The following is a 54170-nucleotide window of genomic DNA, read 5'->3' as shown; positions in this document are numbered from 1 at the left end:
GGACCGTGGTGCTGGCCTTCCAACGGGTACGCCTCGCGACCCTGCGCCGGACCGGCCTCTTCGGCGAGCTGACCCTGGACAACGTCGACCGGGTGCTGCACACCCCCGGCTTCGCCGACACGCTGTGGACCACGGTGGTCTACAGCGCCGGCGGGACGGTCGGCTCGATCCTGGTCGGCCTCGTGGCGGCGCTCGTGGTCCGCCGCCCGTTCCGGGGCCGCACGATCGTCCGCGCGTCCATGCTGCTGCCGTACGTGGCGCCGGTGGTCGCCATGACGTTCGTCTGGCAGGTGATGCTCGACCCGCAGCTCGGCGTCGTCAACGACTGGGGCCGGCGGTTCCTCGGCTGGGACGAGCCCGTGCCGTTCCTGTCCCAGGAGTCCACCGCGCTGTGGACGGTCATCGCGTTCGAGGCGTGGCGCTACTTCCCGTTCGCCTTCCTGTTCCTGCTCGCCCGGCTCCAGGCCGTGCCGGCCGAGCTGGAGGAGGCCGCCCGGGTCGACGGGGCCACGCCGACCCAGCGCTTCCGGCACATCCTGCTGCCCCAGCTCATGCCGGTGATCGCGTTGATCGGGGTGCTCCGGTTCATCATGACCTTCAACAAGTTCGACGACGTCTACCTGCTCACCGGCGGCTCGGCCGGCACCGAGGTGGTGAGCGTCCGGGTCTACCAGTTCCTCACCGCGCGCACCGACATCGGCGCGGCGGCGGCGCAGGCGGTCGTGCTGGCCGTCGTGCTGATCGTCTTCGTGGCGATCTACCTGCGGTTCTTCGGCGGCCGGCGGGAGGAGGCGTGATGGACCGGGACCGGCTCGAGACGGTGAGCCTGCGCTGGCTGCGCCGGCTGGTGATCGCCGGCTTCCTGCTGGTCACCCTGCTGCCGTTCTGGTACATGCTGGTGCTCTCCGTACGCCCCATCGAGCGGCTGCTGCTCGACCCCGGCTCGCTGCTCGTGCCGGTCGGTGAACTGACCCTGGCCACGTACGCCGAGGTGCTCAAGTCCGTCGAGGACGGCGGGCAGGGCTTCCTCGCCTTCATCCGCAACAGCGGCGTCGTGGCGCTGGCCGCCACCGCGCTCACCCTGGTGATCGCCATCCCCGGCGCGTACGCCGTGTCCCGGCTGCGGTTCTTCGGCCGGCGGCAGGTCAGCGCGCTGTTCCTGGCGGTCTACCTGTTCCCGTCGATCGTCATCGCGATCCCGCTGTTCGTGGTCTTCACCCGGGCCGGGCTGCGCGGGTCGCTGGTCGGGCTGGTGCTGGTCTACATCTCGCAGACCCTGCCGGTCTCGGTCTACATGCTGAAGAACTACTTCGAGACCATCCCGGTCAGCCTGGAGGAGTCCGCGGCGATCGACGGCGCCGGCCGCCTCGGCATCATCCGCCGGGTCAGCCTGCCCCTCGCCGCGCCGTCGGTGATGGCGGTCGCCCTCTACGACTTCATGATCGCCTGGAACGAGTTCCTCTTCGCGCTGCTCTTCCTGGTCGACCGGCCCAACCGGTGGACGGTCTCGCTGGGGCTGTCGCTGCTCGCCGACGGCGTCGAGGTGCCGAAGACGGTGCTGATGGCCGGCTCGGTGATCCTCACCCTGCCGATCGTGATCCTCTTCTTCGCCGGCGAGCGGCTGCTCACCGAGGGCCTCACCAGCGGCGCGGAGAAGGGCTGATTGACCTTGGCGGACGGCTCCACCAGGATGGCCCGGTGCGGGCGACCCGGGAACGGACGGTCAGCGGGCGGGCGGCGCGGCTGATCACCGAGGTGCTCGCGCCGGGCGTCCTGGTGACCGCCCTGCCGCTGGTGGCGGCCGCCCGGGTCAGCCGCTCCCCGCAGCAGTTCCTGCTCTGGGGCGGCACGGCACTGCTGTTCTGCGCGGTGCTCCCGGTCGGCGTGATCGTCCACGGCGTACGCCGCGGCCGGCTCACCGACCGGCACGTCGGCGACCGTACCCAGCGGGCCCGGCCCCTGCTGACCGGCCTGGCCTCGGTGGCGGTCGGCACGGCCCTGCTGGCCGCGCTTCGCGCGCCCGCCGAACTGTTCGCCGTGATCGTGGTGATCTTCGTGGTCGGCGCGGCCTGCACCCTGGTCAACCACTGGTGGAAGCTGAGCATCCACGCTGCGGTCGCGGCCGCCACCACGGCCGTCCTGGTGCTGCTGTTCGGCCCGGCCCTGCACGCCGGCTGGCTGCTCGTGGCGGCGGTCGGCTGGTCCCGGGTGGTGCTGCGGGACCACACCTGGCCGCAGGTGGTGGCCGGCGCCGTCACCGGCGCCCCGCTCGCCACCGGCGCCTTCCTCGCCCTGAGCTGAGGTTCTGCGGCCCGGCCAAACAAGATCAGCTACCGTGGCGGCATGGGCAAGCCGACCCGCTGGGTGACCGAGACCAAGCCGGGACACTCGCAGTGGTACATCGACCGGTTCCGGCAACTGGCCGCCGAGGGGGCGGACCTGGCCGGCGAGGCCCGGCTGCTGGACGCGCTCGTCCCGCCGGGCGCGCGGATCCTGGACGCCGGGTGCGGCACCGGCCGGGTCGCCGCCGCGCTGGCCGGCCGGGGCCACACCGTGGTGGGCGTGGACGCCGACCCGGTGCTGATCGACGCCGCCCGCGCCGACCACCCCGGCCCGCGCTTCCTGGTCGCCGACCTGGCCGACCTGGACCTGGCCGCGCAGGGCGAGCCCGAGCCGTTCGACGCGGCCGTCGTGGCCGGCAACGTGATGGCGTTCGTCGCCCCCGGCACCGAGCGCGCCGTGCTGACCCGGATCGCCGCGCACGTCCGGCCGGACGGCCCGGTGGTGGTCGGTTTCGGCACCGACCGCGGCTACCCGCTCACCGAACTGGACGCCGACGCGGTCGCCGCCGGGCTTCGCCTCGAACACCGCTTCGCCACCTGGGACCTACGTCCCTGGCACGACGACGCGGAGTTCGCGGTGACCGTGTTCCGCAAGCCGGCCGCCTGAGCCGTCCCCGCGCCCGTCCGCGCCGTGGCTCTGCGGGTGCCGGGCCCGGGCAGGCGCGGGCGGCGGCCCACGCGCAGCGGACGCGCCGCCGGGTCAGGCCGGGGCGGCGACCGTGCGGGCGGCGGCCGGGTCGAGCGGGCTGCCGGCCGGCACCAGGCTGACCAGGCCCGCCGGCAGCCGGACCGGACGCACCCCGGCGTAGCCGAGCATGCTGGGCACGTCGGCGCCCGCCAGCACGTAGCGCCGGCCGAGGTCGGTGACCACACAGACCGCGCCGCCGGTGGCGCCGGGGGCGGCGGCCGACTCGACGAGCGCTCCCCGCCCCGGCTCGACCAGCACCTGGTCGGCCAGCCCGCCCCGGCCGGCCGGCGTCCGCGCGGCGGCGGAGAGGTCCGGCGGGGTGGCGCCGAGCCGGACCTCGCGTACGCCGCTGTCGTCGCCGGCGCGGGCGCAGAGCGCGCCGCCCTCCACCGCGGCGAGCGCGGGCGGGACCGCGGGCGGGGCGGTCGGCCCGGTCGGCACCAGGTCGGGAAGCTTCGGCAGGGCGGCGAACCGGCCCAGGGTGATCGGTTCCGGGGCGCCCTGGCCGGTGCGGGCGAGCAGCAGGGCCGCCTGCAACTCGGTGATGCCGGCGAGGCCGGTCCGCCCGGCCACCGCGTACTGCCGGCCGCCGCCGGAGTTGCGGACCAGATAGACGTCGCCGACGGTGGCGCCGGTGACCCGCTCGGACGGGGCGCCCAGGTCGCGCAGCGGGGGCGGCGCCAGGTCGGCCCCGGCCGGCACCGTGTTGAGCAGCGCCGGGGCCACCGGCGCCGCCCGTTCCCGGGTGGCGGCCAGCGCGGCGAGCACCCGGTCGGTGTCGCGGAGGAGGTAGCGCCGCTCGTGCCAGAGCAGGTGCAGGCTGCCGTCCGGGTGGCGCAGCAGCAGGCCCTGGTCGCCGAGGGGCCGGCCGCCGGTGGCGTCCCGCCCGATCAGCAGCGCCGAACGCACCTCCGTGCGGCCCGCCTCGACGGCGGTGACCGAGCAGACCGTCCACGCCCCGCCGGTGAGCCGCCCCGGCGCGGGCAGCGAGTCGGGGGCGTCGGCGATGCCGAGGGGCAGGCCGCGTGGCACGCCCTCGATGGAGCGGCGGGAGACCAGCACGGTCTTCGGCCGGTCCGCCCCGATGACCAGCAGCGCCGAGGCGTAGTTGAGGACCGGGTGCAGCTTCTCCTCGCGGTAGACGAACCGCGCGCCGGACTCCTTCTCCACGATCACCGCGCCCGGGTCGCGCCAGGCGCTGCCACCACCGGCGAACAGGCCGTAGAGGGCGACCCCGCCGAGCGCGATCACCGCGACGAGCACACTGGCCAGGCCGGCCCCGGCCAGCCGGCGGAACGGCGACTGGCCGGGGTCGGTCTCCCGCATCACCAGCGCGGCGACCGCCCGCTGGACGGTGAACTGGTAGGAGTGGAGCTGGTCCTGCCGGGACGGCATCGGATCCCTTCCGCCTGGTTCGTCGGCGCACAGGATAGACGCTCGGTTGATCCCCTGTGGACCCTCCGTGGTGTCGTCAGCCGGCCGCGGCCGGCCGGACGTGGGTCTCGTACATCCGCACTGCGACGAGCAGACCGGATGCGGCGGTGAGTCCCGCCACCGCCCAGGTGGCGCCGCGGATGCCGACGAGGTCGGCGAGCAGTCCGGCCGACAGGGCGCCCGCGGCGAAGCCGCCGTCCCGCCAGAGCCGGTAGACGCCCACGGCGCGGGCGCGCCACGCCGGGTGGGCGACGTCGCCGACGGCCGCCAGCAGCGCGGGGTACACCATCGCGGTGCCGGCGCCGAGCAGCACCGCGCCCGCCGCCCACCCGCCGAAGCCGTGGGCGCCGGCGATCAGTCCGAGCGCACCGGCCTGGGTCAGCATCCCGACCACGATGAGGGGTTTGCGGCCGACCCGGTCGGAGAGCGGACCGGTGACGAGTTGACCAAGTCCCCACACCGCCGGGTAGAGGGCCGCCAGCAGACCGATCCGGGGCAGGGAGAGCCCGGCCGCGGCGAAGAGCACCGGGAACAGACCCCAGGCGAGGCCGTCGTTGAGGTTGTTCACCAGGCCCGCCTGGCTGGCCGAGCTGAGTGCCGGTTCCCGCCAGCTGACCAGGCTCAGGACCTGCCTCGTGCTGAGGCCGCGGCCGTGGGCGCTCCCCTGGTGGGTGGCGGCCTCGTGGTGGGCGTGGCCGCGCGTCTCCCGGACGAGCAGCGCGGACAGGCCCAGGCCCACGGCGACGTAGGCGGCGCCGAGCAGAAAGGGCGCCGGCCGCAGCCCGTACCGCGCGGCGAGGGCGCCGGTGGCCAGCGCGGTGACGGCCACCGCCAGGTAGCCGGCGGCCTCGTTCAGCCCCATGGCGAGGCCACGCCGGTGCGGCCCGACCAGGTCGATCTTCATGATCACCGCGGTGGACCAGGCCAGTCCCTGGTTGACGCCGAGCAGCACGTTGGCGGCGACCACCCAGCCCCAGGTCGGCGCCCAGATCAGCAGCAGCGGCACCGGGATCGCCACCAGCCAGCCAGCCAGCAGCACCGGTCTGCGGCCGTACCGGTCGGAGAGGGTGCCGGCGAAGAAGTTCGTCACCGCCTTGGTCGCGCCGAAGGCGAGGATGTACGTCAGCGCGGCGGTGTACGCCGTCAGGTGGAACTCCCGCACGGCGAGGAGCGGCAGCACGGTGCGCTCGGTGCCGAGCACGCCGCCGACCAGCGCGTTGACCGCGACGAGCAGGAGGAACTGGGCCGCATTCGCCCGCAGTCCCAGCCTCGGCGCGAGGGGGATCGTTGCCATCTCTTCTCCGGACGTCGGGCGGGTGACCGGGGGATCCCCGGCCACCCGCGGTCGGACGGTCAGACGGCGGCGTGCAGGGTCTGCCAGGCGCCGTATCCGCCGAGCAGGTCGGAGACGTCCGCCCGGCCGGCGTTGCGGAGCACGCTGGCCGCGACGGAGGAGCGGTAGCCGCCGGCGCAGTGCACCACGACGGGCCGATCGGCCGGCACCTCGTCGAGGCGGCGGGTGAGCTCCGCGAGCGGGATGTGCCGCGAGCCATCGAGGGCGCCCTGCTCCCGCTCGCCGGCGTTGCGGACGTCCAGCACCACCGGCGGAGTGGCGGTGTCCAGCGCCGCGCGCAGTTCGGTGGCGGTGACCCGGCTGGCCGGGGTCAGGTCGACGACCATCTCGAGGAACGAGCCCTCGGGCTCGCGCAGGTAACCCAGCACCTGGTCGAAGCCGATCCGGGCGAGGCGGACGACGATCTCCTCCTCCCGGTCCTGCGGCGCCACCACCAGGACCTTGCGGTCCGGCGCGACCACGCTGCCGGCGGTCTCGGCGAACCGGCCGTCGGCCGGGATGTTGATCGCTCCGCGGACGTGGCCGGCGGCGAACTCCTGCGGGTCGCGCGCGTCGACGACCAGCGCGCCCTCGGCGCGGGCCCGGGCGAACTCGGCGGCGTCGAGCGGGCGCGGGGCCCGGCTGTGGTCGAACAGCTCCCGGGCCTTGCGGTTGAGCACCGCGTCGAACGCGAAGTAGCCGGGCGCGGCCGGCTGGCCGCCGGTGACCAGGGCGAGGAACTCCTCCTCGTTCATCGGTGCACAGGCGTAGTTGGTGCGGCGCTGCTCGCCGATGGTGGACTGCCGCTCGGTGGAGAGGTTCTTGCCGCAGGCCGAGCCGGCGCCGTGCGCCGGGAACACCCGGACCTCGTCGGGCAGGCCCATCAGCTTGCGCTGCACGCTGTCGTAGAGCATCCGACCGAGGTCGTCGGCCGTGGCGCCGAGCGAGGCGAGCAGGTCGGGCCGGCCCACGTCGCCGATGAACAGCGCGTCGCCGGTGAGCACCCCGTACGGCACCGGGTCGGCGGCGTGCTCGTAGACGAGGATGCTGACCGATTCCGGGGTGTGCCCGGGAGTCTCCATGATCTCCAGCGTCACGTCCCCGAGGCTGATCCGCTCCCCGTCGGCGAGCTTGCGGCTCGGGTACTCGGTCTCGGCCCGCCGGCCGTAGCCGATCCAGGCGCCGGTCGCGGCGGCAACCTCGAGGTGACCGGCGAGGAAGTCGGCGTGGAAGTGGGTGTTGATCACCCCTTCGATGGTCAGGCCGCGCGCCCGCGCGTCAGTCAGGTACTCGTCGATGTCCCGGCGCGGGTCGACCAGCACCGCCCGCCCGGTGGTCTCGTCGGCGATCAGGTACGACGCCTGGGACAGGCAGTCCAGGTAGTACTGGGTGAACAACATCGTGCCGAACTCCTTCGCGATGATGACTGGCGATGCACTGACAACGACCTATACCCCAGGGGGTATGAGCGAGGCGGACGGCCCCGGATTCCCGGGACCACCGACCCGCAGCTCAGGCGGCCGGGCCGCCCACCCCGGTGACGACGGGACGGCCACTGCGGGCCCATCCGCCGGTGCCGCCACGGACCGAGCGGGCGTCGATGCCGGCGCGGGCCAGGAACTGCGCGGCGGCCAGGCTCCGATTACCGCTGGCGCAGATGAGATAGACGGGACGGGTGCGCGGGAGTTCCCCGACCACTGTCGGCAACTGGGCCAGCGGCACCGAACGGGCGCCGGGCACGTGCCCCTCGACGTACTCGAACGGCTCGCGCACGTCCACGGTGACGGCCCCGTCGGCGTGCGCGGCGGCGAACTCCACCAGGTCGACCTCTCGCATACTCAACTCCTTTGCTCCGCATACCCCCGGGGGTATCTACGTCGACCCTAACCCGCCTGACCCACATCGACATTCCCGAGTGAGCCGGCACACCGGGAACAGATACCCCCACGGGTATGTTGCGCTCACTGGAAGCACCGTCGAGACACGGAGGTGGGACATGGCGAGCGTGGCGCTGACCGGGGCGAACTTCGCGGAGACCGTGAGCCGGGACGGGATCGTCCTGGTCGACTTCTGGGCCAGTTGGTGCGGCCCCTGCCGCAGCTTCGCACCGGTCTTCGAGAAGGCCAGCGAGCAGCACCCGGACATCGTGTTCGGCAAGGTCGACACCGAGGTGGAGCAGGCCCTCGCCGCGGCCGCCCAGATCCGGTCGATCCCAACACTGATGGCCTTCCGGGACGGGGTCCTGGTCTTCGCGCAGCCCGGCGCGCTGCCGGCCGCCGCACTGGAGCAGGTGATCCAGGCAGTCCGGGACCTGGACATGGACGAGGTGCGGTCGAAGCTGGCCGGCAGCGGCGCCGGCCGCTGATCCTCCGCACGCGGGGGCGCGGGCACTCGCCCGCGCCCCCCGCCGCGGTTCAGGCAGCCACGACGTCCAGCGCCGCCCGCAGGCGGGCGGCGGCCTCGTCGGCGACCGCCCGCAACTCCGGCGCGTCGCTGAGCTGCACCATCACCTGCGGGTCCATGGCCTGCACCATCGTGCTGTCCGACCCCTCGGCCCGGACCACCACGTTGCACGGCAGAAGCAGGCCTATCGCCGGGTCCGCCCGCACCGCGCGGTGCGCCAGCGGCGGGTTGCAGGCCCCCAGGATGACGTACTCCGCCATGTCCACCCCGAGCTTGTCGCGCAGCGTCGAGCGCAGGTCGATCTCGGTCAGCACGCCGAAACCCTGGTCCTTCAGGGCCGCCCGGACGCGCTCCACCGTCGGGGCGAACCCGGCGGCCGAACGGACGGTCATTGCGTAGCTCATGCTTCTGCTCTCCCTCGTGGACATGATGCCGGCCCTGGTGGCCGGGCCGCCGGTGATTCGGCGCGTCAGTACCTGGTCGGCAGGCCGCACCGGGCCGCCCGGTTCCGGTCGCCGGGGATCGTTCTCGCGGCGACGGTGGGAATCCGCCGGGCGACCCGACAGTTGAAAATACCCGTGGGGGTATCCAGTGGCAGACCGATACCCCCTGGGGTATGTTGGAGGCAGGAGGTAGTGGCGTGAAGCTTCAACCCGAGATGACCAGCGAGGCGCTCACCCGGCTCAAGCGAGCCCGGGGCCAGCTCAACGCCGTCATCGAGATGATGGAGAACGGCGAGGACTGCCGGGCCGCCCTGACCCAGCTCGCGGCCGTGTCCAAGGCCATCGACCGGGCCGGCTTCAAGATCATTGCGTCCGGCATGCGGCACTGCGGCACCGCCCGGGAGCGGGGCGAGGAGCCGGAGATGACCGAGGAGGAGCTGGAGAAGCTCTTCCTCGCCCTGGCCTGACCGAGGAATTCACCGTCCTCGCCGCGTGATCGCGGCGAGGACGGGTATCACTACGCCCGTGACCCGGGCCGAAGTCTGACTTCCGCATACCCCCGGGGGTATGCGGAACAGGAAGGAGAACGGCACATGTCAGTCGAGGTCTCCGTCATCGCGACGTCCTCGCTCGGCGACCGCAGCTACCTGGCCTCCGACGGTCAGGTGGCGATCGTGGTCGACCCGCAGCGCGACATCGACCGGATCCTGTACCTCGCGGGAGCCAAGGGGGTGCGGATCACCCATGTGGTGGAAACGCACATCCACAACGACTACGTCTCCGGCGGCCTGGAACTCGCCCGGATCACCGGCGCCCGGTACCTGGTGGCCGCCGCCGACGAGGTCACCTTCGACCGGATGCCGGTCGCCGACGGCGACACGATGCCCGTCTCCGACAAGCTGCGGCTCCGCGTGGTCGCCACCCCGGGCCACACGTTCCACCACCTGTCGTACGTCCTCGACGAGGCCACCGACGGTGGCTGGCAGCCGGCGGGCGTCTTCACCGGCGGCTCGCTGCTGTTCGGCACCACCGGACGCACCGACCTGCTCGGCCAGGAGCACGCCCACGAGCTGGCCCACCGCCAGCACGCCTCGGCGCGGCGGCTGGCCGACCTGCTGCCCGACGGCGCCCAGGTGTGGCCGACGCACGGCTTCGGCAGCTTCTGCTCGGCCAGCCAGGCCGACGCCCCCGACTCGACCATCGGACGCGAGAAGCAGGCCAACGCGGTGCTGCGCCTGGCCGCGGACGAGTTCGTCAGCCAGACCCTCGCCGGCCTGGACGCCTACCCGGCGTACTACGCCCACATGGGCGTGGCGAACAGCGCCGGGCCGGCACCGGTCGACCTCACCCCGGTCGCCCGGGCCGACGCGGCCCAGCTCCGCGACCGGATCTCCGCCGGGGAGTGGGTGGTGGACCTGCGGCACCGCAAGGCGTACGCGGCCTCGCACCTGGCCGGCACGGTCAGCCTCGCGCTGGACGGCCCGATGTCGACCTGGCTCGGCTGGCTGATCGACTGGGGCACGCCGATCACGCTGCTCGCGGAGACCGCGGAGCAGGTCGCCGACGCCCAGCGCGAGCTGGTCCGGATCGGCATCGACCGGCCGGCAGCGCAGGCCACCGGCGGGGCCGAGCAGTGGGCGGCCACGCCCGACCAGCTCCGCCAGCTGCGGATGGCCGACTTCGGAGCACTGGCCGCGGCCCGCGCGGGGAACACCCCGGCCGGCCTGCCCGCCCCGGCCGTCGTGCTCGACGTGCGGATGACCAACGAGTGGCGCGCCGGCCATGTCGAGGGCGCCGTGCACGTTCCGCTTCCCGACCTGCCCAAGCGGCTCGCCGACGTGCCGGCCGGCGCGGTCTGGGTGCACTGCGGCTCCGGCTACCGGGCCACCGCCGCGGCGTCGCTGCTGGCCAACGCCGGCCGCGAGGTCGTCGTCATCGACGACAGGTTCGATCGGGCCGAGGCGGCGGGCGTCGCCATGGCCGACAACGCCTGACCCCCATCCGAGTCCCGGCCGGCGCCACCGGCGCCGGCCGGCGTCCCACCCTGCCGCCAGCTACGGCGATTCGTCCCAGAACGAGGAGAAATGAGCGCTTCCGAGACCACGCACCCGGCCAGCCTGGACGCCACCACCCTGCGGGAACTGATCGACTCCGGGCGCTCCCCCCGGCTGCTCGACGTGCGCACTCCGGCCGAGTTCGAGACCGTCCACATCCCCGGCGCCTACAACGTCCCGCTGGACCTTCTCAAGGAGCACCGCGAGGAACTGCGTAACCACCTGGACGAGGACGTGGTGCTGATCTGCCGCTCGGGCGCCCGCGCCACCCAGGCCGAGCAGGCACTGGCCGGGGTCGGGCTGCCGAACCTGAAGATCCTCAACGGCGGCATGCTCGCCTGGCAGGCGGTGAACGCACCGACCCAGCAGGGCGCGCCCCGCTGGGACCTGGAGCGGCAGGTCCGCCTGGTCGCCGGTGCCATCGTGCTGGCCAGCGTCGTCGGCTCGGTGTTCGTACCGGGCCTGAAGTGGGTCGCCGCGTTCATCGGCGCCGGCCTCACCTTCGCCGCGGTCACCAACACCTGCGCCATGGGGATGATGCTGAGCAGGCTGCCGTACAACCGGGGCGCCAGCTGCGACCTCGACACCGTCGTCGGCCACCTGCGCGAGAGCAACGGGGCGCGGGCATGACCGCTTCCCTGCTGCTCACCGTCGGCCTGGCCGTGCTGATCGGGGTGAGCCTCGGGCTGCTCGGCGGCGGCGGGTCGATCCTCGCCGTCCCGCTGCTGGTGTACGTCGCCGGCCTGCCGGCCAAGGAGGCGATCGCCACCTCCCTGCTCGTCGTCGGCGCCACCAGCGCCGTCGGCGTCCTGCCGCACGCCCGCGCCGGACGGGTCCGCTGGCGTACCGGGCTGATCTTCGGCTTCGCCGGAATGACCGGCGCGTACGCCGGCGGCCGGCTGGCGGAGTTCGTCCCGGCCGGATTCCTGCTCACCGGCTTCGGCGTGATGATGCTGGCCACCGCGATCGCGATGATCAGGGGCCGGCGCGCCGCCGAGGGCCGGCCGGTGCCGCACGAGCTGCCGGTGTTCCGGGTGATCCTCGACGGGATCGTGGTCGGGCTGGTGACCGGCCTGGTCGGCGCGGGCGGCGGCTTCCTCGTGGTGCCCGCCCTGGCCCTGCTCGGCGGCCTGCCGATGCCGGTCGCCGTCGGCACCTCCCTGGTCGTCATCGCGATGAAGTCCTTCGCCGGCCTGGCCGGTTACCTCTCCAGCGTGAGCATCAACTGGGGCCTCGCCCTCGCGGTCACCGCCGCCGCCGTCGTCGGCAGCGTCCTCGGCGGTCGCCTCGCCGGGAGGATCCCCGCGGACCTCCTGCGCAAGTCGTTCGGCTGGTTCGTGGTGGTGATGGGCGTCTTCGTCCTCGCCCAGCAGTTGCCCCCGTTCGCCGGACTCGCCGTGGGAGCGCTTGCCGCAGCCGGTACGGTCACCATGGCGGTGTGGGGCCGCCGGAGGAGGAGACACAGTGGACAGCAGCGCCTGGGATGCCCGGTACACGAGCACGCCGGGTCTGGTGTGGAGCGCTGAGCCGAACCGCTTCGTGGTCGAGTCGGTCACCGGGCTGATCCCCGGCGCCGCGCTGGACCTGGCCGCCGGTGAGGGACGCAACGCGGTCTGGCTGGCCGAGCAGGGCTGGCGGGTCACCGCGGTGGACTTCTCGCCGGTGGCCGTCGGCCGGGGGCGTGAGCTGGCCGCCGGGCGCGGTGTCGAGGTCGAGTGGCGGGTCGCCGACGTCACCGCGTACCGGCCGGTGCCGGGCAGCTACGACCTGGTGCTCATCAGCTACCTGCACCTGCCCGCCGACGACCTCGCCCGGGTGCTGGCCGCGGCCAAGCAGGCGCTGCGCCCCGGGGGGAGCCTCGTGGTGGTCGGCCACGACCTGGCGAACCTGACCGGCGGCACCGGTGGGCCGCAGGACCCGGCCGTGCTGCTGACGCCGGAGGCGGTGGTCGACGGGCTCGCCGGGCTGCACATCCGGCGCGCCGAGACGGCCCGCCGCCCGGTGCCCACCACCGACGGCGGCACGGTCGACGCCCTCGACACGGTGGTCGTGGCGAGCCGTCCCGACTGACGGCGCCGTCAGGGCCGCAGGATCAGCCGGATCGGGTTGCCCTCCTTCTCGTGCACCCGGCGCACCGCCTCCGGGGCGTCCGCCAGCGGCAGCACGTCGCTGACCGACGTGGACAGGTCGAGCCGGCCCAGCCCGGTGAGGGTCACCAACTGCCCGACGTGCTCGGCCTCCGAGCCGTAGTGGCCGAGCACCGCCTGGCGGTTGTAGGTGAACCGGCTGTCCGACGGGATGCTGATGGGCTGGTTGGCGATGCCGGCGAGCACCAGCCGGCCGTGCCGGCCGAGCACGGTCATGGCCTGCTCGCGGACCGCGTTGACGCCGGCGAAGTCGAACGCCACGTCGAGCCCCCGGGTGCCGACCAGTTCGAGCACGGCGTCCTTGAAGCCGTCGTCGGCCGGGTCGATGGCCAGGTCCGCGCCGAGGGCGAGCGCCCGGTCCCGCGCCGCCGGCAGCGGGTCCACGGCGATCACCGGGGCCGCGCCGACCAGCTGCAGCAACTGCACGGCGTGCGCGCCGAGGCCACCGACGCCCCACACGGCGACCGCCTCGGCGGGCCGGACCTGGGCCGTCTCGGTCACCGCGGCCCACGGCGTGGAGACCGCGTCGGGAATGATGCAGGCCTGCTCGAACGGGAGCAGATCCGGGACGGGGACCAGGGTGTCCTCGCGGGCCAGGGCATATTCGGCCCAGCCGCCGTCGTAGTCGACGCCGCGGGTGAGCACGAGGCCGAACCGGTCCCGCTCCCCCGCCTGGAGCAGCACCCGCTGGCCCGGCTCCCAGCCCCGCACCCCGTCACCGAGCGCGTCGACTGTCCCGGCCACCTCGTGGCCGAGGGTCACCACGTCCCCGTCCAGGTGGAGCGGGGTCAGGGTGCCGTCGATGAGGTGCACGTCCGACAGGCACACGCCGGCCGCGGCCACCCGGATCCGCACCTGCCCGCGCCCCGGCTCGGGCACCGGCACCGACTCCACCCGCAGCGCCCGATCGGCCACGTGCAGCCGTCCGGCCAGCATGTCCGCCACGCTCGCTCCCCTCTCCGGCGTCCTCGGCCCCGCCGGCCGCGCCGGGCGGGAGTCGTCGGCGGCGTACCCGTCGCCGGCCCGCCGATGCGGCGGGGCGCGGAAAAACGGCCGCGCCGCCCATATCCCCGGGCGGCCGGACGACCGGCCGGTAGCATCCGGTCACGGACCGGCGGAGAGGACACGGGTGGGCGCGCGTTTCGAGGAACTGGCCTGGCGGGAGACGCCGATCGGCGAGATCAGTCTGCGCCGGCGCCGCGACCCGTCGCTCGACGTCGACGTGTACGAGGTGAAGCTCGACGACGAGTTCCTGATGTCCAGCCTCTTCCCGGTCGCGGAGATCGAACTCGCCCGGCTCGGGCTGGCCCCGCTGACCGGCGGCGCCCTGGACGTGGTGGTGGGCGGGCTCGGTCTCGGCTACACGGCGCGCACCGCGCTGGAGGATGCCCGGGTGCGCTCGCTGGTGGTGGTCGAGGCGATCGAGGACGTGATCGACTGGCACCGCCGGGACCTGCTGCCGTTCGCCGCCGGACTGGCCGCCGACTCGCGGACCCGGTTCCTGCGGGCGGACTTCTTCGCGGCGGTGGCGAGCGGCGTCGGGTTCGATCCGGAGGCGCCGGGGCGCCGGTTCCACGCGGTGCTGCTCGACGTGGACCACTCCCCGCGCCAGGTGCTGCACCCCAGCCACGCCGACTTCTACACGGTCGACGGGCTGCGCCGGCTGGCCGCGCTGCTGCACCCGGACGGGGTTTTCGCGCTCTGGTCGAACGACCCGCCCGATTCGGAGTTCCAGCGGACGCTGACCGAGGTGTTCCCGACCTCGGTGGCGCACGTCGTTCGCTTCCCGAACCCGTTGCAGGGCCGGGAGGCCGCGAACACCGTGTACGTGGCCCGGCGATGAACCGGCCCCGGGCGGGCATGGCGGGCGCCGGAGCGGGAAAGCGGGCGGCCCACCGCACTCCCGGGAGGATGACATGCGGGCGTTGCTCTGGATCGTCGGCGTCGTGGCCGCCGTGCTCATCCTGCTCGGGCTGTTCCTGGAGGCGGTGCGCTGGCTGCTCGTCATCGACCTGATCGCGCTGGTCGTGCTCATCGTGCTGGCCTTCGTGCGGGGCCGCCGGGTCGTGCAGAGGGGCGCCCCACGCCGCTGAACCGCCCGCCGTGTGACGAACTCAGCAAGTTACTCCGCCGTAAGTTACCGGGCGGTTAAGTTAGGCTGAGGGCCGTCATCCGGCAGCGAGGAGAGACGGCGATGGACGCGACCGCCCAGCGGCCCTGGACCCGCAGCTACGCCCCGGGCGTACCGGCCGAGATCGCGGAGCCGACCGGCACGCTGGTGGACCTGCTCACCGACGCCGCCCGCCGGTTCGGGCCCCGGGTCGCCCTCGACTTCTACGGCGCCACCACCACCTACGCCGAGCTGGCCGACCAGGTGGCCCGGGCGGCCGAGGCGCTGCGCCGGCTCGGCGTCGGCCCCGGCGACCGGGTCGCGCTGGTGCTGCCGAACTGCCCGCAGCACGTGGTCGCCTTCTACGCGGTGCTGCGCCTCGGCGCCGTGGTGGTCGAGCACAACCCGCTCTACACCGCCGACGAGCTGGCCCACCAGCTCACCGACCACGGCGCCCGGGTCGCCGTGGTGTGGGACAAGGTGGCGCCGCTGGTCGCCGGGCGGGGCGCGGTCGAGACCGTGCTGGCCGTCGACCTGCCCGGGGCGCTGCCCCGGCTCAAGCGGTGGGCGCTGCGGCTGCCGCTGCCCAAGGTCCGCGCCGCCCGGGCCGCGATGACCGCCCCGGCGCCCGACGCGCTCTCCTGGCCGGCGCTGGTCGCCGACGCCGCTCCGCTGGCCGCCGACCACCCCGCGCCCCGAGCCACCGACACCGCGCTGCTCCAGTACACCGGCGGCACCACCGGCGTCCCGAAGGGCGCCGTGCTGACCCACCGCAACCTGCGGGCCAACGCCGCGCAGGGCCGGGCCTGGGTGCCCGGCCTGCGCGACGGCGCCGAGACCGTGTACGCCGTGCTGCCGCTGTTCCACGCGTACGGCCTGACCCTCTGCCTCACCTTCGCGGTGAGCATCGGCGCCACCCTGGTGCTGTTCCCCCGCTTCGACCTCGACCAGGTGCTCGACGCGGCGCGCCGCCGCCCGCCGACCTTCCTGCCCGCCGTCCCACCGGTCTACGCGCGGCTCGCCACCGCGGCCCGGGAACGCGGCGTCGACCTCACCTCCGTCCGGTACGCGATCTCCGGCGCCATGGCGCTCCCGCCGGCCACCGTGGACCTCTGGGAGTCGGTGACCGGCGGCCTGCTGGTCGAGGGCTACGGGATGACCGAGACCTCGCCCATCACGCTGGGCAACCCGGTGGCGCCGACCCGCCGGCCGGGCACGGTGGGGGTGCCGTTCCCCTCCACCGAGGTCCGCCTCGTCGACCCGGAGGACCCGACCCGGGACCGCGCCCCCGGGGAGGCCGGCGAGCTGCTGGTCCGCGGCCCCCAGGTGTTCGCCGGCTACTGGAACCGCCCCGACGAGACGGCCCGGGTGCTGCTGCCCGGCGGCTGGCTGCGCACCGGTGACGTGGTCACCATGGACGCCGACGGCTTCGTCACCGTGGTCGACCGGATCAAGGAACTGATCATCACGGGCGGGTTCAACGTCTACCCGTCCGAGGTGGAGGAGGCGCTGCTGCGGATCCCCGGCGTCCGCGAGGCCGCCGCGGTCGGCCTGCCCACCGGGGACGGCGAGGAGGTGGTGGCCGCCGTGGTGCTGGACCCGGGGGTGGGCGCCGGCCCGGACTCGGTCCGCTCGGCCTGCCGCCAGCATCTCGCCGGCTACAAGGTGCCGCGCCGGGTCGTCGTGGTCGAGGAGCTGCCGCGCTCGCAGATCGGCAAGGTCCTGCGCCGCGAGGTCCGCGACCGCCTGCTCGCCGGGGGCTGAGGGCGGGGCCGGCACCGGTCAGGGCAGTTGGCCCGGCCGGTCGACGATCGCGACCCGGAGCTGCGCGACGGCCGATTCGGCCGACTCGCTGCCGTCGCGCACCACGGACCTGCGGGTGCCCAGGTAGACGTGGGTGTTCCGGTCGAAGATGAGGTCGTTGTTGCCACCGATCACGCCGGGCATGCGGATCGCCACCCCGTGCCGGCCGGCGGCGTCCACCACGTCGCCCGAGATGACGACGGCTCCCGGCTCCCGGGCCAGCAGTTCGAACAGCGCCGCCAGCGCTCGGGGCGGCACGTAGCCGTCGAGCACGGACCGCGCCGTGGTGTACGGCATGCTCTCGCTCCCGTACACGGCCTTCTCGTCGGCGCCCTCCGGCAGATGCAGGTCGACCGGGTGTTCCCGGAGGTATCGGAGCAGCCGGTCCGGCTCGGTGGGCAGGTCGCCGTGGTACGCCGGCGACGGCAGCTCGTCCAGCTCCTTGCGGGGATCCGCGGGATCGATCGGGCGGAGCACCCGCAGCTCGCCCCAGCCGTTCGGTTCGGCCTCCGGCCGGTACCGCGCCTGCGGGTGCGCGACTCCCCCGGCCGACTGCCACATCTGCACCCGCGTGGTGACGTACGGGCCGCTGTCCGGCCTCTCCCGCCTCGTCGCCAGGGCTTCCGTGAACACGTACTGGTCGGGTCGGGCGGTGAGCTCGGGCTGCTGCCGAGCGGCGTCGGCCGCCAGTCGGAGGATCTCCGACGCGCTGGCCGTGGGCGGCGGCTGGTCGCCCAGTCCCATCGTCTGGGCCGCCAGGACTCCGGCGGTCAGCGCGACCGCCAGCCCGAGCGCTCCGGCGAGGCGCCACCCGCGCGGGAACCGGGTGCGGTGCCCGACCGGACGGGCCGCCGGAACGGTCTCGGACCGCCGAACGACGTGGGCCTTCAGATCCGTGAGGAGCTGCTCCTCGAAGCCGTGCGGTGACTGCTCGGTCCTGGTCATGGCGTCGTCTCCGTTCGATCAGGCGAGGGTGGTGGCCGGGCGGGCGAGCACGGCGCGGACGATGCGACGGGCGCGGTGCAGGCGGACCCGGGCGGCGACCGGGGACATCCCGAGCGCGATCGCCGCCTCGGCCACGGTGAGACCGTCCACGGCGACGCTCTCGACCAGCGCCCGGGTGTGCTCGGGCAGCCCGCTCAGCGCCCGGCACGTGCGGCGCGCCGCCGACTCGGCGTCGATCCGTTCCTCGATGCGGGCGATGTCGTCGGCGTCCAGGTCCCGTCGTCCCGCCAGCCGGCCGGTCACCCGCAGCCGGCGGGCCGCCCGGCGCCGCTCGTCGGCGATGACGTTGCGGGCCACCCCGAACAGCCAGCCGATCTGGCTGCCCCGGTCCGGCCGGTAGCCGGCCGCCGATTCGATCACCGCCAGGAACACGTCGGCGGTCAGGTCGGCGGCGAGGTGCGGGTCGTCGACCCGCCGGGCCACGAACCGGCCCACCGCCTCCACGTGCCGCCGGTAGAAGATCTCGAAGGCCACCGGATCGGCTCCGATGCCGGAGATGTCACCCTCCACTGAGCCAGGATCATCCACGGGCCGTCCTCTCTCGTAGCCGTTACACCCCTTCTTCGCACGGGCGGGCGGTGGTGTTACCGGAACGAGAGGTGGCGGTTCCCGGGCCGGCGGCACCAATCGTCCTCGCCACCTCGCTCAGGTCGTCGTCCAGCTGGTGATCGCGCCCGGGCAGCCGGTGCAGCCGCGCCTGCGGGACGGCGCGGGCGTACAGGTCGGCGTGCGACGGTGGGGCGGTCTCGTCCTGGAGGCCGTGGAACACGTGCACGGGCACGCCGTGCGGCAGCCTCGCACCGAGGTCGTGCGGCAGCTCGAACTCCTCGCCGGGCCAGCCGCCCGCGCCGACGAACGGAGCGGCGATCAGCACGATCGCGCCGATCTGCCGCTCCGGTGGCCGCTCGGCGAGCGCGGCGACGAGGATCGTCGCGCCCACCGAATGGCCGGCGACCACCGCGCCGTCGGCCAGGGCCGCCAGCTCACGCCGGATGGCCGCACTCCACCGGGCGTAGCTCGGGTCGTCCTCGTCGGGCATGCGCGGGTAGCGGACCTCGTAGGTGTCCCCGAGCTCCCGCCTCAGGCTGTCGACCAGCTTGTCGTCCCATTCGTCGTGCGCGCCCGCGCCGCCGCCCTGGATGAACAGGATCTGCCGGGTACCTGCCATGACGATCCACCTTCGGATGCTCGGGTCGGACGACGACGCGTGGGCCGGCGTTGCGGGATCGTCACGCCGGTTCGACGGGCAGCCACAGTTCGCAGGTCGCGGTGCTGAAGTCGTCGGCGTGGTCGAGGACCGCGACGATCGAGGGGCCGGGCCGGAGACGCCACGGGTTGGAGGGGAACCAGTCGGTCGCGGTGGCGGCCCAGGTCTCCTGCAGGACCTGCGGGTGCGGTCCGGCGGTGCGGAAGACCGCCCACCTGCCGGCTGGCACCTCGATGGCGTCGAGGTCGTCCGGGGCCGGCGTGTCCCCGGAGACAGCGACCCCGTGCAGGTAGGTCAGTTCGCTGCCCTCGGCGCCGTCCGGGTCGAGGTCGTCGCAGACCTGCAGCAGGCCCGGCGGCTCGGCGTCCCCGAGGCTCTTCAACCGGAGGTGTTCCTCCCGGGGCAGTGCCGTGATGTGCCGCTGGATGTGCGGGTTGATGCCGTGGTGGATCAGCGGGACCCGAACGGCGTGCCCGACGAGCCGGAACGCGGGGCGGTCAAGGATGCGGGTGTGCATGGGTCTGCTCCCTTCGACGCTCAGGCGGAACCTGAGCTGCGGTTGTGTGCGAAGGGGGCCTCCGTCGCGGCGGACATCACCGGGACCGGCGCCGTGGACCGCCCGGAACGCGCGGCCGAACGCCTCCGTCGAGCCGTATCCGTGCCGGACGGCGATGCTCAGCAGGTCGTCCCGGCCGCGAACGACGTCGGCGGCGGCGACGGTCATGCGGCGCCGGCGCACGTACTCCGACAGCGGCATGCCGGCCAGTGACGAGAACATCCGGCGCAGGTGGTATTCGGTCGTGCCGAGCGTCCTGGCCAGTCCGACGACGTCGAATTCCTCGGTCAGGTGCTCTTCGACAGCGTCGACGAGCCGGTTGAGTGCCGAGATCACGAGGCCTCCCTTCGACGTCAAGACTGGCCCGAGGAACCCCGGCCGCGCCCGACCGCTGTGGCCCGATCCGATCATGCCGCTGCCGGCGGAGCCCGTCAGCCGAGACCGCGGTGCGCGGCCCACAGCTCACCGGCCCGGCCGGCAGCCCGGTCGACCAGAGCCACCAGCTCGGGCCGCTCCGGCACCGGGAACGAGACATAGGTGCCGCGGCCACCGGCGGTCGGGCGGCCGTAGGCCTTCGCCGCGAGGCGCCCGTCCGGCAGGAGCCGGACGTTGAGCGTGGTCAGCGTGAACTCCTCGCCGCGCCGGGTGTCGGTCCAGCGGAGCCCTTCGGGGATCGTGACGTTGATGGCCAGGGCGCTGACCTCGAGAGGGACATCGCTGCTCATGGACGCATGCTCCCACGCGACCCGACGCGCACGACGACGGCGGCGGTGATCACCACCGCTCCACGAGGTGTTCGCGGCCCTGCGGCGGGTCGTACGGTTCGGGCCAGTAGTCGACGATCCGGCTGATCAGCCCGTGCTCGGATACTTCCAGCCAGACACACGCGTCCTGCTGCTCGTCGCCCACCCGGACGTCGAGCCAGAGGGCGGCCGACCCGCCGTCGGCGACCAGCCGGCGCACCCGCAGGTGCCAGTCACCGGGATATTCGATGTTGAACCGCAGGAACGCCTCCCTGCCGCGGATGCGCTCCCGGGTCTGTGGCATCTCGTAGACCACGTCGTCGGTGAGCAGGCCGGCCAACGCGGGCCAGTCGCGGCGTTCGAGACGATCGACGTAGTCCTGTCCGGTCTGCCGGGTCACGGCGGTGTCGTTCACAGCGCGGACCCTACGGTCCGGCACCGACATCCTCGGCCGGCCGCCAATTTTGCCGAAACAGCAAGAAAGTTTGTCAGCGCCCGGAGCGTTCCGGATGCTGGTGGGCATCGGGGCGAACGCCGCCCAGCACCGGAAGGAAACGCCGCATGAGTGGACACGGGCACGGCCACCAGCTCAGCGAGGAGGAGGCGGCCGCCATCTTCGAGCCGCCGGCCTGGGACGAGCGATACTCCGGCGCGGAGAAGATCTGGAGCGGCAACCCCAACGCGCAGCTCGTCGCCGAGGTGACCAGGCTGACGCCGGGCACCGCGCTCGACGTCGGCTGCGGCGAGGGCGGCGACGTGATCTGGCTGGCTCGGCAGGGGTGGAGGGTCACCGGCGCCGACTTCTCCGCCAACGGCCTGGCCCGCGCCGCCCGGCACGCCGAGCAGGCCGGGGTCGCCGACCGCACCGACTGGTGGCAGGTCGACGCCCGGGCCTTCGCGGCCGACGGCCGGTCCTACGACCTGGTCACCAGCCACTTCCTGCACCCGCCGGACGGCGGGATGGTGGAGGTGACCGGCCGGCTGGCCGGCGCCGTCGCACCCGGCGGGCACCTGCTGGTCGTCGGGCACGCCCCGCACGAGGTGTTCACCCACCTGACCGCGAGCCAGCGCCGGGCCATGTTCCTGGCCGAGGAGCTGCTGCCCGGGCTGCCGGACGACTTCGAGGCGCTCGTGGTCGAGCAGCGGCCGCGGACGGTCACCCGCGACGGCGTGACGGTCGACATCGACGACTCCACGCTGCTCGCCCGCCGCAGGTCCTAGGCCGGCCCATCGCGCACCCCGCGCGGGCCGACCCCGGTCAGAACCAGGTCTCCCGGGTGTCCAGGGTGGTGCGGTCCAGGCTCTCCAGCAGGTCGAACTGCGGCCCGGTCCGGGGCAGCTCGTGGCGGAAGAAGTACCGGGCGGCCTGCCGCTTGCCGGCCAGGAAGTCGGCGTCCGGGCCGTCCGGGCTGCCCAGGGCCTCGACGGCGAGCAGCTGCTCCAGCCACATCCAGGCGATCACCACGTGCCCGACCGCCTCCAGGTAGATCGAGGCGTTGGCCAGTGTCACCTCGGGATCGCCGGCGCCGTGCAGCCGCCGGGTGACCACGGCGATCCGGTCGACCGCCGCGCCCAGCCGGCCGGCCAGTTCGGCCGCCTCGCCGTCGGCCTTCCAGGCCCGGGTCACCGTGGCCCGGATGGTCTCCAGCAGCAGCTCCAGGCCGGCGCCGTCGCGCATGGTGACCTTGCGGCCGAGCAGGTCCAGCGCCTGGATGCCGTGGGTGCCCTCGTGGATCGGGTTGAGCCGGTTGTCCCGCCAGTGCTGCTCGACGTCGTAGTCGCGGGTGTAGCCGTAGCCGCCGTGCACCTGGATGGCCAGGTCGTTGGCGGCGAGGCACCACTGCGACGGCCAGCTCTTGGCGATCGGGGTGAGCAGGTCCAGCAGGAGGTGGGCCCGGCTGCGGTCGGCCTCCGCCGGGGCGGTCTTCTCCTCGTCGAGGAGCCGTCCGCAGTAGAGGATGAGGGCGAGCGCGCCCTCCACGTAGCTCTTCTGCGCCAGCAGCATCCGGCGGACGTCGGCGTGCGCCACGATCGGCACCTGCGGGGCGGTGGGGTCCTTGTCGGCGGCCGGCCGGCCCTGGGGGCGCTGCCGGGCGTACGCCACGGACTTGAGGTGGGCGGTGTAGCCGAGCGCGGTGGCGCCGGCGCCCACCCCGATGCGCGCCTCGTTCATCATGTGGAACATCTGCGCCAACCCCTGGTGCGGCTCCCCCACCAGGTAGCCGACCGCCCCGGGCCGCCCGTACGGGCGGTGCACGCCCTCGCCGAAGTTGAGCAGCGTGTTGGTGGTGCCCCGGTAGCCGAGCTTGTGGTTGAGGCCGACCAGCACCACGTCGTTGCGGGGGCCGAGCGCGCCGTCGTCGTCGACGAGCACCTTCGGCACGATGAACAGCGAGATGCCCTTCACCCCGGGCGGCCCGCCGGGGATCCGGGCCAGCACCAGGTGGACGATGTTCTCGGCCAGGTCGTGCTCCCCGCCGGAAATCCACATCTTGGTGCCGACCAGCCGGTACGTCCCGTCGTCCTGCGGCTCGGCCCGCGTGGTGATGTCGGCGAGCGAGCTGCCGGCCTGCGGTTCGGACAGGCACATGGTGCCGAAGAACCGCCCCTGCACCATCGGCCGGACCCAGGTGTCGATCTGCTCGGCGCTGCCGTGGGCGAGCAGCAGGTTGGCGTTGCCCAGGGTGAGGAACGGGTAGGCGGCCGTCGACACGTTGGCGGCCTGGAACCAGGCGGAGCAGGCGGCGGCCACGGCGTGCGGCAGCTGCATGCCGCCCACCGACTCGTCCATGGTGGCGGCCAGCAGGCCGGTGCGGGCGTAGGCGTCCAGGGCGGCCTTGACCTGGGGGATGGTGCGAACCCGCTGCCCGTCGAAGCTCGGTTCGCTGGCGTCGGCGGCCCGGTTGTGCGGCGCGAACTGCTCGGCGGCGACCTGCGCGGCGAGGTCCAGCACGGCGTCGAAGGTCTCCCGCGAGTGCTCGGCGTAGCGGGGCCGTTCGGTCAGCCGGCCGACGTCGAGCCAGTCGTGGAGCAGGAACGCCAGATCCCGACGGGACAGCAGGGTGGACGACGACGACACGGGACTCCCTCCGTGGGCCGTCGTCAGCCGCGGCGCAGCCCGGCGACGGCCTCTCGGAGGTCATCCTGACTGATCGGGGCGGGCGGCGCACCCTCCGTCGCCTCCCGGAGCGCCTTGGCGAGTTGCACCCGGCGCAGCACCTCCCGCAGGTCGGCCCCCGTGAGCGCGGGGGTGGCCGCGGCCAGCGCCGCCGGGTCGACGTCGGCGCCGAACATCCGGAAGCCGGGCCGCTCGTGCCGGTCGATCAGCTCCCGGATCATCTTGGCGAGGATCTCCGCGCGGCCGGTCTCGTCCGGCGCCGGAATGGCGATCTTGAGGTCGAAGCGGCCGGAGCGGGTCAGCGAGGCGTCGACCCGCTGCGGGAAGTTGGTGGTGGCCACCACGATGACGTCCGGGTTCTCCTCGAACAGGGTGTTCATCTCCTGCTTGAAGATGCCGGCCACCGCGTTCACCGCCTGGCTGGCGGCGTCGCCGCCGGCGCCCGCGTAGCTGATGATGCTGTCGAACTCGTCGAAGAGCATGACGGTGGGCCGCCGGTAGCGGCGCGCCTCCCGGAAGATCCGCTTGATGTTGCGCTCGGAGCCGCCGAGGAACTTGTCGAGGATCTCCGGGGTGCGGATCTCCACGAAGTCCGCGCCGATCTCGTTGGCCAGGGCCCGGGCCAGCATGGTCTTGCCGGTGCCCGGCGGCCCGTACAGCAGGATGCCCTGCGGCCGCCGCGCGCCCCAGCGGGCCATCGCCTGCGGGTGCCGGAACGAGACGGCGACCTCGCGGAAGCGGGCGACCACCTCGGCCAGGCCACCGACCTGGTCGAGGGTCACGGCCGCGCTGCGCGGCGCCGCCGCGGCCACGCGGTGGCCCACGGGGTACGACCGGCCGCGCAGCAGTGTCGGCTCCGGGGTGTCGCCGGCCAGCTCCCGGACGGTCTGGAGCACCACGCCGACCATGAGGGTCAGGTGCGCGGGCGTGACCTCGGCGCTGGGCACCTCGGCGCGTACCCGCACCGCCGGCCCGTCGTGGCTGACCTCGGGGCGCAGGCCGGCCTCGTCGGCGGCGCGCAGCACCGCCCGGCCGGCCGGGTCGCGCGACGGCTCGGCGAGGGCGGCCCCGGTGGGTCGCAGCCCGAGGCGGCGGCCGGCCTCGGCGGCGACCCGGCCGACGGCGGCGGCCGGACCGTCGCCGCCGCGCGCGGCGAGCCGCTGGGCCACCAGCAGCCCGATCGGCCCGGCCAGGCCGAGGGCGAGCAGGCCGGCGCCGGGCAGCGCGGTGTCCGCCCGCAGGTACGCCTCGAAGCGGTGCACCGGCCGCCCGTCCCGGCTGTCGGCGCGCACGGTGCAACGCACCTCCCGCACCGGCGCGGGGAAGTCGCCTCCGGCCAGCAGCTCCACCGGCCCGTCCTGCGCCGCGGCGAGCAGGCCCGCGGCGTCGGTGACGGTCACCCGGGCGCCGAGCAGCCTCACCGTCTCGGCGTCCGGCCGGACCTCGTACCCCATGCGATCACATCCCTCGCCGCGGCGGTCTCCGCTGCCGAGTCTGGCACCGTGGCACCGCCCCGGCCACCGGCGCGGGTCAACCCGCCTCGGCGAGCAGGCCGTCGACCAGGTCCCGGGGCAGCCCGTGGGTGTCGTGCAGCCAGTGGTAGTCGCGCTCGGTCAGCGGACCGCGCGCGCGTACCCGGTCGACCAGCGGCCGGCCCCGGTCCAGCAGGCCACGGAACCGCCGCTCCTCGTCCAGCAGCAACTCCCGCAGCGGCCCGACCTCCGCGTCCTGCCGGAACCGGCGCAGCGTGTCGCGGTACGCGTCGAGCGGCAGCTCGGTCAGGCCCCGCGCCGGGTCGTCGCGCCACAGCACGGTGAGCGCCCGCCGGACCAGCCGGCGCAGCACGTAGCCGCGGCCGGTGTTGCCGGGGCGTACCCCGTCGCCGAGCACGACCACCGCGGAGCGCAGGTGGTCGGCGACCACCCGCAGGTCCGCGCCGCGCAGGTCCCACCGGTCGCGGACCGCGCCCACCCACGGGGTCAGGCCCGCGCCGTCGAAGACCGACCGGCCGCCGCGCAGCACCATCTCCAGGCGTTCCAGGCCCATCCCGGTGTCGATGCTGGCCATCGGCAACGCCGTCAGCCGGCCGTCGGGGTGGCGGTGGTGGCGCATCTGGACGTGGTTCCACACCTCCATCCAGCGCTCGTCCGTGCCCGGGGTGCCGGACGGCGCGCCCTCCCCGGTCCACACGAAGATCTCCGAGTCGGGCCCGCACGGGCCGGTGGGGCCGTTGGACCACCAGTTCTCCGCGCCGTTGGACTCGACCGGCACGCCCAGCCCGGTCCAGGTCGCGAGCGCGGTCTCGTCCGGGCCGACCTGCTCGTCGCCGCCGAAGACGGTGGCGTGCAGCCGCCCCGGGTCGATACCGAAGCCCTCGGTGAGCAGTTCGTGGCCCCAGCGCAGGCTGGTCGCGATGTCGTAGTCGCCGAGCGACCAGGAGCCGAGCATCTCGAAGACGGTCAGGTGGGTGCGGTCACCGACCTCGTCGAGGTCGGTGGTGCGCAGGCAGCGCTGCACGTTGACCAGCCGCCGGCCGCCGGGGTGCGGGCGCCCCAGCAGGTACGGCGTGAGCGGGTGCATGCCGGAGGTGGTGAAGAGCACCGGGTCGCCGGGTGACGGGACGAGCGAGCTTTCCGGCGCGTCCCGGTGGCCTCGGCGGTGGTAGTGGTCGACGAAGGTGCGGACGATCTCATCGGGTGTCATGGCACGGGCCTTCCGGTGGGGACGACCGGACGGTCCGCCGCGCGGGCGGTGGCGTGACACGACGACGCCGGCGGACCGTTTCCGGTCGCCGGCGGGAATGGGGCAGGTCAGGCGGCGGCGGCCGGCGAGCGGGAAGCTCGCGCGGCCGCGGCGGTGGTGCTGCGCCTGAGGTCCATGCCCATGACGGTAGCCGATCGGGGATGGCGCCGCCCACCGGAATATCTCTCCGGTGGGCGGCGACCGGTCAGGCCGTGCCGGAGGAGACCAGCGGGGCGGTGGCCACCGGCTGGCGCCGGTCGGCGCGCCGGTTGGGCAGCGACAGCCGGATGACCTTCCACCAGGCGGAGGCGACCTGCTTGGGCAGGGGGCCGGTCGTGTACTTCAGCCCGTACCGGTCGAACAGCGCCCGGACCTGCGGGGCGATCTCCTGGTAGCGGTTGCTGGGCAGGTCGGGGAAGAGGTGGTGCTCGATCTGGTACGACAGGTTGCCGGTCATGATGTGCAGCAGGCGGCTGCCGCTGATGTTGGCCGAGCCGAGCATCTGCCGCAGGTACCACTCGCCGCGGGTCTCGCCCTCGATGGAGGTCTTCTCGAAGGTCTCCACGCCGTTCGGGAAGTGCCCGCACATGATCACCGAGTGGCTCCACAGGTTGCGGATCAGGTTCGCGGTGAACGTGGCGGCGAGCGTGGACAGGAACGACGGGCCGGACAGCAGCGGGTGCAGCACGTAGTCCTTGAGCACCTGGCGGCGGATCTTGCGGCCGACCGCCCGGGCGCGGGCCCGGAACGCCGGGTCCTTGTGCCGGCCCTTCTTGAGGTTCTCCCCCAGCTCCAGGTCGTACGCGGCGATGCCGTACTCGAAGAAGCAGGCGTTCACGAAGTTGTAGAACGGCTGGCCCAGGTACGCCGGGTGCCACGGCTGGTCCTCGTCGACCCGCATGATGCCGTAGCCGAGGTCGTTGTCCTTGCCGAGCACGTTGGTGTAGCGGTGGTGCAGCTCGTTGTGCGAGTGCTTCCACTGCTCGGGCGGGGAGACGTGGTCCCAGTCCCAGGTGGTGGAGTGGATCTTCGGGTCGCGCATCCAGTCCCACTGCCCGTGCAGGACGTTGTGCCCGATCTCCATGTTGTCCAGGATCTTGGCCACCGCGAGGCCGGCCGTGCCGACGATCCAGGCGGGCGGGAACAGCGAGAACAGCAGCACCGCGCGGCTGCTCAGCTCCAGCGTTCGCTGGGTCTTGATCACCTTGCGGATGTAGCGGGCGTCCCGCTCACCCCGGTCGGCGATCACCCGGTCCCGGATCGCGTCCAGCTCCTTGCCGATGATCTCGATGTCCTCGGCGCTGAGGTGGGCGATCGGGTTGTCCGCCTTCTTCTGGATCACGGTCACGTCGGAGGGCCTCCTGTCAGAGTTCGATGTCGCAGGTACCGGCGGCCGCCGACACGCAGGTCTGCACGAGCACGCCGTCCCCGGGGACTGCGGTGGTGACGTCGCCGTTGCGCAGGTCGCGTACCGCGCCCTCCCGCAGCGGGACGACGCAGCCGAAGCAGATGCCCATCCGGCAGCCGGACGGCATCAGCACTCCGGCCCGCTCGCCGGCGTCGAGGATCGGGGTGGCCCCGTCGGCCTCGACGGTCACCCCGGCCTCGGTGAACGTCACGGTGCCGCCCTCCCCCGGCGAGATCACGGTGGGCCGGAACCGCTCGGTGTGCAGCCGGTCGGCGAGCCCGTGGGAGTCCCAGTACCCCTCGACGGCGTCGAGCATGCCGATCGGCCCGCAGGCCCAGGTCTGCCGGTCGAGGTGGTCGGGCACCAGGTCGGCCAGCTCGTCGACGCCGAGCAGGCCGTCGCTGTCGGTGTGCCGCTCGACCAGCCGCAGCGCGCCGGCCTCGGCGAGGGCCCGCAGCTCGGGGCCGAAGATGACGTCGTCCCGGGTGGGCGCCGAGTGCACCAGCACCACGTCCGCCCGGTCGTGCAGGCCGGCGCGGAGCATCCCCATGACCGGGGTGATCCCGCTGCCGGCGGTGAGGAAGAGGACCCGTCCGGGCGTCGCCTCGGGCACGACGAAGTCGCCCTGCGCCTGGTCGAGCTGCACGATCGTGCCGGGCCGGACCCGGCGGACCAGGTGATTGCTGACCTTGCCGTCCGGGATCGCCTTCACGGTGACGGCGATCAGGCCGTCCGCGGCGCCCGGCGCCGAGGTGACCGAGTACGCGCGCCACTGACGCACCCCGTCGACGTCCACGCCGAGGCGCACGTACTGTCCGGGCAGGTGCCCCTGCCAGCTGCGGCCCGGCTGGATGACCACGGTCGCGGCGTCCCGGGTCTCCGGACGGACCTCGACGATCCGGCCGCGCAGCGGGGCGCCGGCCCGCAGCGGCGCGACGAGGTCGAGGTAGTCACCAGGCAGCAGCGGGGTGGTGACCGCGCCGGCCAGCCGCAGCAGTCTGTCCCGGAAGGTCACCTTCTGGGAGCGGCGGGGGGCAGTTGTGGTCATATCACCAGGGTGACTGCGTGATCGCATAACATCTTGACCGGCAAAGGTGAAAGAGCCGCAGGTTTTTGTTCGGGGAGAACAACATGTCGGACGACTACGCGAGCTATCGCGCGGCCCATCTCGAACTCGACGAAAGGGTGTCCGCCCGGCTCCGTGACCGGCTCCCCGTGGTCGCCGAGCGTACCGTCAGCGCGATCACCGCCGAGGTCCCCGACTACTCCGGCGCGCTCACCGGCACCATGCGGGCGAAGATCGAGAACGCGGTACGCATCGCGCTGGGCACCTTCCTCCAACTCATCGACGGGGCACAGCTGGCCGACCCGAGCACCCCGCTGGCACCGGCCCTGGAGGCCGCGTACGCCCTGGGCAGCGGCGAGGCGCGCTCGGGGCGCAGCATGGACGCGCTGTTGGCCGCGTACCGGGTGGGGGCGCGGGTGGCCTGGCGGGAGGTCTCCGCCACCACGGTCCGCAGCGGGCTGTCCGCCGAGACGGTGGCGGAGTTCGCCGAGCTGATGTTCGCGTACATCGACGAGCTGTCCGCGGCCAGCGTGGCCGGGCACGGCGACGAACGGGCCAGCGCCGGCCGGGCCCGCCGCCGCAACATGGAGCGGCTCACGCGGCAACTGCTCGCCGGGGAGCCCGAGGACATCCTGCGGCGCAGCGCCGAACGGGCCGACTGGCCGCTGCCGCAGACCCTCACCGTCGTCCTCCTGCCGCGCCGCAACCTGCGCGCGGTGCTCGCCCTGCTCGGCCCGCACACCCTGGAGAGCGGCGAGGACCTGCCCGGCATGGACCCCGCCGAGGAACTGGCCGTCCTCCTGGTGCCGGACACCCACGGCGCCCGGCGGCGCCAGCTCACCCGCCTGCTGCACGGGCACCGGGCGGTGCTCGGGCCGGCCCGGCCGTGGCACCGGGTCGCCGCCTCCTACCAGCGGGCCACCCGGGCGCTCGCCCTCGGCCTCGGCGAACCGGACGCCGGGCCGGTCGACACCGAGCACCACCTGGCGGAGCTGCTGCTCAGCATGGACCCGGAGATCCTGGCCGACCTCCGCGCCCAGGCGCTCGCGCCCCTCGCCGACCTGCCGCCGGCCACCGCGCACCGGCTCGCCGAGACGCTGCGCTCCTGGCTGCTGCACCAGGGTCGCCGCGACGACGTGGCGGCCGACCTGTTCGTGCACCCGCAGACCGTCCGCTACCGGATGGGCAAGCTCCGCGAGCTGTACGGGGACCGGTTGCACGAACCGGCCACGGTGCTCGCCCTCACCATCGCCCTGGCCGTCCCACCCACCCCACCGGAGGCGGAATGAACAGCCCGGGCGCGGTCGGCGCCACCGTTCCGCGCCGGTTCGGCCGGGCCGGTGTCGGCGGGTGCCCGCGACGGCACGCCGCGGTTCCGTCCGGGTGCCGGGCTCCGGCGGCCGACCGGGCCTACTCCTCGGGGACGCCCGGACCGACCTCGCCGCGCCTCAGGTGCTCGGCGTTGCGGTCGGCTTCGCTGTCCGCGTTCGCGGCTCCCGCGCCCGCGTCCGTGGTGCGGCGCCCCTCGGCGTCCTGGTACACGGCGCCGGTCTCGAGCGCGTCCTCCTGCTGCCGGCTCTGCTCAGGTGTGGTCATCGCCACCGACTACCCGGCGACCGCCCCGGATATGCGCCGGCCTCCGGCAGAGGCTACGGCTCGACCCGGCCGGCGCCGTGGATCCTCGCCAGTTCGGCGGCGTACTCGGCGTCGGTGAGCGCGCCCCGCTCGTGCTGCCGGGTCAGCGCGTGGATGTCGCGCCGCCGGTCGCTGGGGACACCGCTGGCCGGGCCGATGCCGGTCGAGGGCCCGGCCTGGCGGACACCCCCCGCGGCGGGCCGGCCGGCGGGCGGCGCGGACTGACCGGGGAGCGACGGGGGCCAGCCAGCCGGCGACCCGGGCCGCCCCTCCGGGGGCGCCTGCCCGCGGCGCTGCGCGTCGTGGTGGTGTGCCCGCAGGATCGCCAGGATCTCGTCGTAGTGTTCCGGCCAGGTGGCCAACCGGCCCAGTTCAGGCCGGAACGTGAACGGCCGGAACAGGTCGCCGCGCTGCAGCGGGGTCTGTACCGAGGGCCCGTCGGCCCGGTCGATGACGATCGCGACGCGACCCATGTCCAGGCCGGCGATGCTGGCCGTGCCGTTGCGGATCCGCGCCACCGACGCCCAGGGCACCGTTGTCGTACGCAGCATTGACCGGGACCGCAGACCGCGGGCGCTGACGTAGACGCCGAGCATCGCCTGCCGCGCCGTCACGGTCACGGCGACGATCAGCCACAGCACGGCGAGGACCGCCAACGGGGCCGGCACCGACCCGCGCACGTGCCCGGCGACGAGGAACGTGCCGACTGCGACCGCCGCGACTAGCCCCAGCAGGGCGAAGCCGGTGGCGATGTCCAGCGAGTACGGGCGGCGCCATCTGCTCATGCCGCCATGGTGGGGGTAGGTGTCCAACCGGGAACCTGCGTCAGGCGGGGACGTAGACGAGGTCCATGGTGTCGGTGCGCCCGGACCAGCGGAGGTCGAGGTGCCAGCAGCCGGCCTGCGGCAGGTCGATGATCGACGGGCCGGGGCCGCCGGCGACCTCCCGGGTCGCCCGCGTGGTGGTGCCGTCCAGGGTCGCCGTGATGACGAGGGTGGTCGGCGCGCTGGGATCGGGCGACGGCGTGGCCGCCGGCCGGGCCACCCAGAGGATCTTGTTGTTGGGCCCCTCCGTCCGGCCGACGCTCAGCGGCTGGCCGAACAGCACGGCCACGATGTCGCCCTTCGCGCCGAACACGTGCGCGATGCGGGTGCCCCCGCTGAACCCGGCATCGGCCCAGTCGGGCAGCTCGCCCGACTCGACCCGTGCCGCGCAGCCGGTCGTCGCGCCGGCCGCCGGGGTGGCCGGGGTGGCCGGGGTGGCCGGCGTGCCCGACCGGCCCGCGGTGGTGCAGCCCGCCAGCAGGACCACCGCCCCCAGCAGGAGGCTTCCGCTTGAACGCATTCCGCACCTCCGGACCTGCCCGGCGCCGTGGGCGGCACCCCTGTCCTGACGACACCGGCCGGGCGGCGCAGGTTCCGACCCGTGCGCTACGCCCAGGTGGCGGCGTCGGGGTCGATGCCGTGGGCGCGTGCGCTGGCGTCGATGCTGCGCCGGAACCACGTGGCAAGGCCGGCGCGGATGCCGTCGTAGTGGGCGGTGAATCCCGGGTCGGCCTCGAACATGCGGCCGAGACAGACCTGCATCTGCCTGGTGAGGGAGAAGTACGACGTGAAGACGTCCCGGTGCCGCTCGACGAGGTCGTTCGCCTCAGCGCTGCCAGGGGCGACACCGGCGTCCATCGCGTCGCCGAGGGCACGGTCGAGGTCGGCGACGGCGTCGGCGACGGCCCGCCACTCCTCCGGGCTACGCGAGGCTGAGCGCTCGGCGTACTGCTGCCACTGCGCCGTGTCGCCGTAGCGCTGACGGGCCTGGGCGGGCCAGTCCGGGTCCCACTCGGGGCCGAAGATCGCGGCCTGCTGCTCGACGGTGAGCAGCAGGCCGCGCTCGTGGGCGTCGATCATCCGATCCAGGCCGGCACTGAGCTGCTGGAGGCGGTCGATCCGTTCGGCAACCTGGGCGCGCGGCGCGCGCAGCGCGCCGGGCACGTCGGCGGCCGAGTCGTCCAGGATGGCGCGGATCCGGTCCAGGTCGAGGCCGATCTCCCGGTAGACGACGATGCGGTGCAGGCGTTCCAGATCGCCGGCCGTGTAGAGCCGGTATCCGGCGGCCGTGCGCAGTGACGGTCGCGCCAGACCGATGGCATCCCAGTGGTGCAGGGCGCGGACCGTCACGCCCAGACGCGTCGCGACCTGACCGACGGTCAGGCCACCGGCGTCAGTGGCATCAGGCATGCTCCGCATTGTCGCCGCGACCGGCGCCCGGTGGGGTGATGCCGATGGCTTCAAGGTTCCGCGCCTCCTGGCTGGCCGGGTCGAAGGGCTTCGCCGCGGTGAAGACGACCCGGGCGTTCTCGGGCGTGATCACCTCCACGTCGCGGGTGTTCCAGGGGGTGTCCCGCGGGCCGTCGACCGAGTCCGGGCTCACCGCACGGCAGGCCTCGACGAGGGGCTCGATCTGGCCGAGCACGCACGCGAAGCTGACGCTCATCGCCGGCGCCTGCGCCGGAACGTCCGCCGCCGCGACGAGGAGCACGTCCTGGAACGCCCACCGGCGCAGGTGCACAAGCGTGCCGGGGATGCTGAACAGCTCGAAGAACCCGAGCCCACGAATCCAGAAGTCCACCGACGCCGCCACATCGCTCGTGGGGATCGTCACGAACGCGGGCATCCCGTAGATGCCCCGGTACGGCTCCGGCGCCACCGCGTCCGGGCCGGGTGCGGGCACGGGACTGATCTCGAAGGCGTTGTAGTGGTCGCTCATGGACCCCACCCTCCGGCCTGACGCAGCGTGAGGGTCAAGCCGGAGCCGTGAATCCGGTCCTGTCGCTGCGGCGCGACCGGTGTCGCGGCCCGGTACACCTAGTCCAGGGACCCGGCGATCCCGATCGCCTCGTCCCGGGTGAGGTCGCCCTCCAGCCGGTAGCTGACACCGGCGTCCTCCCAGATCAGCGTGGCCGCGGCGAGCCGGGCGGTCGCCACCCGCACGGTGCCCGTGCGGTCGACGTAGGACAGCTCGTGCGGGCCGCCGATCCACACGGCGAAGTCGCCGTGGACCTGTACCCATTCCACGCCCGGCCCACTGACCTGCTTCTGGAAGACCGGCTCGAGGTGTCCGTCGAAGGCGTCGAGGCGCAGCGCACCACCGCGGTAGAGCAGCGTCACCACCCGGTACGCGCCGGTGCCGTCCGGGTCGGCGACCAGCACCTGCTCGGGGTCGCCCAGCTCGGCCGGTACGCGGATCGGGAAGCGAAGGTGCCGCTGCGCCTCGTGGAAGGCGGCGGGCCGCTGGGCCGGCAACGGGGACGGCACGCCGGTGGGCGGCATCGGCGCCGACGTGGTGTCGATGACGATCCCGGAGAAGCGCAGCAGTCCCGCCACGGCGTCGGCGATGGCGGCCCGCCCCGGCGGCAGCAGGGCGACCAGCAGCGCGGCCAGCGCCGCGGCGAGCCAGTAGCGCCAGCGGCGGCGACGGTGTGCCGGCGCGGCCAGCCGGGACCGCACCCGGGCGGTCACGTCGGGGACCTCGGGTGTGTCCAGCCAGGTGGCGAGGGCGCGCAGCTCGCGCTCGAGGTCATCCACGGCGCACCTCCTCGCGGTCGAGCAGGCTGCGCAGCTTCGCCAGGGCCCGGTAGGTCCGTGACTTCACCGTGCCCTTGGGCCAGCCGAGCGTCGTCACGGTCTCCTCCTCGGTCAGGTCGAGAAGGAACCGGCACACGATCACCTCGCGGTCCTTGACCGGGAGCTGGCGCAGCGCCGCCACCAGCGCGGCCCGGCGCTCTGCGGCGAGGACCCCGCCCACCGCCGCGTCCTCGCCGACCTCGGCCCCGGGGTTCGCCGCCGTGGCCCGCAGGACCAGCCCGTCCCGCCGGCTGCGGGACCGGTGCAGGTTGCGGGTCTCGTTGGCGACGATCGCGAGCAGCCACGACCGGAAGGACGACTCGCCGCGGTAGCGGGACAGGTTGCGGAACCCCTTCACGAACGCCTCCTGGATGACGTCCTCCGCGTCCGATCCGGCACCGAGCAGCACCGCCGTCCGGTACGCGGACGCGGTGTGCCGGGCGACCAGGAGTTCGTACCCCTCCAGGTCACCGGCGCGAGCGCGGCGGACAAGCTCGTCGTCGTCCAGTGGAGACCTCCCGTTCGATCACCCTCATGACACCGGCCGGGCGGCGCAGGTTCCACCTTCGCGGCGCGGAACTTCGACGGCTTCGAGGGTGTCACCCGAGCATGACCGTCACCATCTCGCGCCGCGGCATCCTGACCCTGCTCGCCGGCGCCGGCGCCGCCGCACTGGCCGGCTGCGAACCGGCCCGGGGCCCGGCCTCCGCCCCGGGCGTCGCCATTCCCGATCCGCTGCTCGTCCGCGTCGACGGAGGGGAGGCTCTCCTGCGCGGGACCGACCGGCGGACGTTCCCCCGCGCCGTCGCCAGCGCGGACGGCGGATGGATCTTCGCGACCGCCCCCGACGGCCCCGACACCGCCTGCTGGCGGATCGACACCACGACTGGCCACGCCTCGCCGAAGACGGTGCTGCCCGGGCGTTGGGCACCCCAGGCGGTCTCCGGCGACGGGACGGGGGTGGCTCTCACCACGACCGGCGCGACGGCGAGCGGCGGTCGCCCACCGGGGCGGGACGCGACGCCGGTGCTGGTCGCCGACGTCAACGGGGTACGCCACCGGCTCGACCTGCGGGGCAACTTCGTCCCGGAGGCGTTCACCGCGGAGCACACCGGGCTGTTCGTCCTCGAATGGCTCCCCGCGACCGCCCCGGACCGCTACCGGGTGCGGGTCGTCGACCTCGCCACCGGCGAGCCGGGACCGCTGTCCACCCGCGACAAGACACCGGTTCCGCCCGGCGCCGAGGAGGAGATGCGCGGCGACGGGCGCCAGGCGGTGCTCGCCCCGGACCGCACGGTCCTCTATACGCTCTACACCCACCAGCCCGGCCACCAGCACACCCGGGACTTGATCAGCGGTCGGCCCGGCAACGCGCACGCGTTCGTCCACACCCTCAACCTGGCGGCCCGGTGGGCGTACTGCATCGACCTGCCGCACCCGTTCGGCGAGGCGGCCGCGGCCGGACACGCCATGGCGATCAGCCCCGACGGCGGGCGGCTCCTCGTCGCCGACGTCTCGTCGGGCACCGTCGCCGACATCTCCACCGAGGAACTCACGGTACGCCGCACGGTCCCGCAGGACCGCGGCACGGGCGCCGCGCACGCCGCCGCCGGCGACGACCGCCTGTTCCTGGCCGCCGGCACGACGGTCCGCGCCCTGGATCTCACCCGCCTGACCGGCACGGCGGACTGGCAGGTACGCGAGCCGGTCACCGGCCTCGTGCTCAGCCGTGACGGCAGCCGCCTCCACGTGGGCCAGCGGGACGCGGTGAGCTGGCACGATGCCGCCACCGGCCGGGAACTCGGTCGCGTCCCGGTTCCCGGTCTGGTCGGCCTGCACGGCCTGGCCGGGGCCGCCTGACCCGACGCTGCCCGGCCGCCTTCCTGCCCCTGCCGCCCGCCCGCCTCGGATGGGACCGAACACGATCCACCTGCCCGGGCGGCCCGGGTCCTCCGGCCCTGGCCGCCGCCGCCCGCGCCGGGCAGGCTCGGAGGGGAACCGGCGACGAGGAGGCGTACCCATGAGCCAGCCAGCGACCTGGGCGGAGCAGACTCCGACCGGGCGGATGCTGGAGGCGGCGGCCCGGCAGGCCCTGCACGCCCCGTCGGTGTTCAACACCCAGCCCTGGCGCTGGCGGATCACCGCGGACACCCTCGACCTGCGCGCCGACACCGACCGGCAGCTCGCCGCCGCCGACCCGGACGGCCGGCTGCTCGCCCTCAGCTGCGGGGCGGCCCTGCACCACGCCCGGATGTCCCTCGCCGCCGCCGGCTGGACGGTCACCGTCGAGCGGCAGCCCGACCCGGCCGACCCGGCGCTGCTGGCCCGGCTGCGCGCCACCGGCCCCACCCGCCTCGACGTCGCCGCCGCCCGCCTGGTCGAGGCCATCCCGCGCCGCCGCACCGACCGCCGCGCCTACGGCGACCGCCCGGTTCCCGAGCCGGTGCTGAACCGGCTGCGCGCCACCGTGGAGGCCGAGGACGGCCACCTGCACATCGTCCGGCCCGACCAGATGCCGATGCTGGCCGTCTCCACCGGCCGCGCCGCCGACATCGAGCTGGCCGACCCCGCGTACCGGGAGGAACTGCGCCGGTGGACCGACCGGCCCGCGGGCAGCGGCGACGGGGTGCCCACGGCGACCGCCGTCCGCCCCGCGCCCCGGCGGGTGCCGTTGCGCGACTACGCGCCGGGCGGGGCCGCCGGGCTGAGCGCCGGCGCGGGCTTCGACCGTGGCGCGGCGTACCTGATCCTCTTCGGCGAGCGCGACGATCCGGCGGCCTGGCTGCGCGGCGGCGAGGCGCTGTCCGCGCTGCTGCTCACGGCCATGGCCGAGGGCCTGGCCAGCGCCCCGCTCAGCGACGCCATCGAGGTCGCCTGGCCGCGCCGGATGATGCGCGACCTGCTCGCCGGGATCGGCGACCCCTACCTGGTGGTCCGGGTCGGCTGGGGACCCGACGAGGACCTGCCGCCCGCACCCCGCCGGACCCCCGCCGACGTCATCGAGGTGACCGGCTGAGCGCCGACCCTGGCCCGGTGCCGCCGTGCGGCACGGCCTACGGTGCCGGTGGGCCGCCCAGCCCGCGGAAGACCTCGCCGCAGACGTCGACGCAGTGCGCCAGCACCACGTCGGCGGTGAGCACCCCGGTCGTGGTGAACAGGAAGACCTCGCGGTCAACGCGCTCGACCGACGCGGTCCACGGCGCGGCCGTCAGCGTCCGCTCGACGGCGTCGCTGCCGGGTGAGGACAGGTCGAAGACGGTCAGCATCCCGTCGTCGAAGCTGAGGGTCCACTCCCGGCCGTCCTTCGTGGAGACGGCCAGATAGCCCGGCAGGTCATCCAGTGCGGGGTCCTGCGGCAGGCGCCCGGTCGCCCCGGCCACCGCGGGCTGCTCGGCCAGGGCGTCGCCGTCGAAGACGTCCCAGCCGTCGATGCGCTGCGGCTCGACACCGTCGACGGCGTAGGCAGGGCGGGAGCGGCGCAACCAACTCATGACTCTCACTATCGGGCACGGGGGGCCCGGTGTCGCCACCGGGCCCCCACATGGGGAGGGATCAGGGCCAGAAGGAGCCGTTCGACGGGTAGATCTTGAACGGGATCCGGTTGCGCCGCAGGCAGTCGAGGAGATCCTGCGGGATGTCCAGCGACCCGTTGGCGTGCGGCAGGAAGTGCCACATCGCCTCGGCCACCTGTTGCGTGTCGAGCAGATGCCGGTCCTGGTCACACTGCTTGAGGTAGTGGCCCGGGTACGGCTTGCCGGTCTTCACCTCGTGCAGCTTGCGCGGCGGGCCGGTCTCCAGGAAGTCCGGCTCGCGGGCCGACCCCGGCCGCGGCACGTTCGGCGTCGCGATCCGCCCGGCCTGGTTGCGCAGACCCGGGACCCCCGCCATCACCACGTCGGCGAAGTAGTCCTCGCCGGCGTCCGCGCCGCGCAGCCACGGCGTCGGCGTGGGCGGAGGCGTCACCGCGTCGGTCAACGCGTCCGCCAGCCGCCCCAGGCTGTTGTCGGCCCGGCGGGCCAGCCGCAGGATGACGTCGTCCGCGAACCCGGCGTCGGTGAACCGGCCGTAGTTGCCGAGCATGATGGCACGGATGGTCAGCGTCTTGACGCTGTCGGAGATCTTGTCGTACTTGGCGACGAAGTGGATCACCTTGTCGAGCCGGTGCAGGTACCGCGCCACGAACTTCGCGGCCTTGCCGGGGATCGCCACCGCGTCACCGACGTACGGGACCAGGCCCATGATGCTCAGGCCGGCGCCGACCCAGTCCTGGTTGATCACCGCGGCGACGGTGTCCCGCAGATCCGCCAGGCCGCCGAGCACCCAGCCGACCACCGGGATCAGGCTCAGGCCGCCGGAACACAGGTAGCCCGACAGCCAGGCCATCGAATCCCTGGGCGCGAAGTCACCGGCGATCAGACCGAGCACGAAGTCGGTCACGTACGTCCACTTGCTGACCTGCTCGTCCGGGATCAGCGGGTCCAGGCCCTGGTCCTCGGCGTGCCCGAGCTCGTAGGCGTCGGACATCCCGTCACCGTCGGTGTCCACCGCCAGGGGGTTCGTCAGGTGCTCGCTGGTCTCCGCGCCGTCACCCAGGCCGTCGCCGTCGGTGTCCGGGTTGGCCGGATCCGTCTCGCTGTCGTCGACCTCGGTGCTGTCCGGGATGCCGTCGCCGTCGGTGTCGGTGTCGGTGGGCGTGGTCGTGAGTGGCGGCGGGTCGCCCGGCAGTGGCGGGGCGCGGGGCTGGTCGGCGACCAGCGGATTGCTGCCCTTGGTCACCTCGGCGCCGTCACTGGCCCCGTCGCCGTCGGTGTCCGGATTGGTGGGTGAGGTGCCGAGATCCTGCTCCTGGAGGTTGGTGAGGCCGTCACCGTCGATGTCCTCCGCGCCGTCGGCGACCGAGTCCTGGTCGGTGTCGACCGCGTTGGGTCGGGTCCAGCCGGCCAGTTCGGTGATCTCGAACTTGTCGGTCAGCCCGTCGCCGTCGGAGTCGACCAGCAGGGGGCTGGAGCCGAAGCGCAGCTCCACCACGTCGATCACGCCGTCGTCGTCGTGGTCACCCGTGTAGGTGATGCCGAGCCGGGTGAGCACGTTGAAGCCCTTGGACCAGGCGCTCGCGGCCTGGATGGTCGCCGGCTCCGGGTTGGCCTTGGCCAGCATGTCGTCGGCCTTGGCCAGGTTGGCCTTGGCCGCGTCCAGGTCCGCGAACGCACCGGTCAGCTCCGCCGGGGCGGGCGCGGGAGGCGGGGTGGCCCGGAACGGGCCGATCGTCGCCTCGGCGTCCTGGATCGCCGCGTCAGCCAGCAGCCGCACGCCGGTGAGGGTCTCCACCAGAGCGGCGATGTGGGCCTGCTCGGCCTCGCCGTTGGGCGGGCTGGCCCCGGTCATGCGGCCCTTGAGGAAGGCTTCGAGGTGCTTCAGGTTGTCGAACGTGACCTCGCCGTCGGCGACGCTCGTCAACCGGGCGCCGTCGAAGTACCGGCTGCCGACGTCGGCCAGCACCGGGTCGATCCGGCTCGCGCCCAACCCGTCACCGACGTACGGGCGCAACGCCTGGGTCGCCTCGCTGACGTAGACCTTCGCGTCGCGCGTGTACGCGGCGGTGGGGATCTTGGCGACCTCCACCTCCCAGAGGCGGCTCCCCGCCGCCGACGCCGGGGCGGCGACGAGCGCCGTCTGCGCGGCGACGAGTGCCGCCACCACGGCGGCAAGTCTCGATCGCAATCGTCTTCTGTGCCTCACCAATACCTCCGTCTGTGCGAAACGGTCGGATGTATCGGTGAGAATATTTACAACTTTGATTGCATGGAGCCCCGCCGGAATTAGCCTTCTGTGAGCGGATACCTATGGATATTTTGCCCCCAACTGGACAGGCCCGGCGCGGCGCTCGCGGCGGCAGCGTGACCGGTCTGGTCGGGGCCGCCGGCGGCCTGGGCGGCTTCGTGCCCCCGCTGACCATGGGCTGGGTGTACGGCCTCCAGGGCTCGTACGCGATCGGCCTGATGCTGCTCTCCGACATGGCCCTGGCCGCCGCGGTCTACACCGCCGTGAAGATGCGGAACCTCGCCCACCCGGACAGCTAGGCCGCCCAGCAGTCCGCCCAGTCGCCCGCGGCTCTTCCTTCTTCCCGCCTCCCTTCCTACTGTGATGATCAATCGCCGCTCGACGATCGTGGGAGTCACATGAGCATCCGCGTGTACCGCAACGCCGCCGTTTACACGGGAGACGGCGGCAACCCGCTGGCCGAGGCCATGGCCGTGGAGGGCGATCGCCTGCTGGCCGTGGGCCGGGAGGCGCAGGTGCGCGAGGCGGCGGGCGGTGGCGCGGAGCTGATCGACCTGGACGGCGCCGCGGTGCTTCCCGGGCTCTACGACGCCCATATCCACACCGCCCAGTACGCGCAGAGCCTGGGCGCCGTGGACCTGCGCGGGGCGCGTCGCCTCGACGAGGCCCTCGCCATGGTGGCCGCGCACGCGGCGCGGCTGCCACCGGGTGCCTGGCTGTTCGGCGGCCGGTGGAACAGCAACACCTGGGATCCGCCGGCGCAGCCGGACCGGTACGCGCTGGACTCTGTCTGCCCCGAGCTGCCGGTCGCGTTGCCCAGCGTGGACGGCCACACCGTGTGGGCCAACTCGGCAGCGCTGCGGCTGGCCGGCATCGACGCGAGCACTCCCGACCCGGTGGGCGGCGAGATCGTCAGGGACGCTCGCGGGGAGCCGACCGGCATCCTCCGCGAGACGGCCTCACACCCGCTGCGTGACCTCATGGTCTCCCCCGATCTGCGCGACCTGCTGCGGGCCGGGCAGGAGGAGCTGCTCGCGCTCGGCCTGACCAGCGTGCACGACATCGACGGCGAGGACTGCCGGGCCGCCTATCTCGCTCTGCGCGACGCCGGCGAGCTCAAGCTGCGCGTGCACAAGGCGATCCCCATGACGCACCTGGAGGCGGCCATCGCCGAGGGCCGCCGGACCGGGCAGGGCGACGACTGGTTGCGTACCGGGCCCGTGAAGATCTTCAGTGACGGGGCCCTCGGGTCGCACACCTGCCACATGAGCAGGTCCTTCGCCGGCGAGCAGGGCAACGTGGGCATCGCGGTCACCCCGTACGAGGATCTGGTCACGCTGTTCGCGAGGGCGGCGGGCGCCGGCATCGCGGTGGCCACGCACGCCATCGGCGACCGCGCCAACCACCTGGTCATCGACGCCTACGAGGCGCTCGGCCGCACACCGGGGCTGCGGCACCGCATCGAGCACGCGCAGCACCTTCAACCCACCGACCTGGCCCGGATGGCCACCCTGGGCATCGTGGCCTCGATGCAGCCGGTGCACTGCACCAGCGACATCGATCTTGTCGATTCCCTGCTGGCCGGCCACGATCTGGCCTCCTACGCCTGGCGCGGGATGCTCGACGCCGGCGTCGTGCTGGCGTTCGGCTCCGACGCCCCCGTCGAGAGTCCCGACCCCTTCGCCGCGCTGTACGCCGCGGTCACCCGTGCCCGTCCCGACGGTGCCCCCGCCGGCGGCTGGCAGCCTGAGCAGCGGCTGAGCATGGCCGAGGCCGTGAGCGCCCACACCCTGGGCGCTGCCCGCGCCGCCGGCGAGGACGACCGCAAGGGTGTCCTGACGCCGGGCAGGCTGGCCGACTTCATCGCGGTCGACACCGACCCCTACCGGGACTCGCCGGACGCGGTGCTGCGTACCAAGGTCATGACGACCGTCGTGGGCGGCGAGATCCGCTGGCAACGGACCGGAAGCCGCTGAAGCAGCGGCCCTGACCGGCGTTTCCGCCGGTCAGGGCTGTTGCTCGGAACCCGCCGGCGGCTACGGCAGCGACCGGGTCACCGCGGCGGGGCGGCGACGCTGTCGCGGGAGACGAGGCTCGGTGCGATGGTCCGCCGCAACTCACCGACCACGCCGGACTCGATCTGGGCCAGCAGCAGATCCAGACTGGCCCGGGCCACCGCGACGAAGTCCGGCCGCACCGTCGTCAACGGCGGAATGAAATACGCCGCCTCCGGCACATCATCGAAACCCACCACACTGATCTCCGCCGGCACCCGACGACCATGCTCATGCAACGCCCGCAACACACCCAACGCCAAATGATCATTCGCGGTGAACACCGCCGTCACCTCAGGCATCCGCGCCAACACCTGCCCACACCGGTAACCCGACGCCGCCGACCAGTCCCCCGCCACCAACGGCGGCACCTCGGCACCCGCCACCCGCAGCGCCTCCCGCCACCCCTCAATACGCCCCGCACTGTCGAACCAGTCCGCCGGCCCCGACACATGCCACACCGTCCGGTGACCCGCCTGCAACAGATGCCGCGTCGCCGCCCGCGCCCCCGCCACCTGATCCACCGTCACCAACGGCACCGGCCGACGCGGGTCGCCGTCGACCGTCACCAGCGGAACGTCCTTCGGCAGATGCTCCAACGCCTCACCAGCCGACTCGACCGGAGCGATCACCACAATCCCGGCCACCCGATGCGCCAGATGCCGCTCCACCGCCGCGGAAATCGACACCCGATCCAGATCCCGCACACTACCCACCGTGACCGCGAAACCCACCTCCGCCGCGGTCTGCTCCAACGCCGCCAACAACGACGCCGGCCCATACAACGTGGTGTTCTGCGCCACCACACCAATCACCTGCGACCGACCCGTCACCAACGCCCGAGCCGCCCGATTCGGCCGATAACCCAACTCCACAATCGCCGCCTGCACCCGCAGACGCGTCTGCTCCCGCACATTCGGATGCCCGTTCAACACCCGCGACACCGTCTGATGCGACACCCCCGCAAGCCGAGCCACATCCGTCATCGCGGGACCACGCACGGCACACACCCTCCCCGCCAAGCCCCGACCGCGTTCCGGCGACCGACGCCGGAGCGGCCGGACGCACCATCCGCAGCCCTGCATTCACCCTGGTCGCGCAGCCGGGGCAGCCCGGCACCGGGCCAGCGCCAGTGTACGACCGGGCCCCGTCCCGCCCGCCGAGGCACGGCGGCGACCGCGGGACCGGGCGGGCTCGGCCGTGCGCCGAGCCCGCCCGCTCCAGTTCCAGCCGATCCCCGCGCGAACGCTCATCGGATCCGGCATGCACCGTTGCCACGAGCGTCAGGACCACGCGGGCCGGACCTGCGTCGCGCCCCTAGCGCTGCAGCGTCAGCACACCCGGCCGGTACGGCAGGAGGCCGTAGTCGCCGCCGGAGTTCGGGGCCCGCCCCTGGTAGAGCAGCTGAAGGTTGCAGGGATCGATGGTCATGGTCTGGTCGGGGTTGCTGCGCACCAGGTCGCCGTGGCTGATGTCGTTGGTCCAGGTGGCGCCGCTGTTGGCCTTGCCGGCGAAGGGACTGCTCTCGCTCGCGGCCTGCGGCGTCCACGAACCGCCCAGGCTGCTCGCCGTGAACGAACGGAAGTAGCGGCCCTGCGAGCCGATCGCCTCGACCAGCATGAGGTACTGGTTCTGGCCCTGGACCTTGTAGACCTGGACCCCTTCGAAGAGGTTGTTGGTCGAATCACTCATGATCGTCGTGTAGTTCGAGCCGAAGTTGCCCGGGAAGTTCCCGATGGGCATGCTGGCCCGGTAGATCTTGCCGTTGTCCCCGGCGAAGAACAGGTACATGTTCTGGCCGTCACCGATGAGGGTCTGGTCGATCGGTCCCGTGCCGGAGCCGGAGATGCTTCCGGTGAAGAGCGTCTGCTGCGACGACCACCCGTTCACATTGGTGGGGTCGCTCGACGTCCGGTACGAGAAGGCCGTCCCGCCCCACTGGTAGGCGAGCACCCAGATGTTCTTCGGGGCGAAGTAGAACAGCGTCGGCGCGACAGCCGAGAAGGGCATGGCGTTCTGGCTGGCCGAGGCCATGTCGGACCAGTTCGTGAACGGGCTGAAGTTCATCGAGCCCCACGACGACCCGGTGTCGTGCGTCGTGGCATAGACGAGGTGCCGGCCGTTGTGCACGACGTTCGTGAAGTCCTTGAGCGAGACCCATCCCGACCTCGGGTTCGCCAGCGAGCCCGTCGACGACCAGCGGTACGTCGACGGAAGGGTGCACGAGCCGTTCGGCGGCGGCGTGGTGGGGTTGCTCCCGCCGTCGACCCGGACGAGCTGCCACTGCTGGTTGGGGCCGTTCCAGTCGTCGTACTGCACGATGCTCCCGCCGTCGGCGGTCGAGGCGCCCTGCACCTCCACCACCCTGTTGCTGTTCCGGTTGATCAACCGGACGTAGCCGCTGTCGGAATCGGCCAACCGGAACTGCTGGTTGGCCTGATTGCCGTCGGCCCACTGCACGATGTTGGCGCCGTTGGCGGTCGACCAGTTGTAGACGTCCAGCACCTTGCCGGAGAGCCGCGACCGCAACCGGTAGTAACCACCGCCCGAGTCCACGAACTGCCACTGCTGCTGGTTGCCGTTGTTCCGCGACCACTGCACGATCCGCGCGCCGTCATTCGTGGCCAGGTTGTACACGTCCAGGGCCTTGCCACTGTTGCGGTTGATCAACACGTACCAGGCGCTCGTGTCGACCGTCGCCGCGGCGGCGGGCGTCGACACCGCCACCGCGGCGGCGCCACCGACCACCACCGCGGCCACGGCAGCGGCGACGACCCGGGGCAGCCACCTGCGCCGCGACGGCGGCGCGATCGATGGAGACCTACCAAAGGCAGACATGATCCTCCTTCATTGACCAAGAGCCGAACGGTCCACCCGAGAATGGGCACACCGCGATGCATGGCCGGACCTTCGCGCCCGGAGGTGTTAGCGCTAACAGCGTGGGCGCATGCCCTGGCCAACGCCTGATCAAAGGTCCCGACGAACTGCGCTTGCCCGGTAAGCCACAGGCATCGTCGTCCTTGCCCATCGACTGTGAGCGATAACATCGCGTTCGTCAAGTGCGGCAGCTGGCGGCGTCGGGGTCGCCGACCGTGCCGTTACGGGAGAGCTGCGGGCTCCCCGACTCCCGGGCCCGCCGGCGTCACGCCTGCGACCATAGGCTGGACGAATCGGGTTGGTGTTCGACGCCGGCCCCGCCTGGGAGACCGCGATGACCGAGAGCGCCCGCCGACCGGCCCCGGCCGGGACCCGCGGCGATGACGGGTGGCTGGCCGAGGTCGCCCGCGAGGCCAGCGCCGATGCCGGCGGCGTGCCGGTGGAGTTGCTCGGCGACTATCTGCGGCTGTTGACGGACGCGGCGGTGACGGGCCGCCGGCCCCGCCGCGGCGAACTCGACGCGGTGGGGGCGCTCGGCCGACGCGCCGCCGAGCAGGGCGTGTCGGCGGGCCGGGCCGTCCGCCTCTACCTGTCCGCGGCGCGGCGGCTCTGGCGGCAACTGCCGCACCTGGCCCGTTCCACCGACAGCGAGACGGTGCGCGCGGCGGCGGACGCCGTGCTCCACGTGGTCGACACCGCCGTGGCCACGCTCGCCGAGGGCTACGCGGCGGCCCGCCGGGAACTGGTTCGCCGGGAGGAGACGCTGCGCCGGGAACTCGTCGACGACCTGCTGCGTGGCGACTCCGACCTCGGGGGGCTGGTGGAGCGGGCCGAGCCGTTCGGGCTGGATCTGGCCCGGGTGCACCGGGTGGCGCTCGCCTCACCGGCTCATCGGCTGCCCGACACCGAGGCGGCGATCAGCGCGCTGGAGCGGGTCATCTTCGACCGGCTGGGTGACCGGGACGTGCTGGTGGCCACGAAGGAGGCACTGCTCGTGGTGATCGCCCCGGCGGATGTGGTGACCCCCGACCGAGGCGGGGGCGATGGCGGGTCGGTGGCGGATCTGGGGCGGATGATGCACGGCGAGCTGGACCGTCTGGTGCGGGGCCGGCCGTGGCAGGTGGCCGTGGGCCGCCCGCACCCGGGCGTGTACGGCATCGCCCGCTCCTATGAGGAGGCCCGTGAGGCGCTGACCACGGCGCGGCGACTGCACGCCGACACCTCGGTGATCGACGCCCACGACCTGCTCATCTACCGCGTCCTGCTGCGGGACCAGGCGGCGATGGTGGACCTCGTGCAGGCGGTGCTCACACCACTGAGCCGGGCCCGGGGCGGCGCCGAGCCGCTGCTGGACACCCTGAACGAGTACTTCGCGTGCAGCGAGGTCGCCACGGAGGCAGCCCGCCGCCTGCACGTGTCCGTACGCACCGTCACCTACCGGCTGGACAGGATCCGGGCGCTGAGCGGCTACGACCCCGCCGATCCCCGGGACAGGTTCACCCTGCACGCCGCCGTGCTCGGCGCGCGGGCACTGGACTGGCCCCGTCGGCCGCTGCCGGCGTAGCGGGTCAGGCCGGGGCGGCGACCACTTCCGGAAAGCCGAGCAGGGCGGCCAACGCGCTGGCCTCGGTGCGGGTCAGGGTGAGGCTGATCATGCGGTCGGGGTCGTCGGGATCATCGTGGACGACGTCCCGGCGGTCGCCCAGCTGGTACTCGACGATGCCGATCCGGCGGCCCTGACTGGTCGTGAAGACGTGTCGTACCCCGATGCCGGGCAACGTCGTGCGTTCGATGTTCACAGGGGATGCTCCTTGCGGGACGGCTGCCCAGGGCCGGCCGGGAGCGGGTCGGCGCTACGGCAACGCGGTGGACGGTCGAGCGGCTCTCCCGACGGCCGGGGGCGCCCGATCGGCCGACCAGGCCGGCACGCAGCCCGCGATGGCGCGGTTCAGCCGGACCACGATGCACATGCCGAGCGCGCAGCCGGCACGAACCGCCGCGACGACAACCGCCAGCACGGCCAGCATCGACAGCGCGAGGGGCCGCTCGACGCCGACGGGCTGCTGGTGGTTACGCATACGGCCCACCATAGCCTCCGCCGAGCATCGCCCCGGGGCCCGACGCGGGCAGGTCACCCGGGAGCCGGCCCGGATCGCGCACCACCACCACCCGTGACGGCAGCCGGACGCCAAGCGACGGTGTTCTCCGGCGGCCGGCAATCAAGCGGGCTTTTATTGGCCGGTCACGCGCAATGCCAACCCCCCGCTTCCGGGCGACTCTGGAGGTCCGACGCGGTACCCGAGTAGCAAGGAGGCGGTGATGACGACCCGCACGCCGGTGGCCAGCCCGCCCGTGTTCGCCGGTTGCCCGCCGCTGTCCCGGCGTGGACCGGCCCGGATCCCAGGCCCGGCCGCCGGAGGCGCCGCATCCGGCCACGTCCCGCCGCCACCGGCGCACCGCCGACGGCCCTGAGCCGCAGGCCGACGCCGCCGAGCCCGGCGACCTGACGGGTCGACGCAACGGCCCGGCCACCCCGCCCACCGCACCCCGACCGTCCACCGGACGGCGATGTGTCCCACCGTAGAAGAGGTCGGTATGCCCGGCAACGTCACTTCCGTACACCCTTCGGCACGCACCGGGATGCTGTTCGGCCGGTCCCACACCACCCGCCCGGCGGTGGCCGTCGGCCCCGAGCCGATCGCCGTGGACCTCGGCAGCGCCCAGCTGCGGATCTGGCTGGGACCCGGCGGGATACTGAGCGTCCCGGTCGGCCAGAGCCTGCGGACACCGGTCGTGCGGCGCGGACGGGTCGTCGACGGCCCGGCCTGTGCCACCGAGCTGCGACGGCTCCTGCGCGAGCACCGCACCCCGGTGCCGGTGGGGGCGCTCGTCGTGGCCTGCCGTCCGGTGCTCGCCACTCCGGCCGACCAGGAAGCGACACGTCGCGTGCTCAACGCCGTCCTGGCGCCGTCCCGGCTGCTCTTCGTCGACAGCGTCCGCGCGGGCGCCATCGGCGCCGGCGCCGCCGCCGGCACCCTGCTGCTCGCCGACATCGGCGCCCAACTCACCGAGGTGGCTCTGCTGGAGCACGGTCGGGTGGTCGCCGCCCGGCGCGCCGAGGTCGGCACCCGCGACCTGAACCACGCGGTGACCGCCACCATGCTCGCCGACACCGCCACCAGGCTGGTCCGCGAGCTGCGGCAGGAGCCGGCGATGCGGCCGCTGGTCCGCGACTCCCTGGCCCGGGGCGTGATTCTCGTTGGGGACGGAGCCACCCGACCCGACCTGACCGCCCGGCTGGTCGCCACGCTGGGCGCGACCGTGCACCGCGCCGCGTCACCGCGTACCGCCGCGCTGACCGGCGCCGGAATGGCGGCCGTCGCGGCGACCCGACACCCCGCCAGCGAGTGAATCCCACCTTCTCCCGGAAAGGACCACCGACCATGACGCACACCCTCGACGACCGCACCGAGACGCTGCGCGAGGTGCTGGAACGCCAGTTCGCGGAGCACACCGACCAGCTCATGGAACTCACGGTGCACTCACGGCAGCACGACCACGGGGGCCACGACCCCCACACCCTGCGCCGGCTCATCGAGGCGGCCCAGCAGGGCGTCGCCGACACCGCCCGGGCGCTGAGGCGGATGTCCGAAGGCAGCTACGGCCTCTGCGAGGGCTGCGGTCGGGACATCCCGACGGCCCGGCTGGAGATCCTGCCCTCGGCCCGCTACTGCGTACCGTGCCAGCAACGTAGCTGACCGGCGCTGTCCGGCCACGTCCGCGACACCGCGTTGCCCCGTTCCGTGATGATCTCTTCCAGGGTCGGTGCGGCAGGAGCCCGGCCGGGATTGACTCTCTCCCAGGGGCAGGGTCGAGGGTGTCGGGAGGCGTCGGTGACGAAGTTGATGCCGATCGGAGTGTTCGCGCGGGCGACCCGGCTGTCCGTTCGCGCACTGCGCAACTACGACCGGCTGGGTCTGCTCGTCCCGGCGCGGGTCGACCCGGATACCGGCTACCGCCGGTACAGCGTCGACCAGTTCCCCCGAGCGGGGCTGGTCCGGCGGCTGCGAGAGCTGGAGGTGCCGTTGCCCGAGATCGCCCAGATCCTGGCGGCCGACACCCCGGAGCAGGCACGCGCCGTCATCGAGCGGCACCGGGACCGCGTGGCCGCGTGGGCGGCCCGGCTGGACGAGATCGCCGGGCGGCTGGACGCCGTGCTGGCCGAGCCGGGGCGCGTGCCGGGCTGGCTGCACGTGTACGAACGGTGGCGGCCCGCCCAGCTCACCGCCGGCATGCTGGTGCGTACCCCGTCGGGCGGGCTGGCCGACGCGCTGGCGTCCGGGTTCGCGCGGCTGTTCGCCGGCCTCGCCGCGCAGGGGATCGCGCCGGCGGGGCCGGCCGGGACCCGCTACCTCGGCGACGACCTCGACGCGGCGGAGTGGGAGGTGGAGCTGTTCGTGCCGGTGGAGCGTCCGCCGAGGCCGACCGCGACGATCGCGGCCGGGGAACTCGCGGGCTGCCTGCTCGCCGCGACCGTCCACGAGGGCGGCTACGACGACGTCGAGACGGCCTACCGGTCGCTGGGGCGTTGGATCGCCGAGCAGGACCGGGTGCTGGCGGGTCCGGCCGAGGAGCGCTACCTCGTCCCGCCCGCGCCCGGCGTGCCCACGGCGGCGCTCCGCACGGAGATCGCCTGGCCGGTCCGGCCCCCGGCCGGCCCACCCCGACCAGGAGACCAGGACACGAAATGATCATCGAGAACGTGGCGTTCCCCGCCGGTCAGCACTGCGAGACCACCACGCTCGGCGCCCTGCTGCACCACCGGGGCCTCGACCTCTCCGAGCCCATGCTGTTCGGCCTCGGCGAAGGCCTCGGCTTCGTCTACTGGGACGCCAGGAACCTGGACTTTCCCTTCCTCGGCGGCCGCACCAAGCCGGCCACGATCACCCGGACGGTGGCCGACCGGCTGGGCCTGGCGCTGCATGTCCAGGAGACCGCCTCGCCGCGTAAGGCCTGGCAGACCGTCGCCGCCGCCCTCACCGCCGGACGACCGGTCGGCCTGCAGCTGGACTCCTACCACCTGGACTACTTCACCACGAAGGTCCACTTCGGGGGCCACTTCGCCGCGCTGTACGGCTACGACGACACCCACGCCCATCTCATCGACACCGCCCAGCAGGGCGGCACCGTGACGACCACGCTGGCGAGCCTGGAACGGGCCCGCAACGAACGCGGACCGATGACCGCCCGCAACCTCTCCTACTCCATCGGGAGCCTTACCGGCCGGCCGGAGCTGGGCGACGCCATCCGGACGGCGATCCGCAACAACGCGCACGCCTTCCTCAACCCACCCATCGCCAACCTCGGCCACCGCGGCATCGCCAAGGCGGCCCGACAGGTGACCCGGTGGCTCGACCGCTCGACCGACCCGTCCCGCGACCTCCCGCTGGCCGCGGCCCTGATGGAACGCGGCGGAACCGGCGGCGCCCTGTTCCGCACCATGTACCGCGACTTCCTCGCCGAATGCGCCACGATCGTCGACGACGACAACCTCCACCTCGGTCACCAGATGTACGCCGAGATCGCCCCGCTGTGGACCAGCGTCTCCGACCACGTCACGGCCGCCGGAGAAACCGGCGACCCGGAGCACCTGGCCCGCGCCTCGGCGACCCTCGCCGACCTCGCCGACAGGGAACGCCGGGCCATGCAGATCCTGAGCGGCATCCACCACCGGTGACAGGATGAACAGCAGCACGGCCGGCGCCACGAAGACGTGGTGCGTCGAGTCGTACAGCGAGGCGCGGACGTCGGCGGTCGGCTTCTCGTGGGCCTCCTACGGCATGCGGGTGGGCAGGCGGAGCTCCTCAAGGTCCAGTTCGCGTTCGAGGACGCGCAGCCCTTCGTCCGGCAGCCGGCCGGCGTCCCGCCACCGCAACAGCTCCTCGCGCTGGACATCGATCGCGGCCCGGCGGATGCGCAACGCCGCTTCGTACTCGGGTGAGACCGGCATCCCGGACAGGTCCGCCGACTGGAGCAGGTCGAGGCGGCCGCGGTAGCGGGTCAACCGGCTCTGCAGCTGCGCGCGCATCGTCTCGACGGCGTCGATGTGCTCCGGTTCCTCGACGACGATCTCCGAGAGCCGGGCCAGGGCGGCCTCGACGGATGCCGACCGTGCCTCGTTCCGGATCCGGACCTGATCCGCCTCGTCGGCACGCAGACCCAACGCGCCCACCAGCGGCGCGAAGGTGAGCCCCTGACCGACCAGCGTCACGAGTACGACGATGAAGGCGCAGAACAACAGCAGATCCCGGTCCGGGAACGGCGCCCCGCTGTCGGTCACGAGCGGCAGGGTGAAGATCGCGGCGAGGGTGATGACCCCGCGGGTGCCGGACCAGCTGAGCGCGACGACCTCGCGGCCGGTCAGCCGCCGGGCGTTGCGCGCTTCCGAGGCGGCGCTGCGGGTGGAGCCGGCGGTGTCGTCGTCGTCCTCGGAGGCGCCGCCGAGGCGGGTGTGCATCCAGCGAGGGAGCGACTGGTTCAGGACCAGCCACAGCGGGCGCAGGAGCAGGACCACGCCGGACGAGACCGCCACGGCGATGACGATCGTGGAGGTGTCGTACTGCCGCAGCCCCTTCACGACCTCGGGCAACTGCTGCCCGATCAGGAGGAAGACGAACCCCTCGAGAAGGAAGTCGACCAGCCGCCACACCGCGCTGGTCTGGAGCCGGCTGGCGCCGGAGGCGAGCCGGGGCGTGTGGTGCCCGACGATCAGCCCGGCGACCACCACCGCGAGGACCCCCGAGACGTGCAACTCCTCGCCGAGCAGGAACGCCACGAAGGGGGTGGCGAGCGAGATCGCGTTGGACAGCAACGGATCCCTGGTCAACGGCCGGGCCAGACGCACACCCCACGCGACCGCGGCGCCCACCACGAGTCCGCCGGCCGCCGCGAGAACGAACTGTGCGGCGGCCGCGGGGAAGGAGAAGGTGCCGCTGACGGCCGCGGTCACCGCCACGCTGAGGATCGTCAACGCGGTGGCGTCGTTGAGCAGCCCCTCACCCTGGATGATGGTGACCAGCTTCGGCGGAAGATTCACCCGCCGGCCCACCGCGAGCGCCGCCACCGGGTCGGGAGGCGCGACGGCCGCGCCGACCGCGACACCTGCGGCCAGGGTCGCCCCGGCGACGAACAGGTGGAACCCCAGCCCGATGGCCAACGCGGTCACGAGCACCAGGACCACGGACAGGCTGACCACGATGCGCATGTTCCTGCGGATCGCCAGCAGTGACGAATCGAGCGCCGCGCTGTAGAGCAACGGTGGCAGGACGATGGTCAGCACGATGTGCGGGTCCAGCGTGATGTTCGGTCCCGGTAGCAGCGCGTAGAGGATGCCGATCAGCGTCAGGAGCGCCGCCGAGGGCAGACCGGTGCGCGAGGCCAGCCACCGCGCGAAGATGATGACCGCGACGGCCGCCAGGACGAACACCAACAGGCTCTCGGGACTCACGTACTCATTTCCTCCTCACGTCCACCACGTCCGGCCGCCGCCCGGCGGGTGCGGTTCAGGCTGATCAACTCGTCGAGCGACTCCCGCGTGAGGGTCAGATCGGCGATGTGGCTGCTCAGCTTGTCGCGTTCCTCGGTGAGGCGGGCGAACGCGGCGTCGCTGTTGGCGTCGCTCGGCGCCTGCCGGCAGGGAAGTACCTCGAGGATCGTCTGGCTGGACAGGCCCGCCGCGTACAGCCGCTGGATGTAGCGGACGAGGTCGACGTCGTCCTCGGTGTAGTAGCGATGCCCGCCGGTGCTGCGCTTGCTGATCAACAGGCCCTGCTCCTCGTAGTAGCGCAGCGACCGGACGCTCACCCCGGCCCGCGCTGCCAGGTCGCCGATCCGCATGACTCCCCCGTGTCGTCCGCTACCCGGGCTTGAAACTCACATCGTGTGAGGTTTTTAGCGTACAGGTCCCGACGGGCAGGAGCGGCGATCCCCCGCATGACGCCCGCCCCCCGCCACCCGGTGCGCAGGGCGACGGCGGTGCGGATACGGGCGGCCCAGCCGGCCGGCAGGAACGCGCCGGCGGCGACGGTCTCCCCGCGCCCGCGACCACCCGCCGCCCCGTCGAGCGGTCAGGCAGCGCTGCGGGAGCGGGCCAGGGCGAGCCAGCCGAGGATCGCGGCGATCAGGCCGATCGCCAGAGCCAGGAAGCCACCGACGATCCCGTAGCCGGTGCCGGGACCGCCCTTCGCGGCGGCCACCACCAGCCCGCCGACGACCATGCCGGTCGGCCCGGCCACCAGGGCCACGACGGCCCCTCGCCTGCCGTTGCCGTTGCCGATCCGCCCGGCGGAGCGGGCCAGCGCAAGCCCACCGACGACCACGCCGGCCAGCGCCACCAGTACGGCCACGCTGCCCACGAGTCGCCCGGTGGTCAGGGTGGTGGGATCGGCCGCGGCCGACGGGGCCGAGACGTGCGCGGCCGCCGGTGTGGCAAGCCCGAACCCCCCGACCAGGGCGGCTGCGGTGGCGGTGAACAGGCGACGGGTGGACATGAGGTGCTCCTTCTCCTTCGAGGATCGGACGTGTCTGATCCTGTCCGCCGGCCCGCCACCTGTCGTCCTGCCGGCGCGGGCACTTCACGCTGCCGCGTGCGACGCATCCGGCTGCCACGGATGTGGCAGAACACGGCCGGGTACCGCGTCCGCGGTAGCCGGCCGATCGTCCGCGCGCAGGAGTCGCCCGGGGTGGACATCCCGCTAGGGTGCGCGCATGGGTAAGGGACGGATCGGTGTCAGCGACTGGGTGGTCGCCGTCGGCGTGGCGGCGATCCTGCTGGTCACCGGGCTGTCCGGGCAGCACTCCACCACCGGCCCCGACCTGCTCGGGTACGCGCTGCTGACGGCCGGCGGCCTGGCGCTGGCCGCGCGCCGCCGCGCCCCGGTTCCCGTGCTGGCCGTCACCGGGCTGTGCGCGGTGGGGCACCAGGCGGCCGGCTTCGACGTGCCGGCCGTCGCGTACCTGTTCGCGGTGTACGCCGCCGTGCGGGCCGGACACCGTACCGTCACCGTGGCGGCGAGCGTGCTCATGCTGGCCGCTCTCCCCGTCGCGGCGATGGTCTCCGGCCTGCACGACACGGGCGAGGCGTTCGCGCAGGCCCGGGGCGCCCTCGAGCTGGCCTGGCTGATCGCCGCCGGAGCGGCGGGCGAGGCGCTGCGACAGGCCGAGCGCCGGGCGGACGAGGCCGAGCGCACCCGCGAGGAGACGGCGCGGCGCCGCGCCGACGAGGAGCGGCTGCACATCGCACGGGAGCTGCACGATTCGCTCACCCACCAGATCTCCGTCATCAAGGTGCAGGCCGAGGTCGCCGTCCACCTGGCGCAGAAGCGGGGCGAACAGGTGCCGGAGTCCCTGCTGGCGATCCGGGAGGCCGGCCGTGAGGCGGCCCGGGAGTTGCGCGCGACCCTGGAGGCGCTGCGCGACGACGACCGGAGCCGGCCGCATGGCCTCGACCAGGTTCCGGACCTGGTGCAACGGGCCCGGACGGCCGGCCTGGACGCGAAGCTGTCGATCGAGGGACGCCGGAACGACGTGCCGGCCGCGGTGG

Annotated in this window: 57 protein-coding genes and 1 pseudogene (2 of these 58 cut by a window edge); 25 read left to right on the top strand and 33 right to left on the bottom strand. The window is 73.5% G+C overall.

The annotated features are described in order from the left end of the window. The 4 genes in view from ABZ452_RS29060 to ABZ452_RS29045 are tightly spaced (at most 42 nt apart) and all read left to right on the top strand, a layout consistent with a single transcriptional unit that may run on beyond the window. A protein-coding gene (locus ABZ452_RS29060; RefSeq protein ID WP_357949545.1) for a sugar ABC transporter permease crosses the window boundary here: on the top strand, positions 1–797 show its 3' portion. Its footprint begins 166 nt before the window's first position; the window shows 797 of its 963 coding nt (coding positions 167–963); the start codon falls outside the window, past its left edge; its stop codon occupies positions 795–797. Further along, complete coding sequence (locus ABZ452_RS29055; RefSeq protein ID WP_357949542.1) at positions 797–1663, top strand: carbohydrate ABC transporter permease; 867 nt, start codon at positions 797–799, stop codon at positions 1661–1663. The genes ABZ452_RS29060 and ABZ452_RS29055 overlap by 1 nt, the downstream gene beginning before the upstream one ends. Positions 1664–1698: 35 nt before the next feature. Next, positions 1699–2301, top strand: a complete 603-nt coding sequence (locus ABZ452_RS29050) for a phosphatase PAP2 family protein (RefSeq protein ID WP_357949540.1) — start codon at positions 1699–1701, stop codon at positions 2299–2301. Between the two features lie 42 nt (positions 2302–2343). Continuing rightward, entirely contained in the window at positions 2344–2949 is a 606-nt protein-coding gene (locus ABZ452_RS29045; protein WP_357949537.1) for a methyltransferase domain-containing protein, read from the top strand. 93 nt (positions 2950–3042) lie between these two features. Here the strand turns inward: ABZ452_RS29045 and eccB are convergent, their stop codons facing one another. The 4 genes from eccB to ABZ452_RS29025 form a co-directional block, all read right to left on the bottom strand. Continuing rightward, positions 3043–4425, bottom strand: a complete 1383-nt coding sequence (gene eccB / locus ABZ452_RS29040) for a type VII secretion protein EccB (RefSeq protein ID WP_357949535.1) — start codon at positions 4423–4425, stop codon at positions 3043–3045. A gap of 76 nt (positions 4426–4501) precedes the next feature. After that, positions 4502–5758: an MFS transporter gene (locus tag ABZ452_RS29035; RefSeq protein WP_357949532.1), complete on the bottom strand. Its 1257-nt coding sequence runs from the start codon at positions 5756–5758 to the stop codon at positions 4502–4504. Between the two features lie 59 nt (positions 5759–5817). Beyond that, a complete protein-coding gene (locus ABZ452_RS29030; protein ID WP_357949529.1) occupies positions 5818–7197 on the bottom strand; it encodes a rhodanese-like domain-containing protein in 1380 nt (459 codons plus the stop codon). A gap of 112 nt (positions 7198–7309) precedes the next feature. After that, complete coding sequence (locus ABZ452_RS29025) at positions 7310–7633, bottom strand: rhodanese-like domain-containing protein (protein ID WP_357949526.1); 324 nt, start codon at positions 7631–7633, stop codon at positions 7310–7312. Between the two features lie 160 nt (positions 7634–7793). Between ABZ452_RS29025 and trxA the strand changes: the two genes are divergently transcribed. Further along, positions 7794–8162 carry a thioredoxin gene (gene trxA, locus ABZ452_RS29020; RefSeq protein WP_357949523.1) on the top strand — a complete coding sequence of 123 codons (369 nt, stop codon included), beginning with the start codon at positions 7794–7796 and terminating at the stop codon, positions 8160–8162. Positions 8163–8211: 49 nt separating this feature from the next. Here the strand turns inward: trxA and ABZ452_RS29015 are convergent, their stop codons facing one another. Next, positions 8212–8604 (bottom strand): DUF302 domain-containing protein, encoded by a 393-nt coding sequence (locus tag ABZ452_RS29015; RefSeq protein ID WP_357949520.1) that lies wholly within the window; start codon positions 8602–8604, stop codon positions 8212–8214. Positions 8605–8840: 236 nt separating this feature from the next. Between ABZ452_RS29015 and ABZ452_RS29010 the strand changes: the two genes are divergently transcribed. The 5 genes from ABZ452_RS29010 (at position 8841) to ABZ452_RS28990 (ending at position 12767) form a co-directional block, all read left to right on the top strand. Beyond that, positions 8841–9110, top strand: a complete 270-nt coding sequence (locus tag ABZ452_RS29010) for a metal-sensitive transcriptional regulator (RefSeq protein ID WP_357949518.1) — start codon at positions 8841–8843, stop codon at positions 9108–9110. Positions 9111–9236: 126 nt separating this feature from the next. Beyond that, a complete protein-coding gene (locus ABZ452_RS29005; protein ID WP_357949517.1) occupies positions 9237–10637 on the top strand; it encodes an MBL fold metallo-hydrolase in 1401 nt (466 codons plus the stop codon). A 90-nt stretch (positions 10638–10727) separates the two neighbouring features. After that, entirely contained in the window at positions 10728–11327 is a 600-nt protein-coding gene (locus tag ABZ452_RS29000; protein ID WP_357949515.1) for a rhodanese-like domain-containing protein, read from the top strand. After that, a complete protein-coding gene (locus tag ABZ452_RS28995) occupies positions 11324–12223 on the top strand; it encodes a sulfite exporter TauE/SafE family protein (protein WP_357949513.1) in 900 nt (299 codons plus the stop codon). The genes ABZ452_RS29000 and ABZ452_RS28995 overlap by 4 nt, the downstream gene beginning before the upstream one ends. Further along, on the top strand, positions 12162–12767 hold the full coding sequence (locus ABZ452_RS28990) for a class I SAM-dependent methyltransferase (protein ID WP_357949511.1): 606 nt from the start codon (positions 12162–12164) through the stop codon (positions 12765–12767). The genes ABZ452_RS28995 and ABZ452_RS28990 overlap by 62 nt, the downstream gene beginning before the upstream one ends. 8 nt (positions 12768–12775) lie before the next feature. Here ABZ452_RS28990 and ABZ452_RS28985 read toward each other — a convergent pair whose 3' ends face one another. Next, positions 12776–13780: a zinc-binding dehydrogenase gene (locus tag ABZ452_RS28985; RefSeq protein ID WP_357949567.1), complete on the bottom strand. Its 1005-nt coding sequence runs from the start codon at positions 13778–13780 to the stop codon at positions 12776–12778. A 193-nt stretch (positions 13781–13973) separates the two neighbouring features. Here ABZ452_RS28985 and ABZ452_RS28980 point away from each other — a divergent pair, with 193 nt between their 5' ends. The 3 genes from ABZ452_RS28980 to ABZ452_RS28970 all read left to right on the top strand — a co-directional run bounded on the left by ABZ452_RS28980 (position 13974) and on the right by ABZ452_RS28970 (position 16718). Beyond that, positions 13974–14687: a spermidine synthase gene (locus ABZ452_RS28980; RefSeq protein WP_357949509.1), complete on the top strand. Its 714-nt coding sequence runs from the start codon at positions 13974–13976 to the stop codon at positions 14685–14687. Positions 14688–14760: 73 nt separating this feature from the next. After that, positions 14761–14937 carry a hypothetical protein gene (locus tag ABZ452_RS28975; RefSeq protein WP_357949506.1) on the top strand — a complete coding sequence of 59 codons (177 nt, stop codon included), beginning with the start codon at positions 14761–14763 and terminating at the stop codon, positions 14935–14937. A gap of 101 nt (positions 14938–15038) precedes the next feature. After that, positions 15039–16718 carry a long-chain-fatty-acid--CoA ligase gene (locus ABZ452_RS28970; RefSeq protein WP_357949504.1) on the top strand — a complete coding sequence of 560 codons (1680 nt, stop codon included), beginning with the start codon at positions 15039–15041 and terminating at the stop codon, positions 16716–16718. A gap of 18 nt (positions 16719–16736) precedes the next feature. Here ABZ452_RS28970 and ABZ452_RS28965 read toward each other — a convergent pair whose 3' ends face one another. The 6 genes from ABZ452_RS28965 to ABZ452_RS28940 form a co-directional block, all read right to left on the bottom strand. Further along, the gene (locus ABZ452_RS28965) at positions 16737–17702 is read right to left on the bottom strand and encodes a CU044_5270 family protein (RefSeq protein WP_357949501.1); all 966 of its coding nucleotides are present in this window, start codon (positions 17700–17702) and stop codon (positions 16737–16739) included. A gap of 18 nt (positions 17703–17720) precedes the next feature. Beyond that, entirely contained in the window at positions 17721–18272 is a 552-nt protein-coding gene (locus tag ABZ452_RS28960) for a sigma-70 family RNA polymerase sigma factor (RefSeq protein ID WP_357949498.1), read from the bottom strand. A gap of 40 nt (positions 18273–18312) precedes the next feature. Then, complete coding sequence (locus ABZ452_RS28955) at positions 18313–18930, bottom strand: alpha/beta hydrolase (protein WP_357949495.1); 618 nt, start codon at positions 18928–18930, stop codon at positions 18313–18315. Positions 18931–18991: 61 nt separating this feature from the next. Beyond that, complete coding sequence (locus ABZ452_RS28950; protein ID WP_357949490.1) at positions 18992–19861, bottom strand: AraC family transcriptional regulator; 870 nt, start codon at positions 19859–19861, stop codon at positions 18992–18994. Between the two features lie 95 nt (positions 19862–19956). After that, the gene (locus tag ABZ452_RS28945) at positions 19957–20250 is read right to left on the bottom strand and encodes a hypothetical protein (RefSeq protein ID WP_357949487.1); all 294 of its coding nucleotides are present in this window, start codon (positions 20248–20250) and stop codon (positions 19957–19959) included. A 49-nt stretch (positions 20251–20299) separates the two neighbouring features. Beyond that, a complete protein-coding gene (locus ABZ452_RS28940; protein ID WP_357949484.1) occupies positions 20300–20713 on the bottom strand; it encodes a nuclear transport factor 2 family protein in 414 nt (137 codons plus the stop codon). Positions 20714–20829: 116 nt separating this feature from the next. On the opposite strand from ABZ452_RS28940, the gene ABZ452_RS28935 reads away from it, so the two are divergent. Then, on the top strand, positions 20830–21489 hold the full coding sequence (locus ABZ452_RS28935; protein ID WP_357949481.1) for a class I SAM-dependent methyltransferase: 660 nt from the start codon (positions 20830–20832) through the stop codon (positions 21487–21489). A gap of 37 nt (positions 21490–21526) precedes the next feature. Here ABZ452_RS28935 and ABZ452_RS28930 read toward each other — a convergent pair whose 3' ends face one another. From ABZ452_RS28930 to ABZ452_RS28910, 5 genes are all read right to left on the bottom strand, one after another. Then, positions 21527–23347, bottom strand: coding sequence for an acyl-CoA dehydrogenase (locus ABZ452_RS28930; protein ID WP_357949478.1), 1821 nt, complete (start codon positions 23345–23347; stop codon positions 21527–21529). Positions 23348–23370: 23 nt separating this feature from the next. After that, positions 23371–24840 carry an ATP-binding protein gene (locus ABZ452_RS28925; RefSeq protein ID WP_357949476.1) on the bottom strand — a complete coding sequence of 490 codons (1470 nt, stop codon included), beginning with the start codon at positions 24838–24840 and terminating at the stop codon, positions 23371–23373. A 76-nt stretch (positions 24841–24916) separates the two neighbouring features. Next, on the bottom strand, positions 24917–26089 hold the full coding sequence (locus tag ABZ452_RS28920) for an alanine--tRNA ligase-related protein (RefSeq protein WP_357949473.1): 1173 nt from the start codon (positions 26087–26089) through the stop codon (positions 24917–24919). A 244-nt stretch (positions 26090–26333) separates the two neighbouring features. After that, entirely contained in the window at positions 26334–27476 is a 1143-nt protein-coding gene (locus ABZ452_RS28915) for an acyl-CoA desaturase (protein ID WP_357949470.1), read from the bottom strand. Positions 27477–27492: 16 nt separating this feature from the next. Beyond that, a complete protein-coding gene (locus ABZ452_RS28910; protein ID WP_357949467.1) occupies positions 27493–28584 on the bottom strand; it encodes a ferredoxin reductase in 1092 nt (363 codons plus the stop codon). 83 nt (positions 28585–28667) lie between these two features. Here ABZ452_RS28910 and ABZ452_RS28905 point away from each other — a divergent pair, with 83 nt between their 5' ends. Beyond that, entirely contained in the window at positions 28668–29891 is a 1224-nt protein-coding gene (locus tag ABZ452_RS28905) for a helix-turn-helix domain-containing protein (protein ID WP_357949464.1), read from the top strand. A gap of 121 nt (positions 29892–30012) precedes the next feature. Here the strand turns inward: ABZ452_RS28905 and ABZ452_RS28900 are convergent, their stop codons facing one another. The 7 genes from ABZ452_RS28900 to ABZ452_RS28870 all read right to left on the bottom strand — a co-directional run bounded on the left by ABZ452_RS28900 (position 30013) and on the right by ABZ452_RS28870 (position 34266). Continuing rightward, positions 30013–30198, bottom strand: coding sequence for a ribonuclease (locus ABZ452_RS28900; protein WP_355059889.1), 186 nt, complete (start codon positions 30196–30198; stop codon positions 30013–30015). Positions 30199–30251: 53 nt separating this feature from the next. Then, positions 30252–31022, bottom strand: a complete 771-nt coding sequence (locus tag ABZ452_RS28895) for a PH domain-containing protein (protein ID WP_357949461.1) — start codon at positions 31020–31022, stop codon at positions 30252–30254. Positions 31023–31062: 40 nt separating this feature from the next. Beyond that, a complete protein-coding gene (locus tag ABZ452_RS28890) occupies positions 31063–31581 on the bottom strand; it encodes a hypothetical protein (RefSeq protein WP_357949458.1) in 519 nt (172 codons plus the stop codon). Between the two features lie 86 nt (positions 31582–31667). After that, positions 31668–32471 carry a MerR family transcriptional regulator gene (locus tag ABZ452_RS28885; protein WP_357949455.1) on the bottom strand — a complete coding sequence of 268 codons (804 nt, stop codon included), beginning with the start codon at positions 32469–32471 and terminating at the stop codon, positions 31668–31670. After that, the gene (locus ABZ452_RS28880) at positions 32464–33000 is read right to left on the bottom strand and encodes a hypothetical protein (protein ID WP_357949453.1); all 537 of its coding nucleotides are present in this window, start codon (positions 32998–33000) and stop codon (positions 32464–32466) included. The genes ABZ452_RS28885 and ABZ452_RS28880 overlap by 8 nt, the downstream gene beginning before the upstream one ends. Positions 33001–33098: 98 nt before the next feature. Beyond that, a complete protein-coding gene (locus ABZ452_RS28875; RefSeq protein ID WP_357949450.1) occupies positions 33099–33818 on the bottom strand; it encodes a hypothetical protein in 720 nt (239 codons plus the stop codon). Then, a complete protein-coding gene (locus ABZ452_RS28870; protein ID WP_357949448.1) occupies positions 33811–34266 on the bottom strand; it encodes an RNA polymerase sigma factor in 456 nt (151 codons plus the stop codon). The genes ABZ452_RS28875 and ABZ452_RS28870 overlap by 8 nt, the downstream gene beginning before the upstream one ends. A gap of 200 nt (positions 34267–34466) precedes the next feature. On the opposite strand from ABZ452_RS28870, the gene ABZ452_RS28865 reads away from it, so the two are divergent. Together ABZ452_RS28865 and ABZ452_RS28860 are read left to right on the top strand one after the other, a co-directional pair. After that, the gene (locus ABZ452_RS28865) at positions 34467–35717 is read left to right on the top strand and encodes a hypothetical protein (protein ID WP_357949446.1); all 1251 of its coding nucleotides are present in this window, start codon (positions 34467–34469) and stop codon (positions 35715–35717) included. A gap of 160 nt (positions 35718–35877) precedes the next feature. Further along, the gene (locus ABZ452_RS28860; RefSeq protein WP_357949443.1) at positions 35878–36873 is read left to right on the top strand and encodes a nitroreductase; all 996 of its coding nucleotides are present in this window, start codon (positions 35878–35880) and stop codon (positions 36871–36873) included. A 37-nt stretch (positions 36874–36910) separates the two neighbouring features. Here the strand turns inward: ABZ452_RS28860 and ABZ452_RS28855 are convergent, their stop codons facing one another. Then, the gene (locus ABZ452_RS28855; RefSeq protein WP_357949441.1) at positions 36911–37348 is read right to left on the bottom strand and encodes a hypothetical protein; all 438 of its coding nucleotides are present in this window, start codon (positions 37346–37348) and stop codon (positions 36911–36913) included. A gap of 61 nt (positions 37349–37409) precedes the next feature. Continuing rightward, positions 37410–39557: a hypothetical protein gene (locus ABZ452_RS28850; protein WP_357949438.1), complete on the bottom strand. Its 2148-nt coding sequence runs from the start codon at positions 39555–39557 to the stop codon at positions 37410–37412. 191 nt (positions 39558–39748) lie between these two features. Here ABZ452_RS28850 and ABZ452_RS28845 point away from each other — a divergent pair. Next, positions 39749–39937 (top strand): annotated as a pseudogene (locus tag ABZ452_RS28845) (MFS transporter); the annotation flags it as partial. A 99-nt stretch (positions 39938–40036) separates the two neighbouring features. After that, positions 40037–41614 (top strand): amidohydrolase, encoded by a 1578-nt coding sequence (locus ABZ452_RS28840; RefSeq protein ID WP_357949436.1) that lies wholly within the window; start codon positions 40037–40039, stop codon positions 41612–41614. A gap of 77 nt (positions 41615–41691) precedes the next feature. On the opposite strand, the gene ABZ452_RS28835 is transcribed toward ABZ452_RS28840, so the two are convergent. Continuing rightward, on the bottom strand, positions 41692–42678 hold the full coding sequence (locus tag ABZ452_RS28835; protein WP_357949565.1) for a LacI family DNA-binding transcriptional regulator: 987 nt from the start codon (positions 42676–42678) through the stop codon (positions 41692–41694). Between the two features lie 331 nt (positions 42679–43009). Then, complete coding sequence (locus ABZ452_RS28830; protein ID WP_357949434.1) at positions 43010–44530, bottom strand: non-reducing end alpha-L-arabinofuranosidase family hydrolase; 1521 nt, start codon at positions 44528–44530, stop codon at positions 43010–43012. A gap of 373 nt (positions 44531–44903) precedes the next feature. Here ABZ452_RS28830 and ABZ452_RS28825 point away from each other — a divergent pair, with 373 nt between their 5' ends. Further along, positions 44904–46133 (top strand): helix-turn-helix domain-containing protein, encoded by a 1230-nt coding sequence (locus tag ABZ452_RS28825; RefSeq protein WP_357949431.1) that lies wholly within the window; start codon positions 44904–44906, stop codon positions 46131–46133. Positions 46134–46137: 4 nt separating this feature from the next. Here the strand turns inward: ABZ452_RS28825 and ABZ452_RS28820 are convergent, their stop codons facing one another. Further along, positions 46138–46368, bottom strand: coding sequence for a potassium transporter TrkA (locus ABZ452_RS28820; RefSeq protein WP_357949428.1), 231 nt, complete (start codon positions 46366–46368; stop codon positions 46138–46140). 54 nt (positions 46369–46422) lie between these two features. Beyond that, on the bottom strand, positions 46423–46647 hold the full coding sequence (locus tag ABZ452_RS28815) for a hypothetical protein (protein WP_357949425.1): 225 nt from the start codon (positions 46645–46647) through the stop codon (positions 46423–46425). Positions 46648–47209: 562 nt separating this feature from the next. Here ABZ452_RS28815 and ABZ452_RS28810 point away from each other — a divergent pair. The 4 genes from ABZ452_RS28810 (at position 47210) to ABZ452_RS28795 (ending at position 50306) form a co-directional block, all read left to right on the top strand. Next, entirely contained in the window at positions 47210–47980 is a 771-nt protein-coding gene (locus ABZ452_RS28810; protein ID WP_357949422.1) for a rod shape-determining protein, read from the top strand. 32 nt (positions 47981–48012) lie between these two features. After that, positions 48013–48327 carry a TraR/DksA C4-type zinc finger protein gene (locus ABZ452_RS28805; protein WP_357949420.1) on the top strand — a complete coding sequence of 105 codons (315 nt, stop codon included), beginning with the start codon at positions 48013–48015 and terminating at the stop codon, positions 48325–48327. Positions 48328–48462: 135 nt separating this feature from the next. Further along, positions 48463–49320 (top strand): MerR family transcriptional regulator, encoded by an 858-nt coding sequence (locus tag ABZ452_RS28800; protein WP_357949417.1) that lies wholly within the window; start codon positions 48463–48465, stop codon positions 49318–49320. Next, positions 49317–50306 carry a BtrH N-terminal domain-containing protein gene (locus ABZ452_RS28795; RefSeq protein WP_357949414.1) on the top strand — a complete coding sequence of 330 codons (990 nt, stop codon included), beginning with the start codon at positions 49317–49319 and terminating at the stop codon, positions 50304–50306. Before ABZ452_RS28800 ends, ABZ452_RS28795 begins: the two co-directional genes overlap by 4 nt. Positions 50307–50402: 96 nt before the next feature. Here the strand turns inward: ABZ452_RS28795 and ABZ452_RS28790 are convergent, their stop codons facing one another. The 3 genes from ABZ452_RS28790 to ABZ452_RS28780 form a co-directional block, all read right to left on the bottom strand. Next, the gene (locus tag ABZ452_RS28790; protein WP_357949411.1) at positions 50403–52076 is read right to left on the bottom strand and encodes a cation:proton antiporter; all 1674 of its coding nucleotides are present in this window, start codon (positions 52074–52076) and stop codon (positions 50403–50405) included. Then, positions 52073–52465, bottom strand: coding sequence for a MerR family transcriptional regulator (locus tag ABZ452_RS28785; RefSeq protein WP_357949408.1), 393 nt, complete (start codon positions 52463–52465; stop codon positions 52073–52075). The genes ABZ452_RS28790 and ABZ452_RS28785 overlap by 4 nt, the downstream gene beginning before the upstream one ends. 230 nt (positions 52466–52695) lie before the next feature. After that, positions 52696–53118, bottom strand: coding sequence for a DUF6223 family protein (locus ABZ452_RS28780; protein ID WP_357949405.1), 423 nt, complete (start codon positions 53116–53118; stop codon positions 52696–52698). A 217-nt stretch (positions 53119–53335) separates the two neighbouring features. On the opposite strand from ABZ452_RS28780, the gene ABZ452_RS28775 reads away from it, so the two are divergent. Next, positions 53336–54170, top strand: partial view of a histidine kinase gene (locus ABZ452_RS28775; protein ID WP_357949402.1) — the 5' portion only. Its footprint extends 281 nt past the window's final position; only the first 835 of its 1116 coding nucleotides appear in the window; its start codon is at positions 53336–53338; its stop codon lies beyond the right edge, outside the window.

The sequence above is a fragment of the Micromonospora sp. NPDC005707 genome, assembly GCF_040631005.1.
Classification (GTDB): Bacteria; Actinomycetota; Actinomycetes; order Mycobacteriales; family Micromonosporaceae; genus Micromonospora.
This window is presented reverse-complemented; position numbering and strand designations above follow the sequence as displayed.

What these genes read in the sequence shown, in the direction of transcription:
- ABZ452_RS28975 (WP_357949506.1), top strand. Translation starts at nt 14,761, where the DNA reads ATGCGGGCGTTGCTCTGGATCGTCGGCGTCGTGGCCGCCGTGCTCATC.
- ABZ452_RS29025 (WP_357949526.1), bottom strand. Translation starts at nt 7,633, where the DNA reads ATGCGAGAGGTCGACCTGGTGGAGTTCGCCGCCGCGCACGCCGACGGG.
- ABZ452_RS28995 (WP_357949513.1), top strand. Translation starts at nt 11,324, where the DNA reads ATGACCGCTTCCCTGCTGCTCACCGTCGGCCTGGCCGTGCTGATCGGG.
- ABZ452_RS28910 (WP_357949467.1), bottom strand. Translation starts at nt 28,584, where the DNA reads ATGACCACAACTGCCCCCCGCCGCTCCCAGAAGGTGACCTTCCGGGAC.
- ABZ452_RS28785 (WP_357949408.1), bottom strand. Translation starts at nt 52,465, where the DNA reads ATGCGGATCGGCGACCTGGCAGCGCGGGCCGGGGTGAGCGTCCGGTCG.
- ABZ452_RS29045 (WP_357949537.1), top strand. Translation starts at nt 2,344, where the DNA reads ATGGGCAAGCCGACCCGCTGGGTGACCGAGACCAAGCCGGGACACTCG.
- ABZ452_RS28925 (WP_357949476.1), bottom strand. Translation starts at nt 24,840, where the DNA reads ATGGGGTACGAGGTCCGGCCGGACGCCGAGACGGTGAGGCTGCTCGGC.
- ABZ452_RS28810 (WP_357949422.1), top strand. Translation starts at nt 47,210, where the DNA reads ATGCTGTTCGGCCGGTCCCACACCACCCGCCCGGCGGTGGCCGTCGGC.
- ABZ452_RS28985 (WP_357949567.1), bottom strand. Translation starts at nt 13,780, where the DNA reads ATGCTGGCCGGACGGCTGCACGTGGCCGATCGGGCGCTGCGGGTGGAG.
- ABZ452_RS28955 (WP_357949495.1), bottom strand. Translation starts at nt 18,930, where the DNA reads ATGGCAGGTACCCGGCAGATCCTGTTCATCCAGGGCGGCGGCGCGGGC.
- ABZ452_RS28970 (WP_357949504.1), top strand. Translation starts at nt 15,039, where the DNA reads ATGGACGCGACCGCCCAGCGGCCCTGGACCCGCAGCTACGCCCCGGGC.
- ABZ452_RS28935 (WP_357949481.1), top strand. Translation starts at nt 20,830, where the DNA reads ATGAGTGGACACGGGCACGGCCACCAGCTCAGCGAGGAGGAGGCGGCC.
- ABZ452_RS28830 (WP_357949434.1), bottom strand. Translation starts at nt 44,530, where the DNA reads ATGTCTGCCTTTGGTAGGTCTCCATCGATCGCGCCGCCGTCGCGGCGC.
- ABZ452_RS28825 (WP_357949431.1), top strand. Translation starts at nt 44,904, where the DNA reads ATGACCGAGAGCGCCCGCCGACCGGCCCCGGCCGGGACCCGCGGCGAT.
- ABZ452_RS29035 (WP_357949532.1), bottom strand. Translation starts at nt 5,758, where the DNA reads ATGGCAACGATCCCCCTCGCGCCGAGGCTGGGACTGCGGGCGAATGCG.
- ABZ452_RS28895 (WP_357949461.1), bottom strand. Translation starts at nt 31,022, where the DNA reads ATGAGCAGATGGCGCCGCCCGTACTCGCTGGACATCGCCACCGGCTTC.
- ABZ452_RS28945 (WP_357949487.1), bottom strand. Translation starts at nt 20,250, where the DNA reads ATGAGCAGCGATGTCCCTCTCGAGGTCAGCGCCCTGGCCATCAACGTC.
- ABZ452_RS28880 (WP_357949453.1), bottom strand. Translation starts at nt 33,000, where the DNA reads ATGAGCGACCACTACAACGCCTTCGAGATCAGTCCCGTGCCCGCACCC.
- eccB (WP_357949535.1), bottom strand. Translation starts at nt 4,425, where the DNA reads ATGCCGTCCCGGCAGGACCAGCTCCACTCCTACCAGTTCACCGTCCAG.
- ABZ452_RS28835 (WP_357949565.1), bottom strand. Translation starts at nt 42,678, where the DNA reads ATGACGGATGTGGCTCGGCTTGCGGGGGTGTCGCATCAGACGGTGTCG.
- ABZ452_RS28840 (WP_357949436.1), top strand. Translation starts at nt 40,037, where the DNA reads ATGAGCATCCGCGTGTACCGCAACGCCGCCGTTTACACGGGAGACGGC.
- ABZ452_RS28860 (WP_357949443.1), top strand. Translation starts at nt 35,878, where the DNA reads ATGAGCCAGCCAGCGACCTGGGCGGAGCAGACTCCGACCGGGCGGATG.
- ABZ452_RS28890 (WP_357949458.1), bottom strand. Translation starts at nt 31,581, where the DNA reads ATGCGTTCAAGCGGAAGCCTCCTGCTGGGGGCGGTGGTCCTGCTGGCG.
- ABZ452_RS29005 (WP_357949517.1), top strand. Translation starts at nt 9,237, where the DNA reads ATGTCAGTCGAGGTCTCCGTCATCGCGACGTCCTCGCTCGGCGACCGC.
- ABZ452_RS29030 (WP_357949529.1), bottom strand. Translation starts at nt 7,197, where the DNA reads ATGTTGTTCACCCAGTACTACCTGGACTGCCTGTCCCAGGCGTCGTAC.
- ABZ452_RS28940 (WP_357949484.1), bottom strand. Translation starts at nt 20,713, where the DNA reads ATGTCGGTGCCGGACCGTAGGGTCCGCGCTGTGAACGACACCGCCGTG.
- ABZ452_RS29015 (WP_357949520.1), bottom strand. Translation starts at nt 8,604, where the DNA reads ATGAGCTACGCAATGACCGTCCGTTCGGCCGCCGGGTTCGCCCCGACG.
- ABZ452_RS28855 (WP_357949441.1), bottom strand. Translation starts at nt 37,348, where the DNA reads ATGAGTTGGTTGCGCCGCTCCCGCCCTGCCTACGCCGTCGACGGTGTC.
- ABZ452_RS29000 (WP_357949515.1), top strand. Translation starts at nt 10,728, where the DNA reads ATGAGCGCTTCCGAGACCACGCACCCGGCCAGCCTGGACGCCACCACC.
- ABZ452_RS28795 (WP_357949414.1), top strand. Translation starts at nt 49,317, where the DNA reads ATGATCATCGAGAACGTGGCGTTCCCCGCCGGTCAGCACTGCGAGACC.
- ABZ452_RS28815 (WP_357949425.1), bottom strand. Translation starts at nt 46,647, where the DNA reads ATGCGTAACCACCAGCAGCCCGTCGGCGTCGAGCGGCCCCTCGCGCTG.
- ABZ452_RS28885 (WP_357949455.1), bottom strand. Translation starts at nt 32,471, where the DNA reads ATGCCTGATGCCACTGACGCCGGTGGCCTGACCGTCGGTCAGGTCGCG.
- trxA (WP_357949523.1), top strand. Translation starts at nt 7,794, where the DNA reads ATGGCGAGCGTGGCGCTGACCGGGGCGAACTTCGCGGAGACCGTGAGC.
- ABZ452_RS28900 (WP_355059889.1), bottom strand. Translation starts at nt 30,198, where the DNA reads ATGACCACACCTGAGCAGAGCCGGCAGCAGGAGGACGCGCTCGAGACC.
- ABZ452_RS29055 (WP_357949542.1), top strand. Translation starts at nt 797, where the DNA reads ATGGACCGGGACCGGCTCGAGACGGTGAGCCTGCGCTGGCTGCGCCGG.
- ABZ452_RS28920 (WP_357949473.1), bottom strand. Translation starts at nt 26,089, where the DNA reads ATGACACCCGATGAGATCGTCCGCACCTTCGTCGACCACTACCACCGC.
- ABZ452_RS28805 (WP_357949420.1), top strand. Translation starts at nt 48,013, where the DNA reads ATGACGCACACCCTCGACGACCGCACCGAGACGCTGCGCGAGGTGCTG.
- ABZ452_RS28965 (WP_357949501.1), bottom strand. Translation starts at nt 17,702, where the DNA reads ATGACCAGGACCGAGCAGTCACCGCACGGCTTCGAGGAGCAGCTCCTC.
- ABZ452_RS28905 (WP_357949464.1), top strand. Translation starts at nt 28,668, where the DNA reads ATGTCGGACGACTACGCGAGCTATCGCGCGGCCCATCTCGAACTCGAC.
- ABZ452_RS28780 (WP_357949405.1), bottom strand. Translation starts at nt 53,118, where the DNA reads ATGTCCACCCGTCGCCTGTTCACCGCCACCGCAGCCGCCCTGGTCGGG.
- ABZ452_RS28865 (WP_357949446.1), top strand. Translation starts at nt 34,467, where the DNA reads ATGACCGTCACCATCTCGCGCCGCGGCATCCTGACCCTGCTCGCCGGC.